This window comes from Delftia sp., from assembly GCF_059499305.1.
Genome location: NZ_JCABYI010000031.1, coordinates 55783 through 112381 on the forward strand (window position 1 = coordinate 55783; position 56599 = coordinate 112381).

The window sequence follows — 56599 nt, forward strand, 5'->3', positions numbered from 1 at the left end:
ATGGCACGGTCGCCAGCCTTCTGGATGGTGGGGCCGTCGGCCATGGGGTCCGAGAAGGGCACGCCCAGCTCGATCACATCGGCGCCAGCCTCCACCATGCCGTGCATCAGCGACGGCGTTATGGCCGCGAACGGGAAGCCCGCGGTGATGTAGGGGATCAGGGCCTTGCGGCCATCTTCCTGAAGTTTGGTGAAAGTCGTGGTGATGCGGCTCATTGAGCTGCTCCTCCCTTGACCGTGAGCCCGCGCATGGAGGGACGGTCGTAATAGTCGGCGCCCGAGAGATCGGCCACGGTGCCGATGTCCTTGTCGCCGCGACCGGACAGGTTCACGAGGATGGACTGGTCGGCGCGCATGGTCTTGGCCAGTTGCATGGCATAGGCCACGGCATGGCTGGACTCCAGGGCGGGAATGATGCCTTCGGTGCGGCACAGGTAGTGGAAGGCGTCCAAGGCCTCCTGGTCCGTGATGCCCACGTATTGGGCGCGGCCCAGTTCCTGCAGCCAGGCGTGCTCGGGGCCGACGCCGGGATAGTCAAGGCCGGCGCTGATGCTGTGCGTCTCGGTGATCTGGCCGTTCTCGTCCTGCAGGATGAAGGTGCGGTTGCCGTGCAGCACGCCGCTGCTGCCGCGCTGCAGCGAGGCCGAGTGCTTGCCGCTGTCCAGGCCCTCGCCCGCAGCCTCCACGCCGATCAGGCGCGTGTTCTCGAACGGGATGTAGGGGTGGAAGATGCCCATGGCATTGCTGCCGCCGCCCACGCAGGCGACCACGGCGTCGGGCTGGCGGTCGGCGCCCAGGAACTCGGGCATCTGCGTGAGGCATTCCTCGCCGATGACCTTCTGGAAGTCGCGCACCATAGCGGGATAGGGGTGGGGGCCGGCCACGGTGCCGATGATGTAGAAGGTGTTGTCCACGTTGGCCACCCAGTCGCGCATGGCCTCGTTGAGCGCATCCTTGAGCGTGCGGCTGCCCGATTCCACTGGCACCACGGTGGCGCCCAGCAGGCGCATGCGGTAGACGTTGGGGCTTTGGCGCTTCACGTCCTCGGAGCCCATGTAGACGATGCACTCGAGGCCGTAGCGCGCGCAGATGGTGGCCGTGGCCACGCCGTGCTGGCCGGCGCCCGTCTCGGCAATGATGCGGGGCTTGCCCATGCGCCGGGCGAGCATGGCCTGGCCGATCACGTTGTTGATCTTGTGCGCGCCCGTGTGGTTGAGGTCTTCGCGCTTGAGGTAGATCTGCGCGCCGCCCATCTCGCGCGACATGCGCGCCGCGTGGTAGACGGGCGAGGGGCGGCCGACGAAATGGGCCAGCTCGGACTGGAATTCGGCAACGAATTCCGGGTCGTTCTGGTACTTGGCGTAGGCGTCGCGCAGCTCGGTCAGAGCGTGTGTCAGGGTTTCGCTGGCAAAGCTGCCGCCGAAGCGGCCAAAGTGGCCAGATGCGTCAGGGTACTGGTATTCGAACATGGCTTGTCTGCAAAAGTTGGTCATCGGCCGCGCGCACGGCGGCGATGAATCGGTGTATCTTGCCGGCGTCCTTGATGCCCCTGAGGGGCTTGCCGTCGGGACCATCGGCCTCGACGCCGGAACTGACATCAACGGCCAGCGAGAGTCCTCGCGGGCGCACTTGCAAGATGCCATCGGTCACGTTTGCAGGCGTGAGTCCACCAGACAAAACGAGGTGAGAGGCGACGTTTGGTGGAAGGAGTGACCAATTGAATGCTTTTCCGCCACCACCATAGCCGTCGACATGGGCGTCGAGCAGTATGGCCTGGGCTTTCGAGTAACGCTGGGCATATTCTACGAGGTCGAAGCGCGCGGCATCGGGACCAAGGGGAATGCGCGCGGCGCGCAGGAAGGCGCGGGTGCCGCCCGATGTGGCGGCAAGGCAGTCCTCGGGCGACTCGTCGCCGTGGAACTGCACGCAGGCGCCCGGGATGGCGGCGCAGGCGGCCATCACGTTGGCGGCGCTTTCATTGACGAACAGCAGCACCGGTGTCACGAAGGGCGGCAGGCGCCGCGCCAGCTCGGCGGCACGCTGCACCGTCACGGCGCGCGGGCTGGGGGCGTAGAGGACAAAGCCCACGGCGTCGGCGCCGGCGGCCACGGCTGCGTCCACATCCTGTTCGCGGGTGAGTCCGCAGATCTTGATTCGGGTGCGCTGCATGGGGGCTGAAGAATGGGGGAAGGCCTGCTCGTTCACGGGAGCCAATCATAGGCCGGGCTGCGCGAAGGAAGGCCCCATGAAGGATCGTATACGGGACCCAGAAAGTACAGGCCGTCCGGCGAGAAGGTGGGCGCGGCGGCATCGCGGGAGCGCGCCTCCAGCACCTGTTGCATCCACTGCGGCGCGTGTGTGCCCTGGCCTACGGCGAGCAGGCAGCCCATGATGTTGCGCACCATGTGGTGAAGGAAGGCGCTGCCCTCGAACTCGAATCGCCAGTAGCAGCATTCCATGGCTGCATCCCCGGGACGCATGGAGCTGGCCGCGGCCATCTGGGCGCCGTCGCCTGCCATGCGGCGGGTGATGGACAGGCGGTGCAGTGTCTTGACGGGGGATTTGGCCTGGCAACCCGATGCGCGGAAAGAGCTGAAATCGTGCTCTCCCAGCAGGTGCTGGGCGGCGGCCTGCATGGCGTCACCATTGAGTGCATGGAACACCCAGCCCACACGCCCGGCCTCCACGCTGGGCCGCACGGGCGACTGCAGCAGCACATAGGCATAGCGCCTGGCTGTGGCGCAGGCCCGTGAATGGAAGGAGTCGGGCACGGGCTGGGCCCATTGCACGGCGATGTCCGGCGGCAGGAAGGTGTTGGTGCCACGGACCCAGGAGAACGGGGCCCTGTCCAGCGGCGTGTCGAAGTGGACGACCTGCATGAGGCCGTGCACTCCGGCATCGGTGCGGCCCGCACAGAGGGTGTGGACCTCCTGAGCGGCAAAGCGGCCCAGGGCCGCTTCGAGATGGTCTTGAATGGTGTTGCCAGACAGCTGGCTTTGCCAGCCGCTGTAGCGCTGGCCGTTGTAGGCGACGCCGAGGGCTACGCGCATGGCGAGGCCTCCGGCATGGGTTGGGTGTGCATCAAGTTGTCAGTTTTCCATGGTGGCATGTACCACCCTGTCACGCGAAACCGGCACGCGGCGCCTGGGCAGGCGCCGTCGGGCTTCAGTCTATCTCGGCAAGGAGGCGCTGGGCTTTGGCCTTGAGATCGCCGTGGGCCTCGGAGATCACTTCCTCGATGAGTGTACGGGCTCCGTCGCTGTCGCCGATGGCATTGAATTCCTGGGCCAGGGCGAGCTTGGTGGCCAGCGGGTCCTCGGGCGCCGAAGGCGGCGTTGCGGCCGTGGGGGCGTCATTGCCCAGGTCCAGGGACAGGCTGCCCAGGTCGAATTCCAGCGATTCGGCCGGTTCCGGCTTGGCCTTGGCCGCCGTTTCCAGCACGCCGCCCGAATGCGCTGCTGCCGGCGCTTGGGCTGGCGCCTCGGTGCCCAGGTCTTCCAGGTTGAACTCCATGGCGTCCAGCGACAGCAGATCGGTACTGGCGTGGCTGTCGTCCGTGGTGGAGCCGGTCAGGGGCGAAGGTTCCGTGGCCGGGAAGCTGTCCGTGACCTGCCGTGTGACGGGCATGTCCAGCGGCAGCATCTCGGTCGGCTGCATGTCGCTCATGGCGCTGCTGTGGTTCAGGGCATCCGTCAGCGAGGCATGGGCCGTGGGCTGGAAGCCGGGCATGTCCAGCGATGCAGCAGGCGGCTCCACGCGGGGATCCATGCGAGGCGCCTCGCTTGCTGCGGGCTGCATGGGCTCCAGTGGTGCGCGCAGCGTGGGCTCCAGCGCAGCGAAGTCCTGTTCGCTGGGCATGGGGGCCGGTGCGGGCAGCGGGCTGGCGTGCTGCGCGGGCAGGCTGGCGTCGGCCAGGCCGCCGGGCAGGTCCATGTTGAGGTCCATGTCCAGGTCCATGGGCAGGGTGGCAGGGCCTTCGCGGTGCGCCTCCATGTCCAGGGGGCGGCTGGCCAGCGAGGCGGCCGCCAGTCCGGCAGCTGCCGCTGCGGCGCCGCCGGCAACGGCGGCAGCAGACAGGGGCGCGGCGCCGGCAGGCTGGTAGAGGGCGTTTTCCGGGTCCAGGATGCGGCCCTGGTCGGCCAGGCGCTGCCAGTCCACGCCCTTGCCCTGGGTCAGGCCGTGCAGGGTCTGCGCGACGGCCTCGAAGGCCTTGCGGTCATGGCGCTTGGCGTAGATGTCGGCCAGCTTCTGGTGCAGTGCGGTGCGGCTGGGATCGGTGCGCAGGGCTTCCTTGAGGATTTCCTCTGCCTGCAGGTCGCGGCCATAGGCCAGGTAGACATCGGCCTCGGCCACGGGGTCCACATCGCCGGCATCGAGCTGACTGGGCGAGTAGTGCATGGAGGTGCCCGACAGCTGGCTCGATGTGCCGGTATCCACGCGTTGGCCGCCACTGGCTCCAAAGAAGGAATCGGCCGCGAGCTGGCTGTCGCCAAAGGCGCTTTCGCTGGAGGCTGCGGCAGCGCGGCGGCGCTGCATGACGCGGTAGCCACCATAGCCCAGCAGCAGGGCCAGCAAGGCGGCGCCGGCCAGCGGGATGGTGGGATCTTCCATCAGCGTATCGATGAAGCTGGGCTCGGCGATCGGTGCGACGGGGGCGGGTGCCGGCTTGGGCTTCGGCGGCTCGGCAGGAGCGGGCGTGGCGGGCACGGCTTCTGCCGCGGGCGCTGCCGGGCCGGCAGCATTGGCTGCGGCGTCTGGAGCAGCAGCGGTGGCGGCAGCGGCCGCAGCGGCTGCATCGGCAGGCGCCGCCGGGGCCGGGGGCGTTGTCTGGGGCGCTGCAGCTTCAGGCGCTGCAGGCACGGTCGGCGCGCCCGGCACAGCCACGCCGTTTGCCGTGCCGCCGGCTGCCGAGGCAGGTGCTGCAGCAGCACCTTCGGCGGGCTTGGTGGCGGCGGCGATCTGGCTCAGCTCGGACATGTTGCGCTGCAGTTCGGCCGTGCGCGATGCCTGGTCGTCGGACTGCTTTTGCTTGGCCAGGCGCTCGTCTGCCTCCACGCCCTTGACAGCACCTTTGGACAGGGTGAGCTTGTCGGGTGCGGCGGTGGAGGGCTTGCGGTCTTCGACCTGGGCCTGGACGCTGCCCGATGCTTCACGATTGGCCGATGCCACGGGCGCGGCCGGTGCGGCGCTGGCCAGCTGGCGGCGGAACTGGTTGAAATCCCGGGACTGGGCTGCAACGATCTGGCGCGCCTCGCGCGGCGAGGTGGCCTGTGCCGTGGCCTCGTCAGGCACGGTGAGCACGGCGCCGGAGCGCATGCGGTTCACATTGCCGTTGATGAAGGCCTTGGGATTGGAGCGCAGCATGGCCACCAGCATCTGGTCCAGCGAAACGCCTGCGGGCAGGTGGGCGGCGGCAATGCGGCCGGCCGTGTCTCCGGTCTTGATGCGGACCTCGGATGCTTCGGACGGTGCCGGCGCTGCAGCAGCGCGCTCGCGGGCTGATGCGGTGCTCCGGCGCGGGGCTGCCGGAGCAGGGGCTGGACGGCTTTCCTCGGTGTTGCCTGCGGCAGCTGGCGAGGGGGCCGGCGCGGCGCGGCGCGGTGCGGCGCCCGGTTCGGGGGCGGAGGCCTGGGCTGCAGCCGTCACGGCAGGCGGCAGCTTTTGCAGGGTGGGCGGATCCAGCAGCAGGGTGTAGTTGCGCTGCAGGTTGCCCGAGGCCCAGCTGGCGTCGATCACCAGATCGACAAAGGGCTCGTTGACGGGCTGGGTGCTTGTGAGTCGCAGCACGGCCGATCCGTCCGCGCGACGCTGCACGCTGACGCGCACCTGGCTGGCCGTGGCGTTGTACTCCATGCCCTGGGTGCGGAAGACGCCGGGAGAGGCCACGCCCACGCGCAGGCCTTCGGCTTCAGCCGCCGTGATCTGGGGGATTTCGACTTCGGCACGCAAGGGCTCGCCCAGGGCCGATTGCACGTTCACCCGGCCCAGAGCCAGTGCCCAGGCCTCGGAGGCGGGCAGTGCGACCGAGACGACGGCCGCAGCGGCCAGCACAGAGAGTTTCCAACGATGCATAAAGCGTCAAACCTGTGTGGATGCAATTGGGCGGGCACTATTGTTATTGTGAGGATGCCCGCGTTTGCACATGTAATTGAAATTTACCCGGGGATAGATGGCACGCCATATACCAAGGTGCTTGGGTCGCATTGTCGGCCACGCTATAGGATCGCAAGCGTCTGGTTGCCGGTGAACGCTGCCAGTTGTTGTCGAACGGCAACGAGAAGAAACACAATGTATCTTCGGTGATTGTAGGCAACCGCCTACAGTCAGGGGACAAGAGACTTGGGCATTGTGCCCAATCGCACAGGGTTTAAAGCCGAAAAAAGCGCCATGTCCCGGGCCAGGACATGGCGCTTTTTGTGTTGGCTCAAGCCGGCGGTGCTCAGGCGGCCAGCAGGATGCGCAGCATGCGGCGCAGCGGCTCGGCGGCGCCCCACAGCAGTTGGTCGCCGATCACGAAGGCCGACAGGTATTCGGGGCCCATGTTCAGCTTGCGCACGCGGCCCACGCCGACTTCCAGGCCGCCGGTGATGGCGGCTGGCGTCAGTTCCTTGACGGTGATGGCGCGTTCATTGGGCACCCACTTCACCCAGGGGTTGCCGGACTTGATGATGGCTTCCAGCTCCTGCAGGGGCAGGTCCTTCTTGAGCTTGAGGGTCAGCGCCAGGCTGTGGCAGCGCATGGCGCCGATGCGCACGCACAGGCCGTCGACGGGAATGGTCTGCTCCGTGCCCAGGATCTTGTTGACCTCGGCCTGGCCCTTCCACTCTTCCTTGGACTGGCCGTTGTCCAGCTGTGCGTCGATCCAGGGGATCAGGCCGCCAGCCAGAGGCGCGCCGAAGAATTCGGTGGGCACATCGGTGCGGATGGTCTGGGCCACCTTGCGGTCGATATCCAGGATGGCGGAGGCGGGCGTGGCCAGCTCGTCGGACACGGCCGCATGCACCACGCCCATGCCCTTGAGCAGTTCGCGCATGTGGTTGGCGCCGCCACCGGAGGCTGCCTGGTAGGTCATGGAGCTGACCCATTCCACGAGACCGGCCTTGAACAGGCCGCCCAGCCCCATCAGCAGGATGGAGTTGGTGCAGTTGCCGCCAATCCAGTTCTTGCCGCCCGCGGCGAGCTTGGACTGGATCAGGCCTTCATTGACGGGGTCGAGCACGATGACGGCATCGCCTTCCATGCGCAGCGACGATGCGGCATCGATCCAGTGGCCCTTCCAGCCCGAGGCGCGCAGCTGGGGGAAGACTTCCTTGGTGTAGTCACCGCCCTGGCAGGTGATGATGATGTCGCACTTGGACAGCTCGGCAATGTCGTTGGCATTGCGCAGCTCGGTGTGGGTCTTCGCCATGGCCGGGGCCTTGCCGCCGGCGTTGGAGGTGGAGAAGAAAACGGGCTCGATCAGGTCGAAATCGCCCTCTGCCTGCATGCGGTCCATCAGCACGGAGCCGACCATGCCGCGCCAGCCCACCAGGCCTACCAATTGCTTGCTCATTTTTGAAACGCCCTTTCAGTGTGAAAACAGTGCTGGATCAAGACTGTTGTCGCCCGGCTCGTCTGGGCCAGGTGAGGGCGCACGACGAACCGGGCTGGGTCAGCCTTTGATTGTCGTAATGGTTGTGGATGTGATTGCGCGCACGGCCACACCAGCCTGGGCGGCGGGTGCAATGTTCAGCAGGAGGAACGGGCGGGCGGCAAACATAAGAGCAGTCATTCTAGCGAATACGCCAGGAAAGAGAATGTCTGTTTGATGAATATCTTCGTCGAAATGGCGAAAAGCAGACGTCTGTTTTGACGCTTTGCCAAGTTCTGGAAAATCCTGGTCAGGCAGGGCAGCCGCAAGCCCGGAGGCTCGCGGCTGTCGTGGACGTCAGGCCAGCGCGGCCACCACGGCATCGCCCATCTCGCGGGTGGAGACCTTGGTCGTGCCTTCGCTGTGGATGTCGGCCGTGCGCAGGCCCTGGGCCAGGACCTTTTGCACGGCGGCTTCGATACGCTGTGCAGCAGCCTCCTGGTTCAGCGAGAAGCGCAGCATCATCGCAGCCGACAGGATGGTGGCCAGCGGATTGGCAATGCCCTTGCCCGCAATGTCGGGGGCCGAGCCATGGCTGGGCTCGTACAGACCCTGGCCCTTGGCGTTGAGCGAGGCGGAGGGCAGCATGCCGATGGAGCCGGTGAGCATGGAGGCTTCATCGGACAGGATGTCGCCAAACATATTGCCCGTGACCACCACGTCGAAGCGCTTGGGCTCCTTGACCAGTTGCATGGCGGCGTTGTCCACGTACATGTGGTCCAGTTGCACGTCGGGGTACTGCTGGCCTACCTCGGTGACCACGTCCTTCCAGAACTGGAAGGTTTCCAGCACGTTGGCCTTGTCCACGCTGGTCACGCGCTTGCTGCGCTTTTGCGCGGCCTGGAAGGCCACGTGGGCGATGCGCTCGATTTCGGGCTTGGAGTAGCGCATGGTGTCGAAGGCTTCCTCGGCGCCGGGGAAGTGGCCGTCAGTGGCCACGCGGCGGCCGCGCGGCTGGCCGAAGTAGATGTCGCCGGTCAGCTCGCGGATGATGAGGATGTCCAGGCCTGCGACCAGTTCGGGCTTGAGGCTGGAGGCATGGGTCAGCTCCGCATAGCAGATGGCCGGGCGGAAGTTGGCAAACAGGCCCATGTGCTTGCGCAGGCCCAGGATGGCCTGCTCGGGGCGCAGCGGGCGGTCCAGCGTGTCGTACTTCCAGTCGCCCACGGCGCCGAACAGCACGGCGTCGGACTCCATGGCCAGCTTCAGCGTGGATTCGGGCAGCGGGTGGCCGGCAGCTTCGTAGGCAGCGCCGCCCACGGGGGCGGTCTGCATGTCGAAGTCCAGGCCCAGGGCGCCCAGCACCTTCACGGCTTCCGCAACGATTTCGGGGCCGATGCCATCACCGGGCAAGACTGCGATTTTCATGGTGTTCCTTTTGAGAGACTGTTCGGATGGTGGAAGGCCGCCGGCGGCTGGTTCAGCAACGCCTGCGGCCCATTGATGCGCGCAAGTGGAGATCGATCAGCGCTGCACCAGCGTGTGGGCCAGCCAGGGCTTGGTGGCCAGGCGCTCGGCCTCGTAGGCGCGGATCTTGTCGGCATGGCGCAGGGTCAGGCCGATGTCGTCAAAACCGTTGAGCAGGCAGTACTTGCGGAAGGCAATGACGTCGAAGGGGATCTCCTCGCCCTGCGGGCGCACGATCACCTGGCGGTCCAGGTCGATGGTCAGCTCGTAGCCGGGGAAGGCGGCGATCTCGTTGAACAGCATGTCGATCGTGGCTTCGGGCAGCACGATGGGCAGCAGGCCGTTCTTGAAGCAGTTGTTGAAGAAGATGTCGGCGAAGCTGGGTGCCAGGATGGCGCGAAAGCCGTACTGGTCCAGGGCCCAGGGCGCGTGCTCGCGGCTGGAGCCGCAGCCGAAGTTCTTGCGTGCGACCAGGATGGAGGCGCCCGCATAGCGCGGCTGATTGAGCACGAAGTCGGGGTTGGGCTTGCGCGAGGCCGGGTCCTGGCCGGGTTCGCCATGGTCCAGGTAGCGCCACTCGTCGAACAGGTTCACACCGAAGCCGGTCTTCTTGATCGACTTGAGGAACTGCTTGGGAATGATGGCGTCGGTGTCGACGTTCTCGCGGTCCATGGGGGCGACAAGGCCCTTGTGCACGGTGAATTGTTGCATGGCAGTATCGAATTCAGGGTTCAGCGGGCGGCGCGTTCGATGGCGCTGCCCGCGCTTTGCACGTCCTGGCCAATGCCCTTGACGGTATTGCAGGCGGCCAGGGTGAAGGCCAGGCCGATCAGGAGGATCGAGAAGGAAGGCTTCATGGTGTGCTGGCGGGGCAGTTGCGGGTTCAGGAGAATCTGCGGATGTCCACGAAGTGGCCGTGGATGGCCGCGGCAGCGGCCATGGCGGGGCTCACCAGGTGGGTGCGTCCGCCCGCGCCCTGGCGGCCTTCGAAGTTGCGGTTGCTGGTGGAGGCGCAGCGCTCGCCGGGCTCCAGGCGGTCGGCGTTCATGGCCAGGCACATGGAGCAGCCGGGTTCGCGCCATTCAAAGCCTGCCGCCTTGAAGATCTGGTCCAGGCCTTCGCGCTCGGCCTGCTCCTTGACCAGGCCCGATCCGGGCACCACCATGGCCAGCTTGATGTTGCGTGCCACCTTCTGGCCCAGCTTCTTGACCACGGCGGCGGCTTCGCGCATGTCTTCGATGCGGCTGTTGGTGCACGAGCCGATGAAGACCTTGTCCACGAAGATGTCGTCGATGGCCTTGCCGGGTTCCAGCGCCATGTAGGTCAGCGCGCGCTCGATGGCGCCGCGCTTGCTGGCATCCTTTTCCTTGTCGGGATCGGGCACGCGGGCATCCACGCCCAGCACCATTTCGGGCGAGGTGCCCCAGGTGACCTGCGGCACGATCTCGCTGGCCTGCAGCTCGACCACGCGGTCGAACTTCGCATCGGCATCGGAGTGCAGCGTCTTCCAGTAGGCGACGGCGGCGTCCCATTCGGCGCCCGTGGGCGCCAGCGGGCGGCCCTTGACGTAGGCGATGGTCTTGTCGTCCACGGCCACCAGGCCGGCGCGCGCGCCGCCTTCGATGGCCATGTTGCAGACCGTCATGCGGCCTTCCATGCTCAGGTCGCGGATGGCCTCGCCTGCGAACTCGATGGTGTAGCCCGTGCCGCCGGCCGTGCCGATCTTGCCGATGATGGCCAGCACGATGTCCTTGGCCGTGATGCCGGGCGCCGCCTTGCCGCTGACGTTGATCAGCATGTTCTTGGCCTTCTTGGCCAGCAGGGTCTGGGTGGCCATCACGTGCTCGACTTCGGAGGTGCCGATGCCGTGGGCCAGTGCGCCGAAGGCCCCATGCGTGGACGTGTGGCTGTCGCCGCAGACCACGGTCATGCCGGGCAGGGTGGCGCCTTGCTCGGGACCCATGACGTGGACGATGCCCTGGCCCTTGTCCATGAAGGGAAAGAAGGCCGCAGAGCCGAACTCGCCGATGTTGGTGTTCAGCGTGGTGATCTGTTCCTTGCTGATGGGGTCGGCAATGCCGTCATAGCCGCGCTCCCAGCCGTCGGTGGGTGTGTTGTGGTCGGCCGTGGCCACCACCGAGCTGATGCGCCACAGCTTGCGGCCGGCCATGCGCAGGCCTTCGAAGGCCTGGGGGCTGGTGACTTCGTGCACCAGGTGGCGGTCGATGTAGAGGACGGCGGTGCCGTCATCCTCGGTGTGGATGACATGCTCGTCGAAGATCTTGTCGTAGAGGGTGCGTCCCATGGCGTTCTCGAATGGTTGGTGTCGTGGGGAAATTCTTGGATGTGCATCCGGCTGGCAAGGGGCCTTCAGGATGCGCTGGCCGGCGGGCTCAGGTGCTCCACCAGCAGGCGGGCCGTAACGGGTAGCGCGTCGAAGTCGCGCGCCACGATGCTCAGCTCGCGCCGTGCCCAGTCGTCGCTGAGCTCCAGGGCGCGCAGATGGCCCACGCCGTGCATGAGCTCGAAGGCGCGGTCGGGGATCAGTCCCACGCCCAGGCCGTTGTCGATCATGCGGCACATGGCATCCAGGCTGGTGACCTGGATGCGCTGGTGCAGCGCATGCCCGGCCTGGGCCGCAGCCGCACGCATGGCCAGGCTGATGGAGGAGCCGGCCTGCAGGCTGACGATGTCCCATTCGAGCACATCGGCAAAGGCCACGCTGTCGCTGTGCGCCAGCGCGTGCTGCTCGGGCACCACGACGACCAGCCGGTCCTCGCGGTAGGGGCGGTGCTGCAGCGCGGGAGTGGCCTGGCCATTGCCCAGCGGCATGTATGCCATGGAGCAGATGCCGATGTCGGCCGTGCCTTCCTGCACCGCCGCCAGCACGGCGGGGCTGAGCTGCTCCTGCAGGTCGATCTTGACCTGGCCATGCTTGCGCGCGAAGACGCCCAGGTCTTCCGGCAGGAACTGCACGATGGCCGACATATTGGCGTGGATGCGTACATGGCCGCGCACGCCATCGGCGTACTCGGACAGCTCGCCTTGCATGCGCTCCAGGCCATACAGCACGTTGCGCGCGTGGTGCAGCAGGCTTTCGCCGGCAGGAGTGAGTGTCACGCCACGGCTGTGGCGATACAGCAGGGCCGTGTCCACGGTGGCCTCGAGGTCGGACAGGCGCTTGCTCACCGCCGAAGCGGCGATGAACTCGCGCTCTGCCGCTCGTCCGATGCTGCCAAGTTCGCAGACAGCCACGAACAGCTGCAAGGAGGTAAGGTCTATGCGCCGTGCAAAACTGCGCTCTGAATTCTTCATGTGGTGGGGTTCAGGCTTCTCATTAGGAGAAGTTGAATGGATTTTCTCGCACAAGTCATCGATCTGTCATCTTCAAGCGCGATGTCTTTGGTGATGTCGTGCGATTTCATGGAGATGGGGGTCATGCCTCGTGGCGATGGCTGCGGGCAGCCATGCCCGCCGGAACGCCGGTTGCATACTGAAAGAATTTGTCAATCTTTGCGCCAGTCGCCTGCATGGATTGCTGCAAAAATAAGAGCATATGAACGATCGATACCCGACGGGCCTGCGAGCCCTGCCTGCAGGCCTGTCATTGCTGCTGGCCGCAGCCCTGTCCTGCATGGCCGTCCCGGCGTCTGCCAAGCCGCAGCCACCAGCGAAGAACACGGCCAAGAGCGGCGCGAAGGCCCCCGCCAAGCCTGCGGCCAAGGCAGCTGCGAGGCCGACAGGCAAGATCGCCGTCAAATCCAAGGGCAAGCCGGCACCTGCCACCACCCGCAGCGCACCTGCCAAGGCGGCCGCCGCTGCAGGCGTGGTGGGCGGCGCTGCCGCAGCGGGGGCTGCAGCTGCAGCCGCAGGTGGCGGCGTGTCCAAGGGTGAGTCCGGCCTGAGCGCTGCCGAGCTTGCAGCGCTGCAGCAGCATGCCGAGCAGGGGGAGGCCAGCGCCCAGTACGCGCTGGGCTCGCTGTACAAGCGCGGCCAGGGCGTTGCCCTGGATGCGGAGACTGCCGCCCGGTGGTATGAGAAATCGGCCCAGCAAGGCTATGCGCCGGCTCAGTCCGACCTGGGTTTGATGTACGCCAATGGCCGTGGCGTGGTGCGCGACGATGCGCAGGCCGTGCAGTGGTATCGCAAGGCGGCCGAGCAGGGTGACGCCGTGGCACAGAACAACCTGGGCCTGATGCTGGCCGAGGGGCGCGGAGCCGCCAAGGATCCCGTCCAGGCCGTGCAATGGTTCCAGCGCTCGGCCGAACAGGGGGAGGCGGCCGGCCAGTACAGCCTGGGCGTGATGTATGCCACGGGCCGGGGCGTGGCCGAGGATGTGGCGCAGGCGCTGCGCTGGTTCGTGGCGGCGGCAGGCCAGGGCCATGTCGATGCGCAATTCAACGCCGGCATGCTCTATGCCGAGGGTGGCGTGGTCGATCGCGACATGGCGCAGGCCGCACACTGGCTGGAGAAGGCGGCCGAGCAGGGCAGTGCCGCAGCCCAGTCCAACCTGGGCGTTCTGTATGCCAATGGCCAGGGCGTGCCTGCCAGCGACAAGCAGGCCGCGCGCTGGCTGGAGCGTGCCGCCCAGCAGGGCGACGCGCTGGCGCAGTCCAATCTGGCCAGCCTCTATTCCTCGGGCAAGGGCGTGGAGCGCAGCCCGTCGCAGGCCTATTTCTGGATGCTGCTGGCAGCGGGCAAGGACAGCTCTCTGGCGGCCAAGCGCGACAGCATGGCCCAGCCGCTGAGCGCGGCAGAGCGCGCACGTGCCGAGCGGCAGGCGGCGGCCTGGAAGGCCAAACCCGCTCCCTGAGCCCTGTTGAGGATGCACCAATGAAAAACGCCTCGGAAGAGGCGTTTTTGTTGGGGGCTCAGTGCTGCATCAACTGAAGAAGCTCTTGAGCCTGTCGGTCCAGCTCTCGCCGCTGGGCGAATGCTTGGCGCCGCCCTTCTTGAGCGATTCCTCCAGCTCGCGCAGCAGCTTGCGCTGGTACTCGGTCAGCTTGACGGGCGTCTCGACCACGATGTGGCAGTACAGGTCACCGGGGTAGCTGGAGCGCACGCCCTTGATGCCCTTGCCGCGCAGGCGGAACTGCTTGCCGGCCTGGGTGCCTTCGGGGATGTCGATGGCCGCCTTGCCCGAGAGGGTGGGTACCTCGATCTCGCCACCCAGCGCCGCCGTGATGAAGCTCACGGGCACGTTGCAGTGCAGATCGTCGCCATCGCGCTCGAAGATGTCGTGGTCCTTGATGCGGATCTCGATGTAGAGATCGCCTGCAGGCCCGCCATTGGTGCCGGGTTCGCCATTGCCCGAGGAACGGATGCGCATGCCGTCGTCGATGCCTGCGGGAATCTTCACTTCCAGCGTCTTCTGGCGCTTGACCTTGCCCTGGCCGCCGCAGCTGGTGCAGGGTTCGGGAATGATCTTGCCGGTGCCTCGGCAGTGCGGGCAGGTCTGCTGCACGCTGAAGAAGCCCTGGCGCATCTGCACGCTGCCCATGCCGTTGCAGGTGGTGCAGGTCTTGGCGCTGGTGCCGGGCTTGGCGCCGCTGCCGTGGCAGGTGTCGCAGCTGTCCCAGCTGGGGATGCGTATCTGCGCATCCTTGCCGTGGGCCGCCTCTTCCAGCGTGATCTCCATGGCATAGCTGAGGTCGTTGCCACGGTAGACCTGGCGGCCGCCACCTGCGCCGCCGCGCCGCCCGCCCTGGTTGAACATGTCGCCGAAGATGTCGCCAAAGGCCTCGGCAAAGCCGCCAAAGCCTTCTGCGCCGCCGCCCATGCCGCGGTTGGGGTCCACGCCTGCGTGGCCGTACTGATCGTAGGCCGCGCGTTTGTTGCTGTCGGAGAGCATCTCGTAGGCCTCCTTGGCCTCCTTGAATTTCTCTTCCGCCTCGCGTGCGGCATCCCCCTGGTTGCGGTCAGGGTGGTACTTCATCGCCAGCTTGCGATAAGCCTTCTTGATGTCGTCGTCCGAGGCGTTCTTGGCAACGCCGAGGACCTCGTAAAAATCGCGTTTGGACATGGTGTTTGCTAGCCAGTCAGTGAGAACAGGAACGCCGCGTCAGCCCCTTGGCAGGGCCGAGCGCGGCGGCAAGCGGTCGTCAAGGGACCACGCGCTGGGTTCAGTCCTTCTTGACTTCCTTGACTTCGGCGTCGACGACGTTGTCGTCAGCGGCTGCAGCACCGGCCGAGGCGCCTGCAGCACCGGCGGCTGCTGCGGCGGCGGCTGCCTCGGGGGCGCCCGCTGCCTGTGCATCGGCGTACATCTTCTCGCCGAGCTTCTGGCTGACCGTCATCAGCGCCGTGGTCTTGGCGTCGATGGCGTCCTTGTCCTCGCCCTTGAGCGCTTCTTCCAGGTCCTTGACGGCGCTCTCGATGGCGGTCTTCTCGCCAGCGTCGAGCTTGTCGCCATGCTCGCCCAGGCTCTTCTTGACGCTGTGCACGGCAGCTTCGCCCTGGTTGCGGGCCTGGACCAGTTCCAGCTTCTTCTTGTCGTCGGCGGCGTTCAGCTCGGCGTCCTTGACCATCTTCTGGATCTCTTCCTCGGACAGGCCGGAGTTCGCCTTGATGGTGATCTTGTTTTCCTTGCCCGATGCCTTGTCCTTGGCGGACACGTTCAGGATGCCGTTGGCGTCGATGTCAAAGGCCACTTCGATCTGGGGCACGCCACGCGCGGCCGGCGGGATGCCTTCGAGGTTGAACTCGCCCAGCATCTTGTTGCCCGAAGCCATTTCGCGCTCGCCCTGGAACACCTTGATCGTCACGGCAGGCTGGTTGTCGTCGGCCGTCGAGAAGGTCTGTGCGAACTTCGTCGGGATGGTGGTGTTCTTGGTGATCATCTTGGTCATCACGCCACCCAGCGTCTCGATGCCCAGCGACAGCGGTGTCACGTCCAGCAGCAGCACGTCCTTGCGGTCACCCGACAGAACCTGGCCCTGCACGGCGGCGCCCACGGCCACGGCTTCGTCGGGGTTCACGTCCTTGCGGGGATCCTTGCCGAAGAATTCCTTGACCTTTTCCTGCACCTTGGGCATGCGGGTCATGCCACCGACCAGGATGACGTCATCGATGTCGGACACGGACACGCCTGCGTCCTTGATGGCCGTGCGGCAGGGCGCAATGGTGCGCTCGATCAGGTCCTCGACCAGGCTTTCCAGCTTGGCGCGGGTCAGCTTGATGTTCAGGTGCTTGGGACCCGAGGCATCGGCCGTGATGTAGGGCAGGTTGATGTCGGTCTGGGCCGAGTTCGACAGCTCGATCTTGGCCTTCTCGGCGGCTTCCTTCAGGCGCTGCAGCGCCAGCACGTCCTTGGACAGATCGACGCCCTGTTCCTTCTTGAACTCGGTGATGATGTAGTCGATGATGCGCTGGTCGAAGTCTTCGCCGCCCAGGAAGGTGTCGCCGTTGGTCGACAGCACTTCGAACTGCTTTTCGCCGTCCACATCGGCGATTTCGATGATGGACACGTCGAAGGTGCCGCCGCCCAGGTCATACACGGCGATCTTGCGGTCGCCCTTGTCGGTCTTGTCCAGGCCGAAGGCCAGGGCCGCCGCCGTGGGTTCGTTGATGATGCGCTTGACTTCCAGGCCGGCGATGCGGCCGGCGTCCTTGGTGGCCTGGCGCTGGGCGTCGTTGAAGTAAGCGGGCACGGTGATCACGGCCTCGGTCACGGGCTCGCCCAGGTAGTCCTCGGCGGTCTTCTTCATCTTGCGCAGCACTTCGGCGGAAATCTGCGGCGGGGCCAGCTTCTGGCCGCGCACTTCCACCCAGGCGTCGCCGTTGTCGGCGCGCGAGATGGTGTAGGGCATCAGGTCGATGTCCTTTTGCACTTCCTTCTCGTCGAACTTGCGGCCGATCAGGCGCTTGGCGGCATAGATGGTGTTGCGGGGGTTGGTGACCGCCTGGCGCTTGGCCGAGGCGCCGACGAGGATCTCGCCGTCTTCCTGGTACGCAATGATCGACGGCGTGGTGCGCGCACCTTCGCTGTTCTCGATCACGCGCGTGGTGTTGCCGTCCATGATGGCCACGCAGCTATTGGTGGTGCCCAGGTCAATACCGATGATTTTTCCCATTTTGAGTTCTCTCCGCGTTCTGTGAAATGTTTGAATGACTGCTAACTTGTGGCCGGCTCGCGCAGCTTCAAGGGGCTTGTCCCCTTTTTTGTCAGTGCTGCCGTGAGTGCCCGCTTACTGGGGCTGGGCCACGGTCACGAGGGCCGGGCGCAGGATGCGGTCGGCGATCAGGTAGCCCTTTTGCAGCACCGATACCACGGTGTTGGCTTCCTGCTGTGCAGGCACCATGCTGATCGCCTGGTGCAGGTTGGGGTCGAATTTCTCGCCGGCAGCCGGATTGATGGTCACGACCTTGTTGCGCTCAAGGGCCGAGGTCAGCTGGCGCAGCGTGGCGTCGGCGCCTTCGCGCAGCTGTTCCGGCGTGGCCTGTTGAATGGCCAGGGCGGCATCCAGGCTGTCGCAGACAGGCAGAAGGCTTTCGGCAAAGCTCTCGATGCCGAATTTGCGCGCCTTGGAGACTTCGTCTTCCGCGCGGCGGCGCACATTCTCGGCCTCGGCCTTGGCGCGCAGGAACTGGTCTGCCAGCTCGGCGCTCTTGGCCTTGAGTTCGGCCAGCTCGGCCTGCAGGCGCTGCAGCTCGTCGGCTGCATTGGCCGCCATGGCGGCTTCGATTTCTTCCGGGGCTGCGTCTTGCAAGGGGTTGGAGTTTTGTTCAGACATGGATAGAGACTTCAGCTACAAAACAAAGCGGTCGCCAGACTGGAGGCCAGGCGATTGCACGATCTTGAATCGAGATGCGAGCGGATCGGTGTATTTTCAAGGGCTTTGTGCATGTGCATCCGCGCGGCAGAGGTACACGGTGAGGGCAAAAGCCGGGCGACGGGGCAAAAGCCCCACACAGATCCGGGGTCTCGGGCAGTGCGAAGTGTACAGATGGAAGAGGGCTGCGCTAGAATCCAATGCTTTGCCTTGCCGCACCGCTACAAGACGCAGTGGGCGGCGTTTTCCCAAAAGGAGTCGATATGCGTCATTACGAAATCGTTTTGTTGATCCACCCGGATCAGAGCGAGCAGGTTCCCGCCATGCTGGAACGCTACAAGGGCATGATCACCGCTGGCGGTGGCAAGGTCCATCGCGAAGAAGACTGGGGCCGTCGCCAACTGGCTTACATGATCAACAAGCTCGCCAAGGCCCACTACCTGTGCCTGAACATCGAAGCCGACCAGGCTGTGATGGCTGAGCTGGAGCATGCCTTCAAGTTCAACGATGCCGTGCTGCGTCACCTGACGGTTCAGAAGAAGAAGGCCGATACGGCTCCTTCCTCGATGATGAAGACCGTCGAGCGTGAAGAGGCCCGCAAGGCCAGCCAGACCGAACAGGCCTGAGCCCAGCCCTGTCAGAACCTGAAGGAGTGGAGAACCACGTTGTACTGACGGCCGCCATCGCAGAGCTTCAAGCACTGCGCTACACGCCGGCAGGGCTGCCAGCCCTTGAACTGCGACTCGAGCATGCGTCGCGGCAGAAAGAGGCAGGAAGCGAGCGCAGCGTGACGGCATCTGTCAAGGCGGTGGCCTTTGGCGCGCTGGCTGAAAAGCTGGCCCGCCAGGCGCTCGGCAGCCAGTGGAAGTTCCAAGGCTTCCTGGCAACGCCCCGCAACGGCAAATTGCTGGTTCTTCACATCCAGGACATTCAACAAAACTAATTTTCAAGAGGTCCAGAAATGGCCACGTTCAAGAAATTCAACAAGGACAAGCGCCCCAAGCGCAACACGCAGTCGCTGCTGTTCAAGCGCAAGCGCTTCTGCCGCTTCACCGTCGCCGGCGTCGAAGAAATCGACTACAAGGATGTGGACACCCTGCGTGACTTCATCGGTGAAAACGGCAAGATCGTCCCCGCTCGCCTGACCGGCACGCGCGCCATCTACCAGCGTCAGTTGAACACTGCCATCAAGCGCGCCCGCTTCCTGGCTCTGGTTCCTTACTCTGACCAGCACAAGATCTAAGGAATACAACCCATGCAAGTCATTCTGCTCGACAAGGTTGTGAACCTCGGTGGCCTCGGCGATATCGTCAAGGTCAAGGACGGCTACGCCCGCAACTTCCTGATCCCCACGGGCGCTGCCCGTCGCGCCACGGCTTCCGCCAAGGCCGAGTTCGAAGCCAAGCGCGCCGAACTGGAAAAGCAAGCGGCTGAAAAGCTGGCTGCTGCCCAGCAACTGGGCGAAAAGCTCAACGGCGTGAACGTCAAGCTGACCCAGAAGGCTGGCGTTGACGGCCGCCTGTTCGGTTCGGTGACCAATGCCGACATCGCCGAAGAACTGACCAAGGCCGGCTTCGCCGTTGCCAAGTCGCAAGTTCGCCTGGTCAACGGTCCCATCAAGACCGTGGGCGACGCCACCGTGGTCGTGGCACTGCACACCGACGTCAGCGTCGAAGTGTCGGTGTCGGTCTACGGCGACCACTCCTGATCCGGGGCTTGTCCCGTATCACCAAAAAGCCGCCTTCGGGCGGCTTTTTGCTTTGCCGCGCCCGGGTGATGACGCCGGGTGGCGCGGCCTTTTGCCAGCCGCTACGATGGCGGGCTCATCTCCAGGAATTCCATGTCGTCCGTAATGCCCCCGCTCGATCTCGATGATGCGTTCGCACCGCTGCTGCCCGCTGGCGACCAGCAGGTCGCGCAGTTGCGCGTGCCGCCGCATTCGATGGAGTCCGAGTCCAGCGTGCTGGGTGGCCTGCTTCTGGACAACAGTGCCTGGGACCGCGTGGGCGATCTGCTGGTGGATGGTGATTTCTACCGCCATGAGCACAAGCTGATTTACGAGGCCATCGGCAAGCTGATCAATGCCAGCAAGCCGGCCGACGTGATCACGGTGTACGAGCATTTGCAGGGCATGGGCAAGGCCGAGGAAATTGGCGGCCTGCTGTACCTGAACCAGCTGGCGCAGTACGTGCCCAGTGCCACCAACATCCGGCGCTACGCGGAGATCGTGCGCGAGCGCTCCATCCTGCGCAAGCTGGTGACGGCCAGTGATGACATCGCCACCAATGCCTTCAATCCGCAGGGCAAGACGGTGGACCGCATCCTTGACGAGGCCGAGCAGAAGATCCTGGCCATCGGCGAGGAGGGGGCGCGCAACAAGCAGGGCTTCCAGTCGCTCGACACGCTGGTGGTGGACCTGCTGGACCGTGTCCAGGAGATGGCCGACAACCCCATGGACGTGACCGGCGTGCCCACGGGCTTTGTCGATCTGGACCGCATGACCAGTGGCCTGCAGGCTGGCGACCTGGTGGTGCTGGCCGCACGCCCCTCGATGGGCAAGACCTCGTTTGCGGTGAATATCGCCGAGCACGTGGCGCTCAACGAAGGCCTGCCGGTCGCCATTTTCTCCATGGAAATGGGCGCAGCCCAGCTGGCGGTGCGTATCGTCGGCTCCATCGGCCGCGTCAACCAGGGCAATCTGCGCACGGGCAAGCTCAACGATGACGAGTGGCCGCGCCTGACGGAGGCCATCGAGCGGCTGCGCACGGTGTCCCTGCACATCGACGAGACACCGGGCCTGTCCCCCACGGAGCTGCGCGCCAATGCGCGGCGCCTGGCGCGCACCTGCGGCAAGCTGGGCCTGATCGTGGTGGACTATCTGCAGCTGATGAGCGGCTCGGGTTCGGCCGCCAGTTCCGACAACCGTGCGACCGAGCTGGGCGAGATTTCGCGAGGCTTGAAGATGCTGGCCAAGGAGTTGCAGTGCCCGGTGATTGCCCTGTCCCAGCTCAACCGTTCGGTGGAGCAGCGCACCGACAAGCGCCCCATGATGTCCGACCTGCGCGAATCGGGTGCCATCGAGCAGGATGCCGACATCATCATGTTCATCTACCGCGATGACTACTACAACAAGGACAGCAAGGAGCCCAACATCGCCGAAGTCATCATCGGCAAGCAGCGTAACGGCCCGACCGGCACGGTCAAGCTGTTCTTCCAGAAAAACCAGACGCGCTTCGAGAACCTGGCCGTGGGCTACGGTGGTGGCGACGAGTACTGATTGCAGCGCTTGGCTTTCAGGCTTTCCATGAAAAACGGCCCCGAGGGGCCGTTTGGTTTTTTTGCAGTGGGCGGTCTATGTACGCCAGGCATGGATCAGCAGACCTGCCACGCAGGCGCCGAGGATGGCACAGGCCCAGGCCAGCCGCTGGGCGCCCGTGCGCAGCGCACCCACGGTGGCCACGATCTGGGCATTCTGCTCGGCCAGCTTCTCGATCAGTTCCAGCGACTGGCGCTGTGACTGCTCCAGCTGCGTGATGCGGGCTTCCTGGGCCTGGATCAGCAGCAGAGCCTGTTCGCCAGCCGAGCGCGGGGCTGCCAGCGGCTCGCCGGCTGCAGCCGGCTGCGCGCCGACCGCCTGCTCCGCATCCTTTTTGCGCAGCAGGCTCTTGGCTGCCTTGACGACCTGGGGGGTGGCCTCGATGACATCGCCCCAGGGCACCAGCTTCAGCGCCGTGATCCAGCTGATCGCCATGGCTTACAGCACCTCGCTGGCGAAGTCGGCCAGGCGCGAGCGTTCGCCGCGCGCCAGCGTGATGTGGCCGCTGTGGGGCCAGCCCTTGAAGCGGTCCACGGCGTAGGTCAGTCCTGACGATCCCTCGGTCAGGTAGGGTGTGTCGATCTGCGCCAGATTGCCCATGCAGATGATCTTGGTGCCGGGGCCGGCGCGCGTGATCAGGGTCTTCATCTGCTTGGGCGTCAGGTTCTGGGCCTCGTCGATGATGACGTACTTGTTCAGGAAGGTGCGGCCGCGCATGAAGTTCATGCTCTTGATCTTGATGCGGCTGCGGATCAGCTCGTTGGTGGCGGCGCGGCCCCATTCGCCGGCATTGCCGCCATCGCCCTTGGCCAGGAATTCGAGGTTGTCGTCGAGGGCGCCCATCCAGGGGCCCATCTTCTCTTCCTCGGTGCCGGGCAGGAAGCCGATGTCCTCACCCACGCTGACCGTGGCGCGCGTCATGATGATCTCGGTGTAGCGGCGGTCGTCCAGCACCTGGGACAGGCCGGCGGCCAGGGCCAGCAGGGTCTTGCCCGTGCCGGCCGTGCCGGTCAGCGTGACCAGGTCGATGTCCGGGTTCATCAGCAGATTCATCGCGAAGTTCTGTTCGCGGTTGCGCGCCGTGACGCCCCAGACGGCGTACTTGGGATTGCCGAAGTCCTTGAGCGTCTTGAGCACGGCCGTCTTGTCGCGGATCTCGGTCACGCGCATGAACAGGCTGGGCTCGCCCGGTGCCTCGTGGTAGACGAACTGGTTGATCATCAGCTGGTCGACGATGGCGCCGCTGATGCGGTAGTAGGTGATGGCGCCTTCCTGCCAGCTTTCGACGTTCTTGCCGGCCTTGGCCCAGAAGTCCTGGGGCAGGGCCAGGGCGCCTGCGTACAGCAGGTCGCCGTCGTCCAGTACCTTGTCGTTCTGGTAGTCCTCGGCCGCAAGGCCCAGGGCGCGTGCCTTGACGCGCATGTTGATGTCCTTGGACACCAGCACGACTTCACGCTCGCTGAACTTCTTGCGCAGCGCGGCGACAACACCCAGGATCTGGTTGTCCGCCTTGCCCTGGGGCAGGCTGTCGGGCAGCGAGGTCTCCAGCGGTTCTGTCTGGAAATACAGCATTCCCGTGGCGCTGCGCTGGCCCGTGGCATTCAGCGGCAGGCCCTTGTCCAGCGTTTCGGAGGGCTGGGAGGCGACCAGTGAATCCAGCGTGCGGCTGACCTGGCGGCCGTTGCGCGCCACTTCGGTCATTCCCTTCTTGTGGCCGTCGAGCTCTTCCAGCACCACCATGGGCAGGAAGATGTCGTGCTCCTCGAAGCGGAACAGGCTGGTCGGGTCGTGCAGCAGCACGTTGGTGTCGAGCACGAACAGCGTCTTCGGGCCTGTGCGCGTGCGGCGTGGGCGAACCGGCGCTGCCAGCAGTGCTGCCGGCTTGGCTTCCGTGGCCGACCTGTTGGCCGACCGGGTGCTGGACGGCGCTGCCGTTGCGTTGGAATTGTCGGTTGCACGGCGCTGCCGATGGGCCGGGGCTGCAGTCGCGGCCGCAGTAGCCGGTGCCGGTGATGCGGGCTTGGCGTTGCGGCCGCGCGCCGGTGCGGGCTTTGCGGCTGTGACGGTGGTGTTGGAGGCGGAGGCCGGGGCCGGCTTGCGCTTGCGTGGCGCGGCGGCAGCTACGGCCTCGACTGCATCGGGAAGATCGTCAGCGGGCAGGGGGTCTGCGTGCTGGGCACCGCGCACGGGAAGAAAGGCTTCGGGGGAGAGCTTGGCGGCACGGCGGCCGGGTGCGGGGGGCAGGGGCATGGTGGACGAACCGTTCCTCAACAAGGATCAAAAAGCACAAAGCCGCCTGGAAACCGAGGCGGCTTTGGAGGGGTGACAGGGAAAAGCGTCTTTGCTAAGAGGCATTGCCCCATTATGCATAGGCGGACGGCCTGAATATGTCGGCCGGCACTCTGTCACCTGTCGGATTGTTGCTATCAGGCAGCCTGCTTCAATGCCTTCAGGGTCTTGACAGCCTTGAGCACCTCGTCAACGTGGCCGGGAACCTTCAGGCCGCGCCATTCCTGCACCAGCAGGCCATCGGCTCCGACCAGGAAGGTGGAGCGCTCGATGCCCTTCACCTTCTTGCCGTACATGATCTTGTTCTTGACCACGCCGAACATGTGGCACATCTTCTCTTCCGTATCGGCGATCAGCTCGAACGGCAGTTCCAGCTTTTCCTTGAAGTCGTCGTGCGACTTCATGTTGTCGCGCGAGACGCCAAACACGGTGGCGCCAGCTTTCACGAAGTCCTTGTACTTGTCGCGGAACTGCATGGCTTCGGTGGTGCAGCCAGGCGTATTGTCCTTGGGGTAGAAATAAAGGATCAGAATCTGGCCCGTGTGGGAGGTGTTGGTCACCTTGATCCCGCCGGTAGCGTTGGCTTCAAATTCGGGAAGGGGTTTGTTGACAACGATCGCCATGCGCTTATATCTCTCGGGTGTAGTCGTTGAAATGCCGAGGGCCGTGTTTGTGTTTTTGCTTTTATCGGAAATGCCCCCAACCGCAACCTGCAATTTTACCCTGAAAACGGAATTTCTCCCAATCAGGGGGGCAGGAGTCTACTCCAAGAGTAGGGCCGCGACGACGTTACGGCCTTCGCTGGCAAGGATGTTGTAGGTGCGACACGCGGCCTGCGTATCCATGCTTTCCAGGCCGATGCGTCGGGCCATGAGCGGGCGCAGCCAGGCCGCTGGCGGGAAGCGGTTGCGCTGGCCGCTGCCCAGGATGATGACCTCTGCATCCAGCTGGGACAGGGCCTCGAAATGCTCAGGCGTCAGGTCTTCGAAGCGGGCGCAGTCCCAGGCCTGGCGCAGGCCTTTGGCGCCGACAAGCAGGCTGTGTTCGAACTTTTCCCGGTCCACAGCGACCCAGCCGGGGCCATAGCCCGTGATGCTCTGTGCTTCGGATTTGTCGGCGTGGAATTTCATGGATGAGGGTGGCGCGGTCTGCGCGATGGGGGTGGCCGCCACATGGGTCGGGGCCAGGGCGATGCTGCATTGCGGAACTGTGGTCAAATTATAGGTTTCACCAGGGTGCATGGGGCACTTTGGCGTGCATGAAGGCCGCAAGCCCGCGCCGGCCACTTTCATATTCTCAGCATGAAAACCGTTCTCAAATCCGCAAAACTAGCCAACGTCTGTTATGACATCCGCGGGCCCATCATGGACGCGGCCAAGAAGATGGAAGAGGACGGCCAGAAGATCATCAAGCTCAATATCGGCAATCTGGCCGTGTTCGGCTTCGACGCTCCTGAGGAAGTGCAGCAGGACATGATCCGCAACCTGCCCAATTCGGCAGGCTACTCGGACAGCAAGGGCATCTTCGCGGCGCGCAAGGCCGTGATGCATGAGACCCAGCGCCAGGGCATCCTGGGCGTGACGCTGGACGATATCTACCTGGGCAATGGCGCATCCGAGCTGATCAGCCTGGCCACGAACGCGCTGCTGGACGACGGCGACGAGATGCTGCTGCCGGCGCCCGACTATCCGCTGTGGACCGCCGTGACCAGCCTGTCCGGCGGCACGCCCGTGCACTATATGTGCGACGAGTCCAACGGCTGGATGCCCGACCTGGACGACATCCGCGCCAAGATCACGCCGCGCACCAAGGGCATCGTCGTCATCAACCCCAACAATCCGACAGGTGCCCTGTACAGCAAGCAGCTGCTGCAAAGCATCGTGGCGCTGGCCCGCGAGCATGGCCTGGTGATCTTCGCCGACGAGGTCTATGATAAGGTGCTCTACGACGACGTCGTGCATACGCCGCTGGCCAGCCTGTCCACCGATGTGCTGACGCTGACCTTCAACTCGCTGTCCAAGGCCTATCGCAGCTGCGGCTACCGCGCCGGCTGGATGGTGGTCTCGGGCGACAAGAAGGCGGCCAAGGACTATATCGAGGGCCTGAACATGCTCTCCAACATGCGCCTTTGCGCCAATGTGCCTGGCCAATGGGCCGTGCAGACGGCGCTGGGCGGGCATCAGAGCATCGACGAGCTGGTGCAGGAAGGCGGCCGGCTGCGCGTGCAGCGCGACCTGGCCTACCAACTGATCACCGAAATCCCCGGCGTGAGCTGCGTCAAGCCGCAGGCCGCGCTGTATATGTTCCCGCGCCTGGACCCCGAGATCTACCCGATCAAGGATGACCAGGCGTTCTTCCTGGAAGTGCTGCAGGAGACCAAGGTCATGCTGGTGCAGGGAACAGGCTTCAACTGGCCGCACCCCGACCATTTCCGCATCGTCTTCCTGCCGCACGACACCGACCTGCGCGAGGCCATCCGCCGCCTGGCCGTGTTCCTCGAGAAATACCGCAAGCGCCACGGCACGGACCGCGGCTGAGCTGTGCGGGGGCCGGCGGGGGAGAGGGCCTTGCGCCGACCATCGCTTTTTACCGGCTGCCGGCGCGCACCCTCTGGGCGCCGCAGCATTTTTTGACTGGCAAGTAGTTTATGAAACCGATCCAAGTAGGCCTTCTGGGCATTGGCACCGTGGGCAGCGGCACCTTCAACGTGCTGCAGCGCAACCAGGAAGAGATCCGCCGCCGCGCGGGCCGCGGTATTGAGATTGCCATGGTGGCCGACCTGGATACGGAACGCGCACGCTCCGTCGTGGGCGACACGGCCAAGGTGGTCGGCGATGCGCGCGAGATCATCGCCAACCCCGAGATCGACGTGGTGATCGAACTGATCGGCGGCTACGGCATTGCCAAGGCCCTGGTGCTGGAGGCCATTGCCGCCGGCAAGCATGTGGTCACGGCCAACAAGGCCCTGCTGGCCGTGCATGGCAGCGAAATCTTCAAGGCCGCCGCCGAGAAGGGCGTGATGGTGGCCTACGAAGCGGCCGTGGCCGGTGGCATCCCCATCATCAAGGCGCTGCGCGAAGGCCTGACGGCCAACCAGATCCAGTGGGTGGCCGGCATCATCAACGGCACGACCAACTTCATCCTGTCCGAGATGCGCGACAAGGGCCTGGACTTCGACGTGGTGCTCAAGGAGGCCCAGCGCCTGGGCTATGCCGAAGCCGATCCGACCTTCGACATCGAAGGCGTGGACGCCGCCCACAAGGTCACGCTGATGAGCGCCATCGCCTTCGGCATTCCCGTGCAGTTCGACAAGGCGCATGTGGAAGGCATCACCAAGCTGTCTGCGGCCGACATCAAGTACGCCGAGCAACTGGGCTACCGCATCAAGCTGCTGGGCATCACCAAGCGCACGGACAAGGGCATCGAGCTGCGCGTGCACCCCAGCCTGGTGCCGACCAAGCGCCTGATCGCCAACGTGGAAGGCGCGATGAACGCCGTCGTCGTCCATGGCGACGCCGTGGGCACGACGCTGTACTACGGCAAGGGCGCGGGCTCCGAGCCCACGGCCAGCGCCGTGATTGCCGACCTGGTGGACATTGCCCGCCTGCACACGGCCGACCCCGAGCACCGCGTGCCCCCGCTGGCCTTCCAGTCGAACACGCTGGTCGCCGCAGGTGGCGAGCTGCCCGTGCTGCCCATGAGCGAGGTGGTCACCAGCTACTACCTGCGCATCCGCGTGGCCGACGAAGCCGGCGTGCTGGCCAAGATCACCAGCATCCTCGCCGGTGCCGGCATCAGCATCGATGCCTTGCTGCAGCGCGAGGCTGGCGAGGTGAGCGGCGACAGCGAAGGCAGCCAGGGCGTGCCGCAGACCGACCTGATCATCCTGACCCACGCCACGCGCGAAGGCGACATGGATGCTGCCCTGGCGCAGATCCAGCAGTTGCCCACGGTGCTGGCCCCTATCAACCGCATCCGCAAGGAAGAGTTGAACTAAGACACCCCCTGAGCGGCTGCGCCGCTTCCCCCTCTCTCGCACGCGGGAGGGGGACGACGCCCTCGCTGCGGGGCGGCCCTTGCTCGGCATCCCTGGCATCGGCCGCGCCCCGTCTCACAGAATACTGACGAGGAAGCGACATGCTTTATCTTTCCACGCGCGGCCACGCGGACCGCAAGCGCTTTTGCGACATCCTGCTCGAGGGCCTGGCGCCCGATGGCGGGCTGTACCTGCCCGAGCGCTATCCGCAGATCGATGCCGCCCGCCTGGGCGAGCTGCGCAGCATCTACAAGGAGCAGGGCTACGCGGCCCTGGCCTTCGAGATCCTGAGCCTGTACATCGACGACATCCCGGCCGAGGATCTGCGCGCCCTGTGCGCCAAGACCTATACGCAGCAGGTGTTCGGCACGGCCGAGATCACGCCGCTGCGCCCGCTGGAAGACGGCCTGTGGCTCGAAGCCCTGTCCAACGGCCCCACGCTGGCCTTCAAGGACATGGCCATGCAGCTGCTGGGCAACCTGTTCGAGTACGAACTGGGCCGCCGTGGCGAGGAACTGAACATCCTGGGGGCCACCAGCGGCGATACCGGCAGCGCGGCCGAGTACGCCATGCGCGGCAAAAAGGGCGTGCGCGTGTTCATGACCAGCCCGCGCGGCCGCATGAGCCCCTTCCAGCAGGCCCAGATGTTCAGCCTGCAGGACGCCAACATCCACAACATCGCCATCGAGGGCGTGTTCGACGACTGCCAGGACATCGTCAAGGCCGTCTCCAACGACCACGCCTTCAAGGCGAAGTACAAGATCGGCACGGTCAACTCGATCAACTGGGCCCGCCTGCTGGCCCAGGTCGTCTACTACTTCGCCGGCTACCTGCAGGCCACGCAGAGCAATGACCAGAAGGTCAGCTTCACGGTGCCCAGCGGCAACTTCGGCAACATCTGCGCCGGCCATGTGGCGCGCCAGATGGGCCTGCCGATCGAACGCCTGGTGGTGGCGACCAACGAGAACGACGTGCTCGACGAGTTCTTCCGCACGGGCGCCTACGTGGTGCGCGGCAGCGAGCACACCTACGAGACATCGAGCCCCTCGATGGACATCTCCAAGGCCAGCAACTTCGAACGCTTCGTGTTCGACCTGCTGGGTCGCGATGGACAGGCCACGCGCGAATTGTTCGCCGAGGGCGTGGCACGCCAGGGCCGCTTCGACCTGGGCGGCAACCCGCTGTTCCAGGAAGCTGCTGCCCGATACGGCTTCGTCAGCGGCAAGAGCACGCATGCCGACCGCCTGGCCACCATCCGTGATACCTTCGAGCGCTTCGGCACCATGATCGACACGCACACGGCCGACGGCGTCAAGGTGGCGCGCGAGCAACTGCAGGCCGGCGTGCCCATGATCGTGCTGGAGACGGCACTGCCCATCAAGTTCGCCGCCACCATCGAGGAGGCCCTGGGCCGCCTGCCCGATCGCCCGGCCAAGTTCGAAGGCATTGAGGACCTGCCCAAGCGCGTGACCGACTTGCCGGCCGACGCCGAGCAGGTCAAGGCCTACATCGCCCGGCATTGCGACTGATGCCACGGCCGGGCTGTCCGCGGGTCCGCAGCTGGAGTGCATGGCGATGAAGGTCATCGGCTTTGCCGGCTACTCCGGCTCGGGCAAGACCAGCCTGGTGGAGCCCCTGATCACGCTGATGCGTGCGCAGGGGCTCAGCGTTTCGGTGGTCAAGCATGCCCACCACCATTTCGATGTCGATCACGAGGGCAAGGACAGCTGGCGCCACCGCAAGGCGGGTGCCTATGAGGTGGTGCTGGCTTCCGATCGCCGTCTGGCGCTGATGCGCGAATTCCCCCGGCCCACGGAGCTGTCGGTGCACGACATGCTGGCCGAGCTGGACCCCCTCGTGGACTGGGTGCTGGTAGAGGGTTTCAAGCACGCCGACCTGCCCAAGATAGAAATCTGGCGCGAGCAGCCCGAGCGCACCAGCGCCGGCAAGACCCAGGCGCCTTTGTTCCCGCACGATCCCCATGTGCTGGCCGTGGCAACCGATGCGCCGGCCCGCCTGCCCGAGCCGCCGCGCCAGCCCGTGCTGGACCTCAACGCGCCAGCGCAGATACTGCAATGGCTGCTGGATCAGGGGGAGCGCCTGCGCTACCGTGCACCTGACAGCGGCCAAGACTAGGAGAAAAACCATGCGAGCCCCGCTCAAGCCCCTCGATGAAGCGCTGGCCGAACTGCTGGCCCAGGCACTGCCGCTGGCTGGCGATGACACCGTGGACTGCTTTGACGCCGATGGCCGCGTGCTGCGGGTCGACGCCGTCTCGCCGCTGCAGGTGCCGCCCCAGGACAACAGCGCCATGGACGGCTACGCCGTGCGCAGCGCCGAATGCACGCAGGGCAATGCCGAGCTGCCCGTCTCGCAGCGCATCCCCGCAGGCGCCGTGGGCCAGCCGCTGGCCGTGGGCACGGTGGCGCGCATCTTCACGGGGGCTCCGGTGCCCGAAGGTGCCGATGCCATCGTCATGCAGGAAGACTGCGAAGTTCTGGAAGACGGTCGCGTGCGCATCAAGGCGCGGCCCGAGGCCGGGCAATGGATACGCCGCTCGGGCGAGGACATCCGGCGCGGCGCCACCGTCATCGCGGCCGGCACGCGCCTGTCGCCGGCCGAGCTGGGACTGGCCGCCAGCATCGGCCTGGCCTCTTTGCGCGTGGCACGCAAGCCGCGCGTGGCCCTGTTCTCCACGGGCGACGAGCTGGTCATGCCGGGCACGGTCGCGCCCGAGCAGATGCCGCCCGGCAGCATCTACAACAGCAACCGATTCTTCCTTCGCGCCCTGCTGCAGCGCATGGGCTGCGAGGTCACCGACTTCGGCATCGTCCCCGACCGGCGCGAGGCCACTGTGGATGCTTTGCGCGAGGCGGCCCGCGCGCATGACCTGATCCTGACCAGCGGCGGGGTGTCGGTCGGCGAGGAAGACCATGTCAAGCCCGCCGTGCAGGCGCTGGGCCAGCTCGACCTCTGGCAGATCGCCGTCAAGCCCGGCAAGCCCTTCGCCTATGGCCGCGTGAACCGCGAGGGCGAAGGCTTTGCCCACTTCATCGGCCTGCCCGGCAACCCGGTCTCCAGCTTCGTCACCTTCCTTTTGCTGGTGCGCCCCTTCGTGCTGCGCCTGCAGGGCGTGCAGCAGGCGCTGCCGCGCTCGGTCGAGGTGCGCGCCGACTTCCATTGGCCTCGCGGGGACAAGCGCCGCGAATTCCTGCGCGTGCGCTACAACGAGGGCGGTGGCCTGGAGCTGTTCCGCAACCAGAGTTCGGGCGTGCTGACCTCGGCAGCCTGGGGAGATGGCGTGGTGGACAACCCGCCAGGCCAAGCCATAGCGCCGGGCGACCGGGTGCGCTTCATCGCCTTTTCGGAGCTGCTGTCATGAGCCAGGCCGTCCCCACCGCCATCACCATCACCGTGCGCTATTTCGCCTCCATCCGCGAAGCCCTGGGCACGGGCAGCGAAACCCTGTCCACCGAGGCCGCCACCGTGGGCGCGCTGCGTGAGAAACTGATTGCGCGTGGCGGTGCAGCCGCCGAAGCGCTGGCCCCTGGCAAGGCCGTGCGCATGGCGCTGAACCAGGTCCTGTGCGATGCCGGTGCCGCCATTCGCCAGGGGGACGAGGTGGCTTTCTTCCCTCCCGTGACCGGAGGTTGACCCAAATGACCACCGACAAGCCCGTGGACCAGGCCATCAGCGCGCGCACGCGCAAGGCCTTGTCCGAAGCCAAGGCGCGCGGCGTGCAACTGGGCCGCGCAGGCGCAGACAACCTGCGCGCCACCGTGGAAAAGCGCAAATCCACGGCCGATGCCTTTGCCCAGCAGCATGAGGCGCTGTTCGCCGAACTGCAGGCGCGCGGCCTGACGCACCGCGCCATGGCCGCCGAACTCAATGCCCGCGGCATTGCCGCGGCCCGGGGCGGCGAGTGGACGCACGGTCAGGTGCAGCGCATCCTGAACCGCTATGCCGACCTGCGTTCGGCAACACTGTCTGCGGACGGCAGCAGCGGCAGCTGAATCCCGGCCAGCCGCTGCGCCAGCGCGGCCGATGCCGGCTGCATGGGCGCCCGCAGCGTTGCCCGCATTCGGCCCTGCTGCGCCAGCAAGGCCTTGATGGGGGCGGGGTTGGGCTCGGCAAAGCAGGCGGCGATGTGCGGCTGCAGCGGCTGCCACAGCGCACGGGCAGCGGGCAGGTCGCCGCGCTCCAGGCATTGCATCAGCTCGACGAAGTGCCCTGTATGCGCGTGCGCGCTGGCAGCAATCGCTCCCGCGCCGCCCAGGGCCAGCGTGGAAAAGATCTGCGCGTCTTCGCCGGCCAGCACCTGCAGTTGCCCATCGGCGATCAGTGCCTGGGTCTTGGCGGCATCGCCCCCGCAATCCTTGATGGCCACGATGCGCTCATGTGCGGCCAGCGCACGCAGCGTGGCCAGCTCCAGCACCACGCCGGTGCGGTAGGGAATGTCGTAGACGATGACCGGATGGGCGCTGCGCTCGGCAATCGCCGTGAACCACTGCAGCAGACCTGCCTGCGACGGGCGTATGTAATGCGGCGCGGGCACCAGAATGCCGGCCAGCGGCAGGGCGTTCAGTGCCTGAACGCGGGCCAGCGCATGCCCCAGGTGGCAGTCCGAAACGCCCATGACCACGGGCATGCCCTGGGCCGCTGAGAGGATGGTGGACAGGGCGGCATCGTGCTCCGCTTCGCTCAGCGCGGCGGCCTCGGCGGTCGAGCCGCAGGCCACGTAGCCGGCGATGCCGCTGGCGTTGTAGTGCTGCACCAGGGCGCGCAGCGCCCCGTGGTCCACCGCCGCCTTATCTCCAGGAAGAAAGGGCGTGACCAGCGGAAGCCACAGCCCCTGGAATCGGGCTTGTGGCGAGGTGGTGGAAGGCAAAGACATGGAAGATCCCTTCGGGTGATTCAAACAATGAACGACCGGACGCAGCCACCGGCCAGACCGAGGGCGGAAAGGCAGGCGCCTGAAGGGATGTGGGAAGGGGAGATGGAGGCTGCCGGGCCGGTTCCGTCGCTCATCTGGACGGAACCTCAGCTCCGGTCAGACGAGCTGGGGTTTGCAGGCTTTGCCCAGGCACAGGCGCACGGCATCACCGTGGCATGTGGGGAAGGCAAAGATGGCAGGCATGGCGCGCAGTGTAGCGCGCCTGAGCGCCTCGGTGGTGACCTTCAGGCTGCGCCTTCGGCGCCGGGAGGGGTTGATGCATCGGGCAGCAGCGGTGCCTGCCACTCCAGCAGCTCGGCCAGGCGCTGCACGATCCAGCGTGCCTCGCCGGGGCTGACGATGGAGCCTTCGGCAGCCAGGCCGGCGTGCATGCCCAGCAGCACGCCTTGCTCCGAGGAATTGCCCGAGTGGTAAAGCGTCTGTGCCTGCTCGACCAGGTGGCTGGCCAGGTCCTCGCACAGTTCATAACGTCCGACCACGTCTGCAATCGATGCCTTGAGCCGGCCGTGCCGGTCGGCATACAGGGCGGCAAAGCTCGGCGGCGGCTGTATCTGGCTGGTGTCGTCCATGGCGCGCCTCAATCGGGTTCGAACAGGCGTTCGAAGCGTGCGATGTCTTCGGCCAGCTCGCAGCTCACCAGCTGGCCCATCTTGCCGTCGCCCAGCCGGTGGGCTGCAAACAGCGTGGCCTTGCCGCGAAAGCCGTAGTCGGGCAGGTGGATGATGGTGTAGGGATGGGGCACGAACAGCTGGTGCTCGTAGACCACGCGCTGCTCGTTGCGCGGCGAGGGATAGAGCGTGTATTCGGGGGTGGTGATCGTGAGTGTGGCCATGCGTGGCCCGCCGCAGCAAAAAAGCGCTGGGGGCAGGGGAGGGCAATGCTACCGCGTTCATCGCCTTCTGGCGCGCCACCGGCCTGCGACAATGCGGGCATGCAAGCAGCCCGTGTATCCATCCAGACCGAGGATTTCGACGTATCGGCCGAACTCGCCGCCCTGCGCTCCGGCGACGCCCGCGTGGGCGCAGTCTGCAGCTTCATAGGCACGGTGCGTGACCGCAACGAGGGCGCCGCCGTGGCCAGCATGGAGCTGGAGCACTACCCGGGCATGACCGAGAAATCCATCGAGGCCATCATCGACGAGGCCGTGCAGCGCTTCGGCATCCATGGCGCGCGCGTCATCCACCGCATCGGCCCGCTGCAGCCCATGGACCAGATCGTGCTCGTGGCCGTCACCGCATCGCACCGGGGCATGGCTTTCCAGGCCTGCGAATACATCATGGACTACCTCAAGTCGCTGGCGCCTTTCTGGAAAAAGGAACAGACGCCCGAGGGCGCGCGCTGGGTGGATGCGCGCGTCAGCGACGAAGAGGCGCTGGCGCGCTGGCGCCAGTGAGCTGACGCTTCAGGCCCTGCGCAGTGCGGCACCCCGCAACCATTGCGGCGGCCGGAACACCAGCAGGTTGCCGAACATCACCAGCAGCAGGCCACCCACGGCCAGCGGCGTCCACACATAGCCTTCGAAAAGGGCCGAGATACTGAGCGCAACGATGGGGAACAGCACCGTCGCATAGGCCGCCTTCTCGGGGCCCAGGCGCCCGACCAGGGTCAGGTAGGCCGTGAACGCGATCACCGAGCCCGGAATGGCCAGGTACAGCCAGGAGCCCACATAGGTCCAGCTGGCATCGAAGCGCCAGGGCAGGCCTGCCACCAGCGCATAGCCTGTCAGCAGCAGCGTGCCGGCCAGCATGCCCCAGGCATTGGTCTGGGCCGGCCGCCAGCCCATGGACTGCAGCGAGGCCGACAGCATGTTCCCGCAGGAAAAGCACAGCGTGCCCAGCACGGCCCAGCCCAGGCCGGGCAGGCTGGCATGCCGGCCTTCTCGCAGCTCGGGCCAGAACAGCGCCACCAGGCCTGCAAGGCCGAAGAGGCTGCCGGCCAGCACATGGGGCGCCAGCCCGCGGCCGTGGATGATGCGCGCCAGCAGCGCGTTCCAGAGATTGGCGCTGGAGAACACCACGGCGGCCAGGCCGCTGGCCAGCGTCTCGCTGGCATGCATGAAGCACACGAAGTTGAAGCTGAACAGGCACAGGCCCTGGGCCAGCACGCGCGGCAGCGCCGGGCCGCGGGGCACGCGCAGCTGGCGCGACCAGGCCAGCCAGGCGAACATCAGCACGGCGGCCAGCGCAAAGCGGTAGGCAATGGACAGCTCCACGGGCACGGCGCCCAGCTGCAGCTTCAGGGCGATCCAGGTCGAACCCCAGATCAGCACGACCAGGGCATAGAGGGTGGCAGTCATGGCCGGTGATGATGGCGCCGCAGGCTGGGCGGGCATGGCAGATTCCTGCGGTTTGATGGCCTGGCGCCATGCGTCGGTATGGCGGCGGGACCACAATCGCTGCCATGACGCCCACGCCGCTGCCCGAGCTGCCATCCAGCCACCTGTGCCAGGTGCTGTCACGCTCCAAGGCCAGGCTGCAGCGGCGCGTGCGCCTGAGCGAGGGGGTGGAGCTGGCCGTCTGGGCCAATGTGGACGACGAGGTGCGCTACTGCCAGCCAGGCCACCACACCTTGTCGGTCTACCTGGCCGGCGGCGAGGGCTCGCAACTCAAGGCGCGGCCCGAGGCCATGGGGGCGCCGGGGCGCATCTGCATCTTCACGCCAGAGGACGAATCGCACTGGCTGGTGCGATCGCCCGTGCAGTTCCTGCACCTGTATGTGTCCGACCTGGCCTGGGCGGGGCGCGTGGTCCGCATGCTGGATGCCGAGCCCCGCTCGCGCACCTTGCGTGCGCAGATCTACGGGGACGATCAGGCCTTCCACGCCGGTGCCCGTGCGCTGATGCAACTGGACTGGCAGGACCCGCAGCAGCAACTGGCGGCCGATGCCATTGGCCAGCAACTGGTGGACCGGCTGGTGCTGCAGTCCGCCACGCCGCGCCAGGTGCAGGCGCTGCAGCGGCCGCTGGGCGGGCTCTCTGCGGCCGTGCGGCGCAGGGTGCTGGCCCATATCGAGGCGCATCTGCATGACTCCAAGGCCGTGTCGCTGCCGGCGCTGGCGAGGCAGGCCTGTCTTTCCGAATTCCATTTCGCGCGCATGTTCCGCCAGAGCATGGGCTGCACGGTGCACGAATGGGTGCTGCAGCAGCGCCTGGCCCGGGCACGGCGCGCCCTGGCTGCGCGCAACGTGCCGCCGCTGGCCGAGCTGGCGCTGGATTGCGGTTTTTCCAGCGCCAGCCACCTGGTGCGCAGCTTCCGGGCGCATTTGGGCGTTACGCCTACGCAGTTCTCGATCTTTCAGCGCAATGCTTGAGAAGGATGGCCGGCCTCGCCGGCCTCGTCGGCCTTGATCTGGCGCAAGCGTCTGTCCTTGCGGGCCGGGCATGGCTTGAAATTTGCCCTGCCGGTATCAGATAAATCGCAATGACCCTGTTTCAGGAGCGAAAAGAAACACCATGCGAATCGACAAACTGACAACCAAGTTCCAGGAAGCCCTGGCCGACGCGCAAACGCTGGCCCTGGGCGGTGACCAATCCAATATCGAACCCCTGCACCTGCTCGTGGCGCTGCTGCGCCAGGACGATGGTCCGCGCTCGCTCTTGCAGCGCGCCGGCGCCAACGTGGGCCAGCTGCAGGCCGCGGCCGAGAAGGCCCTGGCAGACCTGCCGCGCGTGCAGCATCAGGACCAGGTGCAGGTCGGCTCCGAGCTGGGCCGCCTGCTGCAGGTGATCGAGAAGGAAGCCCTCAAGCGCGGCGACCAGTTCATTGCCAGCGAGCTGTTCCTGCTGGCGCTGACCGATAGCAGCGGCGCCTCCACGCGTGCGGGCCAACTGCTCAAGGAAAGCGGCGTGACGCGCTCCAGCCTGGAGTCGGCCATCAACGCCGTGCGCGGCGGCCAGACCATGGACAGCGCCGAAGGCGAAGGCCAGCGCGAGGCCCTCAAGAAATACACCATGGACCTGACCGAGCGCGCGCGCATCGGCAAGCTCGATCCGGTGATCGGCCGCGACGACGAAATCCGCCGCTCCATCCAGGTGCTGCAGCGCCGCAGCAAGAACAACCCCGTGCTCATCGGCGAGCCCGGCGTGGGCAAGACCGCCATCGTCGAGGGCCTGGCCCAGCGCATCGTGGCCGGCGAGGTGCCCGAAAGCCTCAAGAACAAGCGCGTGCTGTCGCTGGACATGGCGGGCCTGCTGGCCGGCGCCAAGTACCGCGGCGACTTCGAGGAACGCCTGAAGTCCGTGCTCAAGGAAGTGGCCCAGGAAGAGGGGCGCATCATCCTGTTCATCGACGAGATCCACACCATGGTCGGCGCCGGCAAGGCCGATGGCGCCATGGACGCGGGCAACATGCTCAAGCCTGCGCTGGCGCGCGGCGAGCTGCACTGCATCGGCGCGACCACGCTCGATGAATACCGCAAGTACATCGAAAAGGATGCGGCGCTGGAGCGGCGCTTCCAGAAGGTGCTGGTCGAGGAGCCCTCGGTCGAGGACACCATCGCCATCCTGCGCGGCCTGCAGGTGCGCTACGAGGCCCACCACGGCGTGGACATCACCGACCCGGCCATTGTGGCCGCGGCCGAGCTGAGCCACCGCTACATCACCGACCGCTTCCTGCCCGACAAGGCCATCGACCTGATCGACGAGGCTGCGGCCAAGATCAAGATCGAGATCGACTCCAAGCCCGAGGTCATGGACAAGCTCGAGCGCCGCATGATCCAGCTCAAGATCGAGCGCGAGGCCATGAAGAAGGAAAAGGACGAGGCCTCGCAAAAGCGCCTGCAACTGATCGAGGAAGAACTCGGCAGCCTGGAGCGCGAGTACGCCGACCTCGAAGACGTGTGGAAGAGCGAGAAGGCCAGCGCCCAGGGCTCCGAGCAGATCCGCAAGGAGATCGACCAGATCCGCATCCAGATCGACGAGCTCAAGCGCAAGGGCGACTTCAACAAGGTGGCCGAGCTGCAGTACGGCAAGCTGCCCTCGCTGGAAAAGCAGCTCAATGAAGCCCAGGCCAGCGAGCAAGGGCAGGGCGGTGCGCCCGCCCACAGATTGCTGCGCACCCATGTGGGCGCCGAGGAGATTGCCGAGGTGGTCAGCCGTGCCACGGGCATTCCCGTGGCCAAGATGATGCAGGGCGAGAAGGACAAGCTGCTGCGCATGGAAGACCGGCTGCATGACCGCGTCGTCGGCCAGGACGAGGCCATCTCGGCCGTGGCCAACGCCATCCGCCGTTCGCGCTCGGGCCTGTCCGATCCCAACCGGCCCACCGGTTCCTTCCTGTTCCTGGGCCCCACGGGCGTGGGCAAGACGGAACTGTGCAAGGCGCTGGCCGGCTTCCTGTTCGACAGCGAAGACCATCTGGTGCGCATCGACATGAGCGAGTTCATGGAAAAGCATTCCGTGGCCCGCCTGATCGGCGCGCCGCCCGGCTACGTGGGCTACGAGGAAGGCGGCTACCTGACCGAGGCCGTTCGCCGCAAGCCCTACAGCGTGCTGCTGCTCGACGAGGTGGAGAAGGCCCATCCCGACGTCTTCAACGTGCTGCTGCAGGTACTGGACGACGGCCGGCTGACCGACGGCCAGGGCCGCACCGTGGACTTCAAGAATACGGTCATCGTGATGACGAGCAACATAGGCTCTTTGCTGATCCAGGCCATGGTCGGCGAGGATTACGATGATGTGAAAGACGCGGTCTGGGGGGAACTCAAGAACCATTTCCGACCCGAATTCCTCAACCGCATCGACGAGACCGTGGTGTTCCACGCGCTCGACGCGAAGAATATCGAGTCGATCGCAAGGATTCAGCTCAAGCTGCTGGAGCGGCGTTTGGAGAAAATGGACCTTGCGCTGCAGGTGTCCGACCAGGCACTGGCCGAACTGGCCAAGGTGGGCTTCGATCCCGTTTTCGGGGCCCGGCCGCTCAAGCGCGCGATACAGCAGCGGATCGAGAATCCGTTGTCGAAACTGCTGCTTGAAGGGCGCTTCCCGCCCAAGAGCACGATTGCGGTGCATGTGGACCCGGTACAGGAACCGGGCGTATTCCGGTTCGATGCGGCAGACTCCGCCTGACGCACCGGGCCAGCCAAGAAAGGCTTTGCTTTGAACGATTTCGTCGCCACCCTGACCCGCTGGGCCGTTCGCATCCTGCTGATGCTTGTGGGCCTGGTCTTCTTTGTCAGCCTGCTCACCGCGGCAGCGCTGCTGGCCCTGGTCTGGGCCGTGCGGGCGCTGTGGGCCAGGCTCACCGGCCAGCCGGTCATGCCCTGGGCCATGCGCATGAGCCCGCGGGCTGGCTGGCAGACCGTCTACCGCTCCGGCTCCGAGTGGATGGCCCAGCGCCCGCAGCGCGCCTACGGCGCGGCTGAAGGCGGTGGCCGTCGCGCAGGTGCAGGCGCAGGCGTGCTGCCGGGAGCGGGCGAGGTGACCGACGTTCAGCCCCGTGAAGTGCGCGAGCCCTGAAGCGTCTTGCTGCAGCCTTTACGCGGCCTGCGCATCTTCGCGCCCAGGCCGCGCATATCGGCCCGTATAGTCTGTAACCCTCGGGAGCCCGTGCAAGGCTCCCTTTTTTTTCTCCGAGCCGTTCTGGCTGCTTGCCGTCGTATCCAGCCAACCCGCAGGCGGCCTGTGCAGCACGAGAGCGTCTGCCGCGTCTTCTTACCATTGAGCCCTATGACCCAGATGGATCTTCATCGCGTCTTCGAACTTCAGTACCAGGCCAGCCGGGCGCAGGTGGACGTGCCGCTGCTGGTGCGCCGCGAGAGGCTGCTGCGCATGCAAAAGCTGCTGGACGAGCACGGCCCCGTGCTGGCTGCCGCAGTGCAGGCCGACTTCGGCATGCGCTCGCCACGGTTGACCGAGATGGTGGAGCTGTTCGTGCTGCGCAACCTGCTCAAGCACACGCTGCGCCATCTGGCGCGCTGGTCGGGGCGCCAGCGGGTGCGCACGCCGCTGATGCTCATGCCGGGCCGTGGGTGGATAGAGCGCCAGCCGCTGGGCGTGGTGGGGGTGATCTCTCCGTGGAACTATCCGGTGCAGCTGGCGCTGGGGCCTGCCATCACGGCCCTGGCAGCGGGCAACCGCGTCATGCTCAAGCCCAGCGAACTCACGCCGCACACGTCGGCGCAACTGGCCGCGCTGGTGGGGCAGTTCTTTGCGCCCGAGGAGTTCGCCGTGATCGAAGGCGATGTGAGCGTGGCCACGCAGTTCTCGGGCCTGCACTTCGACCACTTGCTGTTCACCGGATCGACGGCCGTGGGCCGGCGCGTGGCCCAGGCGGCCGCAGCGCACCTGACGCCGACCACGCTGGAGCTGGGCGGCAAGTCGCCCTGCATCGTCTCCACCGACTGCGACCTGAAGGAGGCGGCGCTCAAGATCGCACATGGCAAGCTCGTCAACGCAGGCCAGACCTGCATTGCCCCCGACTACGTGCTGCTGCCGCGTGGACAGGAGGCCGAATTCGCCGAGGCCTTTCGCGCCGCCGCGCAGCGGCTGTTCCCGCGCTTTGCCGGCAACCCGGACTATGCCGCCATCCTCACCAAGCGCCACCTGGCCCGCCTGCGGCAGATGCTGCGCCAGGCCCAGGGCATGGGCGCCCATGTCGAATGGATGGAGGACGGCGGCGCCAGCCAGGAGGGGGCGGACATGGCCTGGGGTGATGCCGTGGAGCGCCAGATGGCACCGGCCCTGGTCTTCAATGCCACCAGCCAGATGCAGCTCATGCAGGAGGAGATCTTCGGCCCCATCCTGCCCGTGATCAGCTACGACAGGCTGGACGATGTGGTCTCGGCCATCAATGCCGGGCCCAGGCCGCTGGCGCTGTACTGGTTCGGCCGCGACGAGAAGGTGCGTGATGCGGTGCTGTCACGCACCATCAGCGGAGGGGTGACGGTCAATGACACCCTGCTGCACTTCGCGCACGAGAACCTGCCCTTCGGTGGCGTGGGCGACAGCGGTTGGGGTGCCTATCATTCGGAGCAGGGCTTTGCGCGGCTGAGCCATCAGAAGGCGGTGTTCGTGCAGTCGCGCTGGTCAGGGGCCGCCATGCTGTATCCGCCCTATGGTGCGAAGTTCGATCGCATCATGGAACTGATGCGCCGCTGGCTGTGAGCAAGGGCTCGATCGGGCGTGCTGCCGGGCATGCCTGCATCGTGAGGAATTGTCAACTGATTCCTTGGCGAGCCTTGTGTTGCATGCACTAGCTGCTCTTTTTTGAAGAGCACATAGCACATCCGATAGCCGAGGGCAAGAAAACGAGCACAGCCGTACTTGCGTGCATGGCTAAGGGGCTCGATGCACGCAAAAAGCGCGATTCCGGTGAAAATCACGCCCTTCTATTTTCACCTGTTTTCGTTTCGGTTTTTCCATGTCTAGTATCCAGGTTCGTCCAGCCACTCTCCGCGATGCAAAAGCGATTGCCCAGATCCATACTGCTTCCGCCATGGAGGCTTACCGAGGTCTGGTTCCCGATGACCAGCTCAAGAGCATGTCGTCGGTAGAAAAACGCCAGGCCTATTGGCGCGAAGCCATTGAATTTTGCGAGCCCCAGGTTCAGGTCGCCATCGATGGCGACAAGATCGTCGGCTTCGTCGGCTTCGACCGCTCGCGCGATGAGAAGTCGCGCCAGACCACCGGTGAAATCTGGGCCATCTATGCTGCACCTACCCACTGGAATCAGGGTGTGGGCGTGGCCCTGTGGGACGCCGCACGCGACGGCCTGCTTGAAGAAGGCTGCACCAATGTCACGTCGTGGGTGCCGCTGCGCAATGAACGCGCGCTGCGCTTTCACGAGCTCGCCGGCTTCAAGCGCGAAATGTCCACCGCCAAGACGGCCCAGGTGGGCGGTCTCAAGATCGAGGAAGTGCGGCTCAAGCGCGCACTGAACTGATCGGGTCTCCGACCCGCTTTCCCCCTAAATCACTCACGGAGCAGCAGGCCTTGTCCTCTTCCCAGAACTGGTCCCTGCTGCAATGGCAGGAGAACGAGGCCACGCAGGCAGCGCTGTGGCGCGCGGACAGCACCATGACCGCACCGCGCCGCATCGTCATCGCCGACGACAGCCTGTCTGCCGACAGCGCCTACCGCCTGGCCTGCGAAGGCCAGGCGATGCTGTGGCGCGGCGATTTCCAGAATGCCAGGCAATTGCTGTCGGCGCTGGGCCGCCGCCTGGACAAGCCTGCACGTGAGACGTCCGCCAAGGCTCGCCATCGGCGGGCCGGCAAGCAAGACGCCAAGCCTGTCTTTCCCCATGCCTTCCACCTGCACCGCCAGGCGCTGGCGCAGCGGGCACGCATTCTGTCCAGCGTGATGATCGAGCTCGATGCCAGCTGGCATTGCGCCCTGCGCCGCGCCCCGGACTGGAGCGAGGCCTGCCGCGAGGCCTGGGGCGACATTCCCGCCGATCAGGGTGCGCGCAGCGTCATCGTTCCCTTGCGTGAACTGCTGGGCGCGCTGGGCGCGCATGAGTGGCGCAAGAAGGGCGTGGCCCTGGCTGTGCCGGGCATGCCGGAGTTCAGCATTCATCCGCACTACGGCGTGTTCTCCCCGGTGCGCGGCGAGTACCTGGATCTGGTGGCGCAGGCGCCCCTGCCGGCCGCAGCCCAGCAGGCCGATGCCGCGGTCTGGGATATCGGCACGGGCACGGGTGTGCTTTCCGCTCTCTTGCTGCACCGTGGCGTGCGGCAGGTGGTGGCCACCGACCTGAGCGACCGGGCCCTGGCCTGTGCGCAGGACAACCTGCAGCGACTGGGATTGGCGCAGCGCGTGAGCCTGCGCAAGGCAGACCTGTTCCCCGAAGGCCGGGCCGCCCTGGTGGTCTGCAATCCACCGTGGTTGCCGGGCAAGGCCAGCTCCCTGCTGGAGCAGGCCGTCTACGACGAAGGCAGCCGCATGCTGCGCGGCTTTGTGCAAGGCCTTGCAGCGCATCTGCTGCCGGGCGGCGAAGGCTGGCTGATCCTGTCGGATCTGGCCGAGCATCTGCAACTGCGCTCGCGCGAGCAATTGCTGGAGTGGATCGAGGCCGCTGGCCTGCAGGTCCTGGGCCGAGAGGACATCCGCCCACGCCATGGGAAGGCAGCGGACGCTGCCGATCCTCTGCACGCCGCACGCGCTGCCGAAGTCACCTCGCTGTGGCGCCTGGCGCCTCGCTGATCGCCGGCACCCACGCTTTCATCCCGGTCAGGCGCCTTGCGCTGCCATTGACTCGCTTGCCTCCTGGGGCAGCAGATGCTGCAGCCGCTCGCGCAGCGCATCCGCGCGCTCGTTGCCGGCATGCTCCTGCACGGTCTGCAGCAGCTGCAAGGCGGCGGCCTGCAGGGCCGCCAGGTCGCGCGCTTCGCGCAGCAGATGGCGCAGCACCTGGGCCTTGTCCTCATGGCGGTTGGCGAACATGCGCTCGCACAGGTCGAACAGATACATGCGTGTGCCGGCCAGATTCAGCGTGGCGGCAGGGCCTGGTGAAGCGGGTTGCCTGGCAGCGGCTGGCGCCATCGCGGGGGGCTGCGGCTGGGGCGATGTTTCGATGGCATTGCCGGCCAGGCGCTGAAGATGGCCGCTGTCTATCAGCTGCTGTACCAGCTCCCTGGCCTGGGCACCCAGCACCTGCTGCAGCTGCTCCTCGGTGCGGCCATCGGCCATCAGCAGCACCGAGCGCTCGCGCAGCGGCAGGCTGCGCCGGCCGGGCTGCAGCTCTTCAAGGGCCTTGGCGGTTTTTTGCAGCAGCATGGTTGGGGCAGGGGAGTCCGACAAGCCCCGATTGCACGTTACATGAATGACCGTGGCGTGAAAAAGCCATGACAACTGGTCCGGTGCAACTTGCTGCGGCAAGGGCACAATCGCCTGCCGCCGCCTTGATGAGGGGCGATTCGAAGGGGCAGGCGGCCAGTACGGGCCGCAGGAATATTGTTTGATCTGTAACAGGAAGACGGGGCTGCAGGCCCCGGAACACAGCTGATGAGACTGTTGCTGGCGCCCATGGAGGGCTTGCTTGATTTCGTGCTGCGCGATGTGCTCACGCGCGTGGGCGGTGCGGACCGCTGCGTCTCTGAGTTCATCCGCGTCACGGGGACGCTGCTGCCCGACAAGGTATTCCTGCGCACCATGCCGGAATTGAACAATGGCAGCCGGACGCTGGCGGGGGTGCCCGTGCGGGCCCAGTTGCTGGGATCGGACCCGGACAGCATGGCGGCCAACGCGGCCAATCTGGCGCGCCTGGGGCCGGAGGGCATCGACCTGAACTTCGGCTGCCCGGCCAAGGTGGTCAACCGCCACGGCGGCGGCGCTGCGCTGCTGCAGGACCCGGAACAGATTGCGCGCGTGGTGGGCGCCGTGCGTGCCGCCGTGCCAGCGGCCATGCCCGTGTCGGCCAAGATGCGGCTGGGTTTCAACGATACTGCCCTGATGACCGAATGCGCCCAGGCCATGCAGGCCGGCGGTGCCTGCGAAATCGTCGTTCATGCCCGCACCAAGCTCGATGGCTACCGCCCGCCCGCCTACTGGGAGATGATCCCGCGCATCCGCGAATCCGTGACCGTGCCCGTGGTGGCCAACGGCGAGATATGGACGGTGCAGGAGGCGCTGCGCTGCCGCGAGCAATCGGGTTGCAGCGACCTGATGCTGGGGCGGGGAATCGTTGCCGACCCGGGCCTGGCGCTGGCCATTCGCGCCGCCGTTGAAGGTGAGCAGACCCCGGCCGCCGAGGTGTGCTGGAGCGACCTCGTGCCCCAGGTTCAGCGCTTCTGGGACATGGTCTGCGAGGACTTGGAGCCGCGCCAGCGCGCAGGCCGTCTCAAGCAATGGCTGAACCTGCTGCGCCGCCGCTTTCCCGAGGCCGAGCAGGCCTATCAGGAGGTGCGCACCCAGACCGATCAGCGCGAGATCACCCTCTGGGTCCAGGCGCTGGCTCGGCGCCAGGAGTGGGCGGGGTTGTAGCGCTGTCGTCCGCCTACAGCAGGTGGTCCGGCGCCAGCGGGCCCAGGAGCTTGAGCATCAGGCGCAGGCCCCAGCTGGCATCGGGCTCGCTGTGCTCGTCGGCGCGGTCGCTGTCTTCCGAGGCCCGCCAGACCAGTCCTCCATCCTTGTCGATCTCCACGCGCCAGCTGCCGTCCTGCAGGCCCTCGTCAATACTTTGCGTGGCCAGCCTGCCGAACTCGCGGCTGGCGATGAGCAGGGCGATCTCGGTGTTCTGCAGTTGCGAGCGCAGGTCCAGATTCATCGAGCCGACTGCCACCAAGTGACCATCCACCACCAGCAGCTTGGAATGCAGCATGGCGCGCGAGGCACCCGTGGCGCCTGAAGGACCGCCACCGCCACTGCTGCCCGAGCCAAACGCAGAGCGGACACTGGCCGCCGTGCTGCGCATCTCATAGAGTTCAACGCCCATCTCCAGCAACGCCTTGCGGTGGCGTGCATAGCCGGCATGGGCCAGGGGCGCGTCATTGGAGGCCAGTGAATTGGTCAGGATGCGCACGCGCACCCCGCGTTGCCGCGCGCCGCGAAACGCCTCCATCATGTCCGGACCGGGCACGAAATAGGGCGAGACCACCAGCAGATCGCGCCGCGTCTTGCGGACCAGGGCCAGCAGGCCGTCCACTACCGAATCGGCCTCCAGCACTGGGCGCGCCGCCTGGCGCAAGGCCGGAGTTGGCTGGCCCATGGGCAGCGTGCCAGCAGGCTTGGCCTGCGGGCTGTTCGGGGCGGGTGTGGCTGGCGCAGACGCGTCCGCACTGGTGCTCGGGCTGTCATCCCTGTCCAGCGGGATCTTGGCCGGCTGGTCCACCAGCACAGCGGCCGAGGCCCAGGTCCATGGCGCCTTGCGCAAATCCATGGGCTGCTGGTCCCAGATGATGCGGCTGTGTTCGGCGGCCTGCTCAGCCGTCTTTGCCTCTTTGGCGGCAACGGCAGGCGTAGGGTCCTCGTCCTGCGCCTGATCGCCATCATCGGCAAAGCGCTCGCGCAGCTGCTTGAGCTCCTTGAGACTGATGAGCGACTGAACCGGATAGGCGCGCGGGTTGTTCCAATAGCTGTCGAAGCTGCGTGACAGATCGCTGACCACCGGCCCCGCAGCCAGCACGTCGAGGTCCACGAAATTGCTGGCGCTGTCCGCGTCGAAATACGCATCGCCCAGATTGCGCCCCCCGATCACGCCCATGGCGTTGTCGGCAATGAAGAGCTTGTTGTGCATGCGCTGCTGCGCCCGCTGGAAATCCGTCAACAGCGTATAGGCCCGCCCCAGCACGGAACTGCGTGCGCCCGCCAGCGGGTTGAACATGCGCATCTCTATGCCCGGCACAAAGGCCAGCCGCATGACCTGCGCATTCGCACCCGTGCTGTGGAAGTCGTCCAGCAACACCCGCACCCGCACGCCACGCCGCGCCGCCTCCACCACGCCGCGCAGCAGGCGCTGCGTGCTCTCGTCGGCATGGATGGCGTAGTACTGCAGGTCCAGCGTCTGCTGCGCTCCCTCGACCAGGGCCAGCCGTGCGCCGTAGGCGGCCTGGGCGCCGGACAGGAGGGTGAAGGCGGAGGTGGACTGTTTTGCGCCCGTTTCGGCACGTTGCAGCTCCAGCAAGCGGCCTAAAGGCGTTGACTGAGGGGGCGCGACCAGCGCATGGGTCACGGGTCTTTCCACGTCGTTCGGCAGCCCCGCGCATCCTGTGGATGCCAGAAGTGCAAGCAATGCCATGCCCATGAGCGACTTGCGCAACCGGTTCAAGGGTAAGGACGAGTCGCTCATGGTGATGAAGGCTAGGGAATAGTCTGTAAGGGGACGGCGCCTGTGGATTTTTGCATGTTCCATCTGTAGCAGATGTGGCCGAAAACGCGTCAAGCCTGCCAGACCAGTCTGGCGCCAAGACAGGCGGTGGCCTGTGCCCGCTGAACGGTCCGCTGCGCTGCGAAGTGGAAAGTAATAATCAAAATATGTCTTTTTGCAAGCTTCTGTTACCGCCGCCAACGCAGGCAAAAGGCTTCACCTTGATCGAGTTGATGGTGACGCTAAGCATTGCCGCTGTGCTGGCGATGCTGGCAGCACCGTCCATTGGCGACTACATCGTCAAAAGCAAGATGAACGGCGTGGGTGGAGAGTTCTCGGGGAGCATCCTTCGGGCCAGGAATGAATCTGTAAGCCGCAACACCTGCGTCACCATGTGCATGAGCAGCAAGGCGGGCGATGCGGCACCTGTCTGCACGACTACGGGCAGTGACTGGCAGGTCGGCTGGATTGCCTTTTTGAATACCAGTTGCGATGCCTCTGCTACCAAGCCTGCTGTGGATGGTGATTTGATCTTCGCGCGGGTGGCCAACGGCAGCGACGTACTTCTTTCTGCCGCAGGCACTAAGCCGCTCAGAACCATCATGTTCAACTCATCCGGCTCTCCGTCCTTGCCGAGCTCTTCCCAGTTTGGCTTGTTCTATCAGGACAAAGACAGTGCCTACACCAAGAGATACGGCTCCAATATCTGCATAGATGCCCAGGGGCGTTCCAGGAGCATCCCGGGCAACAAGTCCTGCTGAGGGCCAAGAATGAAATTTGCTCATTCAATGACGCGCCGCACCGATGAAGGCGTGACTCTGATCGAGATGATGGTCGCGCTGATCATTCTGTCTATTGGCTTGCTGGGCTTGGCGGGGCTGCAGGCTGCCACGACGAAGTACCGAATCACCACCATGTCCCGCACAGCAGGGACCGGTCTTGTGTTCGATCTGTCCGAACGCATTCGCATCAACGCCGATGCCGCAGGCCCGAGCTTCATGCAGGAGGGCAGTAGCACGACCTCTCTGTACACGATTACCGCGGACTGGGCCACGCAGCAAAAGAACAGCAACTTTACCGTGACCAAGAATTGCAATTCCGCGGCCTGCAGTTCCAGTGAACGTGCCACCTTTGATCTACTGAGTTGGCGTCAGAAAGTTCGCGAAAGCATGCCGCAGGGATCCGCCATGCTTTCGGGCAACAAGCGTGACGGTATTGCCGTGACCCTCATGTGGTTCGACAAGGAGTTCACCGACGGCAGCTCGGATGCCACATTGCAGAAGGCACCCACCTGCAATGCCGACCAGAGCGGCATGGCTCGGCAGACCTGTTGTCCGGCAGAGGCCAAGGCGGTCGAAGGGGTGCGCTGCTCCCGTTTTTCTTTCGTGCCCTGAGCTATGAAAACGCACATCCAGCCACAGCGTGGCATGACTCTTGTGGAGCTGATGGTGGCACTGGCCATCAGCATGGTCATCATTCTTGCCGCCGTTTTTGTGTACATGGCATCAGTGGATTCCCAGCGCGCCCAGGACCGCAGTACTGTCAGCACCGAGACGGGGGCATTTGCCATGCAGATGATGGGGCGCGCAATCATGAATGCCGGCTTTTATCCGGCGCCAGCGTTGCCCATCCCGGTGGATGTAAGCCAGACCGGTATGTATGACACCTATCCGCCCATCCCTGCTGCTTCGCGGGTGTCTACCGATTGGGCGGATCCGGCCAGCGGCTGGCCTCCCACCGCCTTTCAGACCGGGATCTATGGCTGCGATGGTTCAAAGCTTGACGTTGCCACCAGCCTCTGCGGGACGGAGACCGCCAATGACCCTGATACCCTCGTGATCAACTACTTCACCAGCGATTCGATGGGAGGTGCAACGGGTTCGCGTTTCGATTGCACGGGTCGGGACGTGGCTTCCGACCCCAGCAACAGCGAGCGCAACAAGGACGCCGAGGGCGTGACCATCGCTGATGGAAAGCCTCCACGCCTGCCCCTGTTCGGCTCCAACCGCTATGCGCTCAGCGCAGGCACTGTATACGTGGGACAGACCGAAGTGAACACCAAGAGCCTGGTTTGCAGCGGCAATGGCAAAAGTCCGCATGGCACCGCTGACAGCACCGCCTATCAGCCGCTGCTGGCGGGCATCGAGGACCTGCAATTCACCTATGGCGTGTATTCGTCGGAGCAGACGCTTTCCCCGGACCGCTTCTATACGGCTGCACAGGTCAATGGCCTGTCGAATGCCAGCATCAATGGTGTCACCATGACGGGCTGGCAGCGTGTTGTCTCCATCCGGGTCTGCATTCTTACCAAGACGCTCAATGGAAAAACCCGAATCGCGGACAAGTCTGGCAGTGAACGGAAGTATGTGGATTGCCAGGAAGTGGAAAAAAACCAGCCCACAGGAGAGACCTATACCCGGCTTGTCCAGGTTTTCGGCGCCCGCAATGGCCTGAAGCAAAGTTACTAGGTCGCGTGATCATGTCGTCGCAACAAAAAATCAATCATCAACGTGGCGTGGCGCTGGTTGTCGTGATGCTGCTGCTGGTTGCCATCACGGGCATCACGCTGTGGATGGTCAAGCAATCGACCCTGTCCGAGGGGTTGGCACGCAATCAGCAGGATCAGGAGGCTGCACGCCAGGCGGCCGAATCGGCATTGCGGGACGCGGAGCGGGACATCCTGAATGTCGAGACCGCGTTGCGCACCAATGCCTCCTGCTCTCGTGGAGTTCAGGAGCTCAATCCCAACGACTTTTCTTCCACCTGCAAGGGCGGGCTTTGCTACATGGCTGATGCCAGCTATACGACCACGGACTGGGCTGCCGCCGCCAAGGACAACGCCACAGTTGCCGAGCCCTGGTGGCCTACCGGAAAAGGGGGGCTGTGGAATGACGATTTTGACTCCAAGCCCAGTCGAACACCGGTCAAGGCAACCAACTGCAATTTTACGGGAGGCGTGCCGCTTGGAACATATACAGGCGTTGCAGCCATTACGGGTGTGGCCGTGCAGCCCGAGTACCTGATAGAGATTTTCCGCAGAAAGCATGTACGGATGAATCTTGATGAAACCCTGGTCACATCGCGGGGCGAGAACGCAAATCAGTGGTCGTATATGTACAGGATTACAGCCCGTGGCTTTGGCTACTCGCAACGCACGCAGGTGGTGCTCCAGACCATCTACTTTCCTTGAGGTGAGGGAAAAATGAATACAAGAAAATCATTGTTGGCCTTTGTGGGTGGCTTGGTGGCTGCGTTCGCCTGCACTGCCGTTGGCGCGAGTCCGCTGGAAGTGTCCAGGCCACGTCAAGGCGTTCCGCCGAACATCGTCACATCGGCCAACAAGCCGATGATCATGCTGACGGCTTCGAAGGACCACACCTTGTTCGGGCCGGTTTACACGGACTTTGAAGACCTCGATGGCGATGGAGTGATCGACACCACCTTCAAGCCCGACTTCAAGTACTACGGCTATTTCGATGCCACGAAGTGCTATGCCTATGAAAGCGGCATCTTCGTGCCCAAGGTGCTTGCGACCAAAACAGAGGTCACCACCGGGTCCGTCAAATCCACCAAGTTCAGTTGCCCGGCAACGCAGTCGTACTGGAGCGGCAATTTCCTCAACTGGGCGACGATGACGCGCCTGGATACCGTGCGCAAGATGCTTTATGGAGGTTTTCGCAGCGAGGACAAGAACGAATCCACGGTGCTGATGGGCTCCAGGCTGGTGCAGGATGCGCACTCCTTCGTCAAATACTACCGTGGCACGGATATCCGTGATTACACGCCATTCTCGACCACTGATCTGATAAAGACGACGGGCGCCAATGCCAATGTTTATGCAGGCCTGAGCATGTGTGTCACGGGCAGCAGTGAAAATCCTGCCTTGTCGGAACCCAATATCCGGCTGGTCAAGGGCAATGTCAGATTCTGGTCCACCGTGGAGGTCAAGCTCTGCCGCTGGAGAGATGACACGGACAACTACAACCTGGGCACCTTTGGCCCCAAGCTGGCGCGCTTTTATTCCGATACAGACAAGGGCAACGGTGGGGTCAAGCATGAAGAGAAGATTCCTTCGAAGACTGCGGACGGAGCCACCTATTCCGGCGTAGGCCCTGACCTGACGGTGAAGGTGAAGGCCTGTGTTCCCAGCCTGCTGGGCGATGAGCGTTGCCAGGCCTATCCGGCGGACTCCACATCCAACTACAAGCCTTATGGCCTGTTGCAGGAGTTCGGCTATCCGAGCACCAGCAACGCTGCGGCGCGCGTGGAATTCGGCCTGATCACGGGCAGCTACGACAACAACCATACGGCGGGTGCATTGCGCAAGAACATCCGCGATCTGGACGACGAGATCAACCGCAGCACCGGTGTCTTCTGCCACAGCGAATCCTCGAAATGTGCCAAGAAGCTGGACGACCTTCGAGAAACGGGCAAGGGTGCCATAAAGACCTTCGACTCCATCATCCTGTTCGGACGCAATGGCACCTCGTATGGAAACGGCAAGACGCCCAGCAATTCTCCCGACGGGGATTTGCCGGCCTGGGGCAACCCCATAGGCGAGATGGTGGTGCAGGCCCTGCAGTACTACGCCTACAACGGCAGCAGTCCTACGCCCAACAATCCGTCATCCAGCAACAACGACACGACGGCGGGCATGCCCGTGGCGACATGGGCCGACCCGCTGGCCACGACGGATGCGCGTGCAAAATATGGCAATGCCATCTGCAGGCCCCTCAATATCCTTGCGTTCTCGTCCAATGCGCTGAGTTTTGACGGCCAGGCAGGAACGGCCTTTGGCACCTTGTCGAATACCACTGGAAATCTGGATTCCTACGTCAACAAGATCGGGGATGCCGAAGGGCTGACAGGCACATCGCGCTCCGTAGGCTCGGTGGGCGGCAAGGGGCTGACAGCGGCGGACGACAAGAATGCCTGCTCGGCCAAGACCGTGGGCACGCTGTCGGACGTCAATGGCATCTGTCCCGAAGCGCCCGCTATGGGCGGAACCTACCAGGTGGCAGGCGCCGCGCTCTATGGCAACACCGCCAAGATTCGCACTATCTCCAATCCGCCCTCGGATCTGGGCACGGTGGAGAACGCACTCAAGGTCCGGACCATGGCCGCCTCGCTGACCGGTGGCTCTCCGCGAATCGACGTACTGATCCCTGGCAGCAATCCCAAGAAATATGTCTATATCACGCCTGAGAGCGTGCAGGACGGCGGAAATGTCAGTGCGCCGTTGACCTTTGCCTCCATCAGTTCCGGCGAGTTCTATGGTTCCTTCATCGTCACCTGGAATGACATTCTGATGGGCGGCGACTACGACATGGATATCACCGGCTTCCTGCGCTACGACTTGATTGCAAATGCCAGTTCGCCTTCTGGCTGGGATATCAAAATCACCACCGACATCCCGGGTGTCTGCGGGGGCAGTCCGGGAACCCATGGCTTCAGTATCATTGGGGTGCAAACGGGCGGCAAATCCGCCAATGGGCGATACCTGACCCACCAGCACTACAGCAGTGGCAAGCTCAAGGGCATGCCCGATACCCCCCAGTATCTCTGCGGTGATGACAGCTACCGCAAGCGGCTGATTGGCACCAAGACGTATGACGGCACGGTCTGCAATGTCACCGGCAATGGCACGGTCTCGTTCAGCGACGGCAGCAGCAGCAAATTCGCCGCCTACTGCACGGTCAAGAACGAGGACTATCTGGTGCCCATGACCTTCAACATGGTTGGCGAGACGGATGCACTGATCAAGGACCCGCTGTGGTACGCAGCGAAATACGGCTACTTCCGCTCCAGCGAAAAGCTGTCAAACGGCACCTACAGCACACTGACCATGCCGCCCAACCAGGCCAGCTGGGACAGCCTGAGCAGCGATGGAAACTCTGGCTCGGATGGTGTTCCGGACGGCTACTTTCTCGCACGCCGTCCTGAAATTCTCGAGGCCCAGTTGCGCCGGGTGCTGGATGCCGTGGCGAAGGACTCGAATGCGGCTCCAGCCATCTCGTCCTCTCAGTTCGTGTCAGGCAGCTACAAGTACGTGGCCAAATTCGACAACGCGACCTATTCGGGCGCGCTGGAGGCCTACAAGATCGATGCGGACGGCAATGTCGGCGCCAATTACTCGTGGGAAGCCGGGCTGATGCTCAAGACCGCTGCGGCGGGTGGCACGCGCGCCATCATCACCAACAGCGGCAATGGCAGCAATGCGGGTATCGCCTTGCGCTGGGACTCCCTGACCGACGCATATAAAGAGCAGATGACCACGGCTTCAGCCAACAAGCTCAGCGTGGACAACGCCAAGCTGGCCTTGAACTATGTGCGCGGCGACCAATCTCTGGAGGGCGCCTCCGCTCTGCGCCAGCGTGGCAATAGTCTGCTGGGCTCCATCGTGAACGGCACACCCTGGATACAGGATCGCCCTCAGGCGCTGATTCAGGGCAACGCCGACTACACCAAGTTCTATGGCGACAACCGTAGCCGCAAGAAGCTGCTGTGGGTGGCTGCCAATGACGGCATGCTGCACGCCTTCGATGCGGAAAATGGCAATGAGCTGCTGGCCTATGTGCCGGGGGTGCTGGCCAATCGCCTGCCCGAGCTGCCGCTGCAGCGCGACACTTCCAGTCGCACCAAACTCAACAACGCCAATTTCACACTGGATTCCACCGAGACCTTGCCGCAGGGCACGATCTGGCCCTATGTGGACGGCAATCCTTTTACGGCGGACGTCTTGGTGACATCGGGCTCCAAGTCGGTGTGGCGGTCTTATGTCTTCGCATCGCTGGGTCGCGGTGGACGCGCCGTGTTTGCTCTCGATGCGACCGACCCTTCGAGCTTCTCGGAGTCCAATGCGTCCAGCATCTTCAAATGGCAATTCACGTCGGACGATGATGCGGATCTCGGCTATATCACCGGCGATGTGGGTATCCATACCACCAGCAATCAGGCCACACCCGTGGCGAAGATGAACAACGGCCAGTATGCGCTGCTGCTGGGCAACGGCAACAGGTCTCCCGGTGGCAAGGCGGTGCTCTATATCCTCTACATGGATGGCCCTTCGAGCGGCAGTTGGAGCGGGCGCTATACCAAGATCGTCGCCGATGCTGGCACCGGCAATGGCATGGCCATGCCACGCTGGGAGGACTACAACGGCGACGGTACGGCCGATGTGATCTACGCAGGGGATCTCAAGGGCAATCTGTGGAAGTTCGATGTGTCCAGCACGACGGCAGACAACTGGGGCGTAGCCTACAAATCCACGTCGTCCGCCAACCTTCCCTTGTTCCGAGCCCAGTACACCACGGGCACCGGAGCCTCGGCTGTCACGACGCAACTGCCCATCACAACAGCGCCGCAGACCTTGTTCATGGGGCGTGGCGGCATGCTGGTCACCTTTGGTACTGGCAATGCATTTGAAACCGGGGACTTCCCTGCGACGGGCACCACGCAACGCGTCTATGGCATCTGGGATCGCCCTGGTATGCCCACGTCAAGGGCGTTACCGGCCTGGTCGGGCAGCACGCTGGTGTCCCGTGCATATACGCGCGATAGTGCGGGCAATGTCTACCTATCTTCCGATGGAACGGCGCTGGACTGGTCACAGCACGATGGCTGGTACATCGCCCTGCCTGGCTCGGCCGAGGCCGTGCTCGCCGATCCGTCGCTGGATGCGGGCGTGCTTTCTCTGGTGGGGGTCCGGCCCAAATCGGATTCCAACCAGTGCTCGGATACGCCCAACACGACCCTTTACACTATCGATCCTATTTCCGGACGTGCCGAGCGCAATGTGCAAGGCACGATGGTGGTGAACTCCAAGACGGTCATCATCGCCGGCAAGGACATTGGCGGTGACCAGCGCGTACGCGTGGTGAATGACCGCTCCAAGAAGCCCTTCACCAAAAACTGCAAGGCGGGCGAACCTGGATGTACTTGCACGGGCAGTACCTGCGAGAAGGCCTCACCCACCTGCGGCCCTGGCATGGGTGCCAAGCGTGTGGTGGGCCGCAATGCGGACGCCATCATGTGCTTCAGTTCTTCTCCCCGCATGCAGTGGCGTGATGTCCCCGGCCTGAGGACCAATCAATGAAAAGAGATTCTCGATTGATGGCGGGTTTCACGCTGATCGAACTGATGATTACCGTGGCCATCGTCGCCATCTTGGCCTCTGTGGCCTACCCCTCCTACAAGGAATATGTGGCCAAGAGCCGCAGGTCCGAGGCCAGAACCGTTCTCTCGTCTGCTCAGCAGTGGATGGAACGGTTCTATTCGGAGAATTTCCGCTATGACAAGAACAGCGCTGGAACCGCCGTGACCAATTCTGCGCTGTTCCCTGCATATTTCTCGGTATCTCCCCCCAAGGGGCAGGGCACAGCGGTCTATGACATTTCGGTTGTGGTGACTGAGGATGTGCGGGATGCCTACTCCATCAAGGCCGTGCGAAAGGCATCTGCCGGCATGGCCTCGGATCGCTGCGGCGATTACTACCTGGACCAATATGGCCGCAAGGACTTGAAAGAGTACAGTGACAAGTATTTCGCCAACAAGCAGGCGGCCATGGACTACTGCTGGCGATAGTTGGCAGAGGGCCTAGGCTACCGCTGACCTCCTGAAATGGTCTCCAAATTGTCCTCGCAATGGATGGCTCAGGCCATCGAGCTTGCCACGCAAGCGCTGTTCAGAACCTCCCCCAATCCTCGGGTCGGCTGCGTCATCGTCGACTCCCGGGGGGTGTTGCTGGGTCAAGGCGCCACCCAGCGCGCGGGAGGTCCGCATGCCGAAATCATGGCCTTGCGCGATGCCCAGTCCCGAGGGCACTCCGTGCGAGGCGCCACTGCCTATGTGACCCTGGAGCCCTGCGCTCACCATGGCCGCACAGGGCCGTGCTGCGATGCGCTGGTGGAGGCCGGCATCGGCAAGGTCGTGGCGTCGTTGACGGATCCCAATCCCCGCGTGGGTGGCCAGGGCTTTGAGAGGCTGCGCGCCGCAGGGGTCGAGGTTGAGATTGGTGATGGCGCAGATCAGGCGTGGGAGCTGAATCTGGGTTTTTTCAGCCGCATGCTTCGTGCCAGGCCCTGGGTGCGCGCCAAAGTGGCGGCTTCTCTGGATGGCATCACTGCATTGAGCAATGGGCAGAGTCAGTGGATCACCTCTGCCGAAGCCCGGCATGATGGCCATGCTTGGCGCGCCCGTTCCTGTGCGATCCTGACGGGCATAGGCACGGTGCTTGCCGACAATCCTCGCCTGGATGTCAGAGAGGTAGAAACGTCCCGGCAGCCCATGCTCATCGTGGTGGATAGCCAGCTCCAGACACCTGCGGATGCACTCTTGTTTGCTGCGCAACGCAAGGTCGTCATCTACACGGCAGTCAGTGATTTGGCATCAAACCGCGCGCTTGCGCTGCTGGAGCGTGGAGCGCAGTTGCAGTATGTGCCTGATGGTCTGGGGCGTGTGGATGTGCCCGCCATGATCCATGATCTGGCCAGGCTGGAAGTGAATGAGCTGCACGTCGAGGCCGGCCATCGGCTCAATGCTGCGCTTGCCGAAGCAGGGCTGGTAGACGAATGGTTGGCCTATCTGGCGCCCAAGCTTCTATGGAACGGAGCCGGTTGGGCCGATACGCCCTCTTTGAGCAGACTGGCCGATGCCCAGGCCATGGCATTCCATTCAGTCTCAAGTGTGGGAGGCGACCTGCGGGTGCTTCTCCGCAAGGTAGGGGCGGATCGGCTTGGGTTGAGCTGCGCAACCTGAGGCGTCATGCGCAGCCGCAGCTACTGCTACCGCCCCCAGCACTCCACCGCAGTGGTATTCACACCCAGGCCGAGCGCATCACGCTCGCCCGTATGGGTCAGCGTGAAATCGCCACATCGGTCACCGAACTGGGAGCCGCGGCGTGTGGCGATCAGGGTGTAGGTGTCGTCGTCGTGGCCGCTGGTTGACAGGAAGTCGATGGTGTAGCGCTTGCTGGAGTCGTGGGCCCAGGTCAGATCTGCTGGCAACTCGGTGGGGTAGGTGCCGTTGGCGGTGGCGGCGCGCTCCAGCCATTGCTGGGCCTGGAGCAGGCCGGCGCGGGCGTCGGCGCGGTGGACTGCGCGGATGTACTCGTTGTAGCTGGGGACGGCGACCGTGCCGAGGATGACGATGACGGCCACGACGATCATGAGTTCGATGAGCGTGAATCCTGGGGATCGAGGGCGGCGCATGTGGTGCCTCATTTCATTTGGCGCCAGCTGGGGCGCAGGGATTGCTCCGGCATGCGGGCGAGTACATTGCGGCGGCCTTCGGCGTCGTAGCCGATGGCGTGATGGCCCTTGTGGAGCAAGGCCTGGGATCCCCTGGCGACGCTTGCGCGCGAGACCTCCTCATCTGCCGTGCCGTAGACCCCATCGCCGTTGCTGTCCATCAACGGAACGCCGGGTCGCTTGCCATCCATGATGTTCATGAATGTCA

Annotated in this window: 54 protein-coding genes (2 of these 54 running past the window's edge); 28 read left to right on the forward strand and 26 right to left on the reverse strand. The window is 64.8% G+C overall.

Going from position 1 to position 56599, the window contains the following annotated elements:
• The 11 genes from trpA to AC5I49_RS21420 all read right to left on the reverse strand — a co-directional run.
• Positions 1–215 carry the 5' portion of a tryptophan synthase subunit alpha gene (gene trpA, locus AC5I49_RS21370; RefSeq protein WP_016447770.1) on the reverse strand. Its footprint begins 595 nt before the window's first position, so only the first 215 of its 810 coding nucleotides appear in the window; the start codon lies at positions 213–215; its stop codon lies beyond the left edge, outside the window.
• On the reverse strand, positions 212–1468 hold the full coding sequence (gene trpB, locus AC5I49_RS21375; RefSeq protein ID WP_016447769.1) for a tryptophan synthase subunit beta: 1257 nt from the start codon (positions 1466–1468) through the stop codon (positions 212–214). Before trpB ends, trpA begins: the two co-directional genes overlap by 4 nt.
• Positions 1446–2168, reverse strand: a complete 723-nt coding sequence (locus tag AC5I49_RS21380) for a phosphoribosylanthranilate isomerase (protein ID WP_016447768.1) — start codon at positions 2166–2168, stop codon at positions 1446–1448. The genes trpB and AC5I49_RS21380 overlap by 23 nt, the downstream gene beginning before the upstream one ends.
• Positions 2169–2200: 32 nt before the next feature.
• Positions 2201–3049 (reverse strand): tRNA pseudouridine(38-40) synthase TruA, encoded by an 849-nt coding sequence (gene truA / locus AC5I49_RS21385; protein ID WP_016447767.1) that lies wholly within the window; start codon positions 3047–3049, stop codon positions 2201–2203.
• 115 nt (positions 3050–3164) lie between these two features.
• Positions 3165–6071 carry a motility hub landmark protein FimV gene (locus tag AC5I49_RS21390; protein WP_495789863.1) on the reverse strand — a complete coding sequence of 969 codons (2907 nt, stop codon included), beginning with the start codon at positions 6069–6071 and terminating at the stop codon, positions 3165–3167.
• 367 nt (positions 6072–6438) lie between these two features.
• Entirely contained in the window at positions 6439–7551 is a 1113-nt protein-coding gene (gene asd / locus AC5I49_RS21395; RefSeq protein WP_074921050.1) for an aspartate-semialdehyde dehydrogenase, read from the reverse strand.
• 375 nt (positions 7552–7926) lie between these two features.
• On the reverse strand, positions 7927–8997 hold the full coding sequence (leuB, locus tag AC5I49_RS21400) for a 3-isopropylmalate dehydrogenase (protein ID WP_016447764.1): 1071 nt from the start codon (positions 8995–8997) through the stop codon (positions 7927–7929).
• Between the two features lie 96 nt (positions 8998–9093).
• On the reverse strand, positions 9094–9747 hold the full coding sequence (gene leuD, locus AC5I49_RS21405; protein ID WP_016447763.1) for a 3-isopropylmalate dehydratase small subunit: 654 nt from the start codon (positions 9745–9747) through the stop codon (positions 9094–9096).
• A 20-nt stretch (positions 9748–9767) separates the two neighbouring features.
• A complete protein-coding gene (locus AC5I49_RS21410) occupies positions 9768–9893 on the reverse strand; it encodes an entericidin A/B family lipoprotein (protein ID WP_012207035.1) in 126 nt (41 codons plus the stop codon).
• A 26-nt stretch (positions 9894–9919) separates the two neighbouring features.
• Positions 9920–11341 carry a 3-isopropylmalate dehydratase large subunit gene (leuC, locus tag AC5I49_RS21415; protein ID WP_074921049.1) on the reverse strand — a complete coding sequence of 474 codons (1422 nt, stop codon included), beginning with the start codon at positions 11339–11341 and terminating at the stop codon, positions 9920–9922.
• A 65-nt stretch (positions 11342–11406) separates the two neighbouring features.
• Positions 11407–12351, reverse strand: coding sequence for a LysR family transcriptional regulator (locus tag AC5I49_RS21420; RefSeq protein ID WP_016447761.1), 945 nt, complete (start codon positions 12349–12351; stop codon positions 11407–11409).
• A gap of 241 nt (positions 12352–12592) precedes the next feature.
• Between AC5I49_RS21420 and AC5I49_RS21425 the strand changes: the two genes are divergently transcribed.
• Positions 12593–13849 carry a tetratricopeptide repeat protein gene (locus AC5I49_RS21425; protein ID WP_227468439.1) on the forward strand — a complete coding sequence of 419 codons (1257 nt, stop codon included), beginning with the start codon at positions 12593–12595 and terminating at the stop codon, positions 13847–13849.
• Between the two features lie 69 nt (positions 13850–13918).
• Here the strand turns inward: AC5I49_RS21425 and dnaJ are convergent, their stop codons facing one another.
• The 3 genes from dnaJ to grpE all read right to left on the reverse strand — a co-directional run bounded on the left by dnaJ (position 13919) and on the right by grpE (position 17768).
• A complete protein-coding gene (gene dnaJ / locus AC5I49_RS21430) occupies positions 13919–15058 on the reverse strand; it encodes a molecular chaperone DnaJ (RefSeq protein ID WP_017405356.1) in 1140 nt (379 codons plus the stop codon).
• Positions 15059–15158: 100 nt separating this feature from the next.
• Positions 15159–17108, reverse strand: coding sequence for a molecular chaperone DnaK (dnaK, locus tag AC5I49_RS21435; protein WP_016447758.1), 1950 nt, complete (start codon positions 17106–17108; stop codon positions 15159–15161).
• Positions 17109–17222: 114 nt separating this feature from the next.
• Positions 17223–17768: a nucleotide exchange factor GrpE gene (gene grpE, locus AC5I49_RS21440; RefSeq protein ID WP_016447757.1), complete on the reverse strand. Its 546-nt coding sequence runs from the start codon at positions 17766–17768 to the stop codon at positions 17223–17225.
• Between the two features lie 302 nt (positions 17769–18070).
• Here grpE and rpsF point away from each other — a divergent pair, with 302 nt between their 5' ends.
• The 5 genes from rpsF (at position 18071) to dnaB (ending at position 21084) form a co-directional block, all read left to right on the forward strand.
• Positions 18071–18433 carry a 30S ribosomal protein S6 gene (rpsF, locus tag AC5I49_RS21445; RefSeq protein ID WP_012207028.1) on the forward strand — a complete coding sequence of 121 codons (363 nt, stop codon included), beginning with the start codon at positions 18071–18073 and terminating at the stop codon, positions 18431–18433.
• Between the two features lie 26 nt (positions 18434–18459).
• Positions 18460–18750 carry a primosomal replication protein N gene (gene priB / locus AC5I49_RS21450; protein ID WP_016451191.1) on the forward strand — a complete coding sequence of 97 codons (291 nt, stop codon included), beginning with the start codon at positions 18460–18462 and terminating at the stop codon, positions 18748–18750.
• Between the two features lie 18 nt (positions 18751–18768).
• Positions 18769–19050, forward strand: a complete 282-nt coding sequence (gene rpsR / locus AC5I49_RS21455; RefSeq protein ID WP_012207026.1) for a 30S ribosomal protein S18 — start codon at positions 18769–18771, stop codon at positions 19048–19050.
• A 12-nt stretch (positions 19051–19062) separates the two neighbouring features.
• The gene (gene rplI, locus AC5I49_RS21460; RefSeq protein WP_016447755.1) at positions 19063–19515 is read left to right on the forward strand and encodes a 50S ribosomal protein L9; all 453 of its coding nucleotides are present in this window, start codon (positions 19063–19065) and stop codon (positions 19513–19515) included.
• Between the two features lie 132 nt (positions 19516–19647).
• Entirely contained in the window at positions 19648–21084 is a 1437-nt protein-coding gene (gene dnaB / locus AC5I49_RS21465) for a replicative DNA helicase (RefSeq protein WP_016447754.1), read from the forward strand.
• Between the two features lie 75 nt (positions 21085–21159).
• Here dnaB and AC5I49_RS21470 read toward each other — a convergent pair whose 3' ends face one another.
• The 4 genes from AC5I49_RS21470 to AC5I49_RS21485 form a co-directional block, all read right to left on the reverse strand.
• Entirely contained in the window at positions 21160–21558 is a 399-nt protein-coding gene (locus AC5I49_RS21470; RefSeq protein ID WP_016447753.1) for a hypothetical protein, read from the reverse strand.
• 3 nt (positions 21559–21561) lie between these two features.
• Complete coding sequence (locus AC5I49_RS21475; RefSeq protein ID WP_495789864.1) at positions 21562–23373, reverse strand: PhoH family protein; 1812 nt, start codon at positions 23371–23373, stop codon at positions 21562–21564.
• Between the two features lie 176 nt (positions 23374–23549).
• Positions 23550–24035, reverse strand: a complete 486-nt coding sequence (locus AC5I49_RS21480) for a peroxiredoxin (protein ID WP_012207021.1) — start codon at positions 24033–24035, stop codon at positions 23550–23552.
• Between the two features lie 138 nt (positions 24036–24173).
• Entirely contained in the window at positions 24174–24542 is a 369-nt protein-coding gene (locus AC5I49_RS21485) for an Mth938-like domain-containing protein (RefSeq protein WP_017407848.1), read from the reverse strand.
• A gap of 171 nt (positions 24543–24713) precedes the next feature.
• Between AC5I49_RS21485 and AC5I49_RS21490 the strand changes: the two genes are divergently transcribed.
• From AC5I49_RS21490 to AC5I49_RS21520, 7 genes are all read left to right on the forward strand, one after another.
• Entirely contained in the window at positions 24714–25949 is a 1236-nt protein-coding gene (locus tag AC5I49_RS21490; protein WP_016447750.1) for a pyridoxal phosphate-dependent aminotransferase, read from the forward strand.
• Positions 25950–26059: 110 nt separating this feature from the next.
• Complete coding sequence (locus AC5I49_RS21495) at positions 26060–27409, forward strand: homoserine dehydrogenase (RefSeq protein WP_016447749.1); 1350 nt, start codon at positions 26060–26062, stop codon at positions 27407–27409.
• A gap of 140 nt (positions 27410–27549) precedes the next feature.
• Positions 27550–28977 carry a threonine synthase gene (thrC, locus tag AC5I49_RS21500; RefSeq protein WP_016447748.1) on the forward strand — a complete coding sequence of 476 codons (1428 nt, stop codon included), beginning with the start codon at positions 27550–27552 and terminating at the stop codon, positions 28975–28977.
• Positions 28978–29023: 46 nt separating this feature from the next.
• Entirely contained in the window at positions 29024–29584 is a 561-nt protein-coding gene (gene mobB / locus AC5I49_RS21505) for a molybdopterin-guanine dinucleotide biosynthesis protein B (RefSeq protein WP_016447747.1), read from the forward strand.
• A gap of 10 nt (positions 29585–29594) precedes the next feature.
• The gene (locus tag AC5I49_RS21510; protein WP_495789865.1) at positions 29595–30830 is read left to right on the forward strand and encodes a molybdopterin molybdotransferase MoeA; all 1236 of its coding nucleotides are present in this window, start codon (positions 29595–29597) and stop codon (positions 30828–30830) included.
• Complete coding sequence (gene moaD, locus AC5I49_RS21515) at positions 30827–31102, forward strand: molybdopterin converting factor subunit 1 (protein ID WP_495789866.1); 276 nt, start codon at positions 30827–30829, stop codon at positions 31100–31102. The genes AC5I49_RS21510 and moaD overlap by 4 nt, the downstream gene beginning before the upstream one ends.
• Positions 31103–31107: 5 nt before the next feature.
• Positions 31108–31461, forward strand: coding sequence for a recombinase family protein (locus AC5I49_RS21520; RefSeq protein WP_017404077.1), 354 nt, complete (start codon positions 31108–31110; stop codon positions 31459–31461).
• Here the strand turns inward: AC5I49_RS21520 and dapA are convergent.
• The 3 genes from dapA to AC5I49_RS21535 form a co-directional block, all read right to left on the reverse strand.
• Positions 31407–32342 (reverse strand): 4-hydroxy-tetrahydrodipicolinate synthase, encoded by a 936-nt coding sequence (gene dapA, locus AC5I49_RS21525; protein ID WP_495789867.1) that lies wholly within the window; start codon positions 32340–32342, stop codon positions 31407–31409. The two genes, AC5I49_RS21520 and dapA, sit on opposite strands and share 55 nt — an antisense overlap.
• Before the next feature lie 284 nt (positions 32343–32626).
• Positions 32627–32971, reverse strand: coding sequence for a hypothetical protein (locus tag AC5I49_RS21530; RefSeq protein ID WP_252651898.1), 345 nt, complete (start codon positions 32969–32971; stop codon positions 32627–32629).
• A gap of 8 nt (positions 32972–32979) precedes the next feature.
• Entirely contained in the window at positions 32980–33234 is a 255-nt protein-coding gene (locus tag AC5I49_RS21535; protein ID WP_016447741.1) for a hypothetical protein, read from the reverse strand.
• Positions 33235–33333: 99 nt separating this feature from the next.
• On the opposite strand from AC5I49_RS21535, the gene moaE reads away from it, so the two are divergent.
• Positions 33334–33795 carry a molybdopterin synthase catalytic subunit MoaE gene (gene moaE / locus AC5I49_RS21540; RefSeq protein ID WP_016447740.1) on the forward strand — a complete coding sequence of 154 codons (462 nt, stop codon included), beginning with the start codon at positions 33334–33336 and terminating at the stop codon, positions 33793–33795.
• A gap of 9 nt (positions 33796–33804) precedes the next feature.
• Here the strand turns inward: moaE and AC5I49_RS21545 are convergent, their stop codons facing one another.
• The gene (locus tag AC5I49_RS21545) at positions 33805–34698 is read right to left on the reverse strand and encodes a DMT family transporter (protein ID WP_252651897.1); all 894 of its coding nucleotides are present in this window, start codon (positions 34696–34698) and stop codon (positions 33805–33807) included.
• 104 nt (positions 34699–34802) lie between these two features.
• Between AC5I49_RS21545 and AC5I49_RS21550 the strand changes: the two genes are divergently transcribed.
• The 6 genes from AC5I49_RS21550 (at position 34803) to AC5I49_RS21575 (ending at position 42543) form a co-directional block, all read left to right on the forward strand.
• Positions 34803–35711: an AraC family transcriptional regulator gene (locus AC5I49_RS21550; RefSeq protein ID WP_047326629.1), complete on the forward strand. Its 909-nt coding sequence runs from the start codon at positions 34803–34805 to the stop codon at positions 35709–35711.
• Between the two features lie 142 nt (positions 35712–35853).
• Entirely contained in the window at positions 35854–38466 is a 2613-nt protein-coding gene (gene clpB / locus AC5I49_RS21555; protein WP_495789868.1) for an ATP-dependent chaperone ClpB, read from the forward strand.
• Between the two features lie 30 nt (positions 38467–38496).
• Positions 38497–38856 carry a hypothetical protein gene (locus AC5I49_RS21560; protein ID WP_016447736.1) on the forward strand — a complete coding sequence of 120 codons (360 nt, stop codon included), beginning with the start codon at positions 38497–38499 and terminating at the stop codon, positions 38854–38856.
• A 210-nt stretch (positions 38857–39066) separates the two neighbouring features.
• Positions 39067–40503: an aldehyde dehydrogenase family protein gene (locus tag AC5I49_RS21565; protein WP_016447735.1), complete on the forward strand. Its 1437-nt coding sequence runs from the start codon at positions 39067–39069 to the stop codon at positions 40501–40503.
• Between the two features lie 256 nt (positions 40504–40759).
• Positions 40760–41281, forward strand: a complete 522-nt coding sequence (locus tag AC5I49_RS21570) for a GNAT family N-acetyltransferase (protein ID WP_026062042.1) — start codon at positions 40760–40762, stop codon at positions 41279–41281.
• 50 nt (positions 41282–41331) lie between these two features.
• Positions 41332–42543 (forward strand): N5-glutamine methyltransferase family protein, encoded by a 1212-nt coding sequence (locus tag AC5I49_RS21575; RefSeq protein ID WP_016447733.1) that lies wholly within the window; start codon positions 41332–41334, stop codon positions 42541–42543.
• A 27-nt stretch (positions 42544–42570) separates the two neighbouring features.
• Here AC5I49_RS21575 and AC5I49_RS21580 read toward each other — a convergent pair whose 3' ends face one another.
• Entirely contained in the window at positions 42571–43116 is a 546-nt protein-coding gene (locus AC5I49_RS21580; RefSeq protein WP_016447732.1) for a hypothetical protein, read from the reverse strand.
• Positions 43117–43344: 228 nt separating this feature from the next.
• Between AC5I49_RS21580 and AC5I49_RS21585 the strand changes: the two genes are divergently transcribed.
• A complete protein-coding gene (locus AC5I49_RS21585; RefSeq protein ID WP_016447731.1) occupies positions 43345–44322 on the forward strand; it encodes a tRNA dihydrouridine synthase in 978 nt (325 codons plus the stop codon).
• Positions 44323–44335: 13 nt separating this feature from the next.
• Here AC5I49_RS21585 and AC5I49_RS21590 read toward each other — a convergent pair whose 3' ends face one another.
• On the reverse strand, positions 44336–46081 hold the full coding sequence (locus AC5I49_RS21590; RefSeq protein WP_495789897.1) for a phospholipase D family protein: 1746 nt from the start codon (positions 46079–46081) through the stop codon (positions 44336–44338).
• Between the two features lie 119 nt (positions 46082–46200).
• Between AC5I49_RS21590 and AC5I49_RS21595 the strand changes: the two genes are divergently transcribed.
• The 7 genes from AC5I49_RS21595 to ribD are packed head-to-tail and all read left to right on the forward strand — an operon-like array spanning position 46201 to position 55900.
• A complete protein-coding gene (locus AC5I49_RS21595) occupies positions 46201–46905 on the forward strand; it encodes a GspH/FimT family pseudopilin (protein ID WP_392449986.1) in 705 nt (234 codons plus the stop codon).
• 27 nt (positions 46906–46932) lie between these two features.
• Positions 46933–47538, forward strand: coding sequence for a type IV pilus modification protein PilV (gene pilV / locus AC5I49_RS21600; protein ID WP_167368397.1), 606 nt, complete (start codon positions 46933–46935; stop codon positions 47536–47538).
• A 3-nt stretch (positions 47539–47541) separates the two neighbouring features.
• Entirely contained in the window at positions 47542–48612 is a 1071-nt protein-coding gene (locus tag AC5I49_RS21605) for a PilW family protein (protein WP_495789869.1), read from the forward strand.
• 11 nt (positions 48613–48623) lie between these two features.
• Positions 48624–49334, forward strand: coding sequence for a pilus assembly PilX family protein (locus AC5I49_RS21610; RefSeq protein ID WP_083393570.1), 711 nt, complete (start codon positions 48624–48626; stop codon positions 49332–49334).
• A gap of 12 nt (positions 49335–49346) precedes the next feature.
• Positions 49347–54239 (forward strand): pilus assembly protein, encoded by a 4893-nt coding sequence (locus AC5I49_RS21615; protein ID WP_495789870.1) that lies wholly within the window; start codon positions 49347–49349, stop codon positions 54237–54239.
• Positions 54236–54727, forward strand: coding sequence for a type IV pilin protein (locus AC5I49_RS21620; RefSeq protein WP_074921034.1), 492 nt, complete (start codon positions 54236–54238; stop codon positions 54725–54727). Before AC5I49_RS21615 ends, AC5I49_RS21620 begins: the two co-directional genes overlap by 4 nt.
• 36 nt (positions 54728–54763) lie before the next feature.
• Entirely contained in the window at positions 54764–55900 is a 1137-nt protein-coding gene (ribD, locus tag AC5I49_RS21625) for a bifunctional diaminohydroxyphosphoribosylaminopyrimidine deaminase/5-amino-6-(5-phosphoribosylamino)uracil reductase RibD (protein WP_495789871.1), read from the forward strand.
• A gap of 26 nt (positions 55901–55926) precedes the next feature.
• On the opposite strand, the gene AC5I49_RS21630 is transcribed toward ribD, so the two are convergent.
• Both AC5I49_RS21630 and AC5I49_RS21635 read right to left on the reverse strand, forming a co-directional pair.
• Positions 55927–56352 (reverse strand): type IV pilin protein, encoded by a 426-nt coding sequence (locus AC5I49_RS21630; RefSeq protein WP_026062047.1) that lies wholly within the window; start codon positions 56350–56352, stop codon positions 55927–55929.
• Between the two features lie 8 nt (positions 56353–56360).
• Positions 56361–56599, reverse strand: partial view of a pilus assembly protein gene (locus tag AC5I49_RS21635; protein ID WP_495789872.1) — the end only. Its footprint extends 2248 nt past the window's final position; 239 of the gene's 2487 nt are visible here — the last part of the coding sequence; its start codon lies beyond the right edge, outside the window; it ends in the stop codon at positions 56361–56363.

Coding starts and splice junctions, on each gene's coding strand:
- AC5I49_RS21630 (WP_026062047.1), bottom strand. CDS start 56,352: ATGCGCCGCCCTCGATCCCCAGGATTCACGCTCATCGAACTCATGATC.
- AC5I49_RS21470 (WP_016447753.1), bottom strand. CDS start 21,558: ATGGCGATCAGCTGGATCACGGCGCTGAAGCTGGTGCCCTGGGGCGAT.
- AC5I49_RS21570 (WP_026062042.1), top strand. CDS start 40,760: ATGTCTAGTATCCAGGTTCGTCCAGCCACTCTCCGCGATGCAAAAGCG.
- pilV (WP_167368397.1), top strand. CDS start 46,933: ATGACGCGCCGCACCGATGAAGGCGTGACTCTGATCGAGATGATGGTC.
- AC5I49_RS21585 (WP_016447731.1), top strand. CDS start 43,345: ATGAGACTGTTGCTGGCGCCCATGGAGGGCTTGCTTGATTTCGTGCTG.
- AC5I49_RS21420 (WP_016447761.1), bottom strand. CDS start 12,351: ATGAAGAATTCAGAGCGCAGTTTTGCACGGCGCATAGACCTTACCTCC.
- AC5I49_RS21480 (WP_012207021.1), bottom strand. CDS start 24,035: ATGGCGATCGTTGTCAACAAACCCCTTCCCGAATTTGAAGCCAACGCT.
- leuD (WP_016447763.1), bottom strand. CDS start 9,747: ATGCAACAATTCACCGTGCACAAGGGCCTTGTCGCCCCCATGGACCGC.
- AC5I49_RS21390 (WP_495789863.1), bottom strand. CDS start 6,071: ATGCATCGTTGGAAACTCTCTGTGCTGGCCGCTGCGGCCGTCGTCTCG.
- AC5I49_RS21615 (WP_495789870.1), top strand. CDS start 49,347: ATGAATACAAGAAAATCATTGTTGGCCTTTGTGGGTGGCTTGGTGGCT.
- dnaK (WP_016447758.1), bottom strand. CDS start 17,108: ATGGGAAAAATCATCGGTATTGACCTGGGCACCACCAATAGCTGCGTG.
- moaD (WP_495789866.1), top strand. CDS start 30,827: ATGAGCCAGGCCGTCCCCACCGCCATCACCATCACCGTGCGCTATTTC.
- thrC (WP_016447748.1), top strand. CDS start 27,550: ATGCTTTATCTTTCCACGCGCGGCCACGCGGACCGCAAGCGCTTTTGC.
- leuB (WP_016447764.1), bottom strand. CDS start 8,997: ATGAAAATCGCAGTCTTGCCCGGTGATGGCATCGGCCCCGAAATCGTT.
- AC5I49_RS21545 (WP_252651897.1), bottom strand. CDS start 34,698: ATGACTGCCACCCTCTATGCCCTGGTCGTGCTGATCTGGGGTTCGACC.
- AC5I49_RS21410 (WP_012207035.1), bottom strand. CDS start 9,893: ATGAAGCCTTCCTTCTCGATCCTCCTGATCGGCCTGGCCTTCACCCTG.
- trpB (WP_016447769.1), bottom strand. CDS start 1,468: ATGTTCGAATACCAGTACCCTGACGCATCTGGCCACTTTGGCCGCTTC.
- AC5I49_RS21580 (WP_016447732.1), bottom strand. CDS start 43,116: ATGCTGCTGCAAAAAACCGCCAAGGCCCTTGAAGAGCTGCAGCCCGGC.
- AC5I49_RS21490 (WP_016447750.1), top strand. CDS start 24,714: ATGAAAACCGTTCTCAAATCCGCAAAACTAGCCAACGTCTGTTATGAC.
- rpsR (WP_012207026.1), top strand. CDS start 18,769: ATGGCCACGTTCAAGAAATTCAACAAGGACAAGCGCCCCAAGCGCAAC.
- AC5I49_RS21550 (WP_047326629.1), top strand. CDS start 34,803: ATGACGCCCACGCCGCTGCCCGAGCTGCCATCCAGCCACCTGTGCCAG.
- clpB (WP_495789868.1), top strand. CDS start 35,854: ATGCGAATCGACAAACTGACAACCAAGTTCCAGGAAGCCCTGGCCGAC.
- AC5I49_RS21380 (WP_016447768.1), bottom strand. CDS start 2,168: ATGCAGCGCACCCGAATCAAGATCTGCGGACTCACCCGCGAACAGGAT.
- AC5I49_RS21425 (WP_227468439.1), top strand. CDS start 12,593: ATGAACGATCGATACCCGACGGGCCTGCGAGCCCTGCCTGCAGGCCTG.
- dnaJ (WP_017405356.1), bottom strand. CDS start 15,058: ATGTCCAAACGCGATTTTTACGAGGTCCTCGGCGTTGCCAAGAACGCC.
- leuC (WP_074921049.1), bottom strand. CDS start 11,341: ATGGGACGCACCCTCTACGACAAGATCTTCGACGAGCATGTCATCCAC.
- AC5I49_RS21605 (WP_495789869.1), top strand. CDS start 47,542: ATGAAAACGCACATCCAGCCACAGCGTGGCATGACTCTTGTGGAGCTG.
- moaE (WP_016447740.1), top strand. CDS start 33,334: ATGCAAGCAGCCCGTGTATCCATCCAGACCGAGGATTTCGACGTATCG.
- AC5I49_RS21520 (WP_017404077.1), top strand. CDS start 31,108: ATGACCACCGACAAGCCCGTGGACCAGGCCATCAGCGCGCGCACGCGC.
- AC5I49_RS21485 (WP_017407848.1), bottom strand. CDS start 24,542: ATGAAATTCCACGCCGACAAATCCGAAGCACAGAGCATCACGGGCTAT.
- AC5I49_RS21620 (WP_074921034.1), top strand. CDS start 54,236: ATGAAAAGAGATTCTCGATTGATGGCGGGTTTCACGCTGATCGAACTG.
- grpE (WP_016447757.1), bottom strand. CDS start 17,768: ATGTCTGAACAAAACTCCAACCCCTTGCAAGACGCAGCCCCGGAAGAA.
- dapA (WP_495789867.1), bottom strand. CDS start 32,342: ATGTCTTTGCCTTCCACCACCTCGCCACAAGCCCGATTCCAGGGGCTG.
- asd (WP_074921050.1), bottom strand. CDS start 7,551: ATGAGCAAGCAATTGGTAGGCCTGGTGGGCTGGCGCGGCATGGTCGGC.
- mobB (WP_016447747.1), top strand. CDS start 29,024: ATGAAGGTCATCGGCTTTGCCGGCTACTCCGGCTCGGGCAAGACCAGC.
- AC5I49_RS21495 (WP_016447749.1), top strand. CDS start 26,060: ATGAAACCGATCCAAGTAGGCCTTCTGGGCATTGGCACCGTGGGCAGC.
- truA (WP_016447767.1), bottom strand. CDS start 3,049: ATGCGCGTAGCCCTCGGCGTCGCCTACAACGGCCAGCGCTACAGCGGC.
- rplI (WP_016447755.1), top strand. CDS start 19,063: ATGCAAGTCATTCTGCTCGACAAGGTTGTGAACCTCGGTGGCCTCGGC.
- AC5I49_RS21510 (WP_495789865.1), top strand. CDS start 29,595: ATGCGAGCCCCGCTCAAGCCCCTCGATGAAGCGCTGGCCGAACTGCTG.
- AC5I49_RS21590 (WP_495789897.1), bottom strand. CDS start 46,081: ATGGGCATGGCATTGCTTGCACTTCTGGCATCCACAGGATGCGCGGGG.
- dnaB (WP_016447754.1), top strand. CDS start 19,648: ATGTCGTCCGTAATGCCCCCGCTCGATCTCGATGATGCGTTCGCACCG.
- AC5I49_RS21475 (WP_495789864.1), bottom strand. CDS start 23,373: ATGCCCCTGCCCCCCGCACCCGGCCGCCGTGCCGCCAAGCTCTCCCCC.
- AC5I49_RS21610 (WP_083393570.1), top strand. CDS start 48,624: ATGTCGTCGCAACAAAAAATCAATCATCAACGTGGCGTGGCGCTGGTT.
- AC5I49_RS21565 (WP_016447735.1), top strand. CDS start 39,067: ATGACCCAGATGGATCTTCATCGCGTCTTCGAACTTCAGTACCAGGCC.
- ribD (WP_495789871.1), top strand. CDS start 54,764: ATGGTCTCCAAATTGTCCTCGCAATGGATGGCTCAGGCCATCGAGCTT.
- AC5I49_RS21535 (WP_016447741.1), bottom strand. CDS start 33,234: ATGGCCACACTCACGATCACCACCCCCGAATACACGCTCTATCCCTCG.
- AC5I49_RS21530 (WP_252651898.1), bottom strand. CDS start 32,971: ATGGACGACACCAGCCAGATACAGCCGCCGCCGAGCTTTGCCGCCCTG.
- rpsF (WP_012207028.1), top strand. CDS start 18,071: ATGCGTCATTACGAAATCGTTTTGTTGATCCACCCGGATCAGAGCGAG.